61 protein-coding genes and 1 pseudogene (1 of these 62 running past the window's edge) are annotated in these 57,671 nt (G+C 33.9%); 43 read left to right on the forward strand and 19 right to left on the reverse strand.

Going from position 1 to position 57,671, the window contains the following annotated elements:
* From ABF682_RS08200 to ABF682_RS08220, 5 genes are all read left to right on the forward strand, one after another.
* On the forward strand, positions 1-579 hold a 579-nt coding region (locus ABF682_RS08200), incomplete at its 5' end, for a C69 family dipeptidase (protein ID WP_415619484.1).
* An 86-nt stretch (positions 580-665) separates the two neighbouring features.
* On the forward strand, positions 666-1,154 hold the full coding sequence (locus ABF682_RS08205) for a hypothetical protein (protein ID WP_289978620.1): 489 nt from the start codon (positions 666-668) through the stop codon (positions 1,152-1,154).
* A 72-nt stretch (positions 1,155-1,226) separates the two neighbouring features.
* Positions 1,227-2,051: a peptide-methionine (S)-S-oxide reductase MsrA gene (gene msrA, locus ABF682_RS08210; protein WP_289978622.1), complete on the forward strand. Its 825-nt coding sequence runs from the start codon at positions 1,227-1,229 to the stop codon at positions 2,049-2,051.
* A gap of 26 nt (positions 2,052-2,077) precedes the next feature.
* Positions 2,078-2,479, forward strand: a complete 402-nt coding sequence (locus ABF682_RS08215) for a GNAT family N-acetyltransferase (protein ID WP_289978623.1) — start codon at positions 2,078-2,080, stop codon at positions 2,477-2,479.
* Positions 2,480-2,561: 82 nt separating this feature from the next.
* A complete protein-coding gene (locus ABF682_RS08220) occupies positions 2,562-2,966 on the forward strand; it encodes an HIT family protein (protein ID WP_289978657.1) in 405 nt (134 codons plus the stop codon).
* Between the two features lie 58 nt (positions 2,967-3,024).
* Here ABF682_RS08220 and ABF682_RS08225 read toward each other — a convergent pair whose 3' ends face one another.
* Positions 3,025-5,394, reverse strand: coding sequence for a phosphoketolase (locus tag ABF682_RS08225; RefSeq protein ID WP_415619485.1), 2,370 nt, complete (start codon positions 5,392-5,394; stop codon positions 3,025-3,027).
* Between the two features lie 232 nt (positions 5,395-5,626).
* Here ABF682_RS08225 and ABF682_RS08230 point away from each other — a divergent pair, with 232 nt between their 5' ends.
* The 7 genes from ABF682_RS08230 (at position 5,627) to ABF682_RS08260 (ending at position 11,624) form a co-directional block, all read left to right on the forward strand.
* Positions 5,627-6,829, forward strand: a complete 1,203-nt coding sequence (locus tag ABF682_RS08230; RefSeq protein WP_415619486.1) for an MFS transporter — start codon at positions 5,627-5,629, stop codon at positions 6,827-6,829.
* A gap of 404 nt (positions 6,830-7,233) precedes the next feature.
* Positions 7,234-7,746, forward strand: a complete 513-nt coding sequence (locus tag ABF682_RS08235; protein ID WP_415619487.1) for an HAD-IIIA family hydrolase — start codon at positions 7,234-7,236, stop codon at positions 7,744-7,746.
* 511 nt (positions 7,747-8,257) lie between these two features.
* Positions 8,258-9,124, forward strand: coding sequence for an ABC transporter ATP-binding protein (locus tag ABF682_RS08240; RefSeq protein WP_415619534.1), 867 nt, complete (start codon positions 8,258-8,260; stop codon positions 9,122-9,124).
* A gap of 1 nt (position 9,125) precedes the next feature.
* Entirely contained in the window at positions 9,126-9,989 is an 864-nt protein-coding gene (locus ABF682_RS08245; protein WP_415619488.1) for an ABC transporter permease, read from the forward strand.
* A 6-nt stretch (positions 9,990-9,995) separates the two neighbouring features.
* The gene (locus tag ABF682_RS08250) at positions 9,996-10,448 is read left to right on the forward strand and encodes a LytTR family DNA-binding domain-containing protein (protein ID WP_415619489.1); all 453 of its coding nucleotides are present in this window, start codon (positions 9,996-9,998) and stop codon (positions 10,446-10,448) included.
* An 18-nt stretch (positions 10,449-10,466) separates the two neighbouring features.
* Positions 10,467-10,874: a DUF3021 domain-containing protein gene (locus tag ABF682_RS08255; protein WP_289976676.1), complete on the forward strand. Its 408-nt coding sequence runs from the start codon at positions 10,467-10,469 to the stop codon at positions 10,872-10,874.
* A gap of 102 nt (positions 10,875-10,976) precedes the next feature.
* Positions 10,977-11,624 (forward strand): hypothetical protein, encoded by a 648-nt coding sequence (locus ABF682_RS08260; RefSeq protein ID WP_415619490.1) that lies wholly within the window; start codon positions 10,977-10,979, stop codon positions 11,622-11,624.
* Between the two features lie 105 nt (positions 11,625-11,729).
* Here the strand turns inward: ABF682_RS08260 and ABF682_RS08265 are convergent, their stop codons facing one another.
* Together ABF682_RS08265 and ABF682_RS08270 are read right to left on the reverse strand one after the other, a co-directional pair.
* On the reverse strand, positions 11,730-12,905 hold the full coding sequence (locus tag ABF682_RS08265) for a hypothetical protein (protein ID WP_289976679.1): 1,176 nt from the start codon (positions 12,903-12,905) through the stop codon (positions 11,730-11,732).
* A gap of 189 nt (positions 12,906-13,094) precedes the next feature.
* Positions 13,095-13,310 carry a hypothetical protein gene (locus ABF682_RS08270; RefSeq protein WP_415619491.1) on the reverse strand — a complete coding sequence of 72 codons (216 nt, stop codon included), beginning with the start codon at positions 13,308-13,310 and terminating at the stop codon, positions 13,095-13,097.
* Positions 13,311-13,620: 310 nt separating this feature from the next.
* Here ABF682_RS08270 and ABF682_RS08275 point away from each other — a divergent pair, with 310 nt between their 5' ends.
* The 5 genes from ABF682_RS08275 to ABF682_RS08295 all read left to right on the forward strand — a co-directional run bounded on the left by ABF682_RS08275 (position 13,621) and on the right by ABF682_RS08295 (position 18,593).
* Positions 13,621-14,802: a NupC/NupG family nucleoside CNT transporter gene (locus ABF682_RS08275; protein ID WP_415619492.1), complete on the forward strand. Its 1,182-nt coding sequence runs from the start codon at positions 13,621-13,623 to the stop codon at positions 14,800-14,802.
* A gap of 196 nt (positions 14,803-14,998) precedes the next feature.
* On the forward strand, positions 14,999-16,324 hold the full coding sequence (locus ABF682_RS08280; protein WP_415619493.1) for a PTS transporter subunit EIIC: 1,326 nt from the start codon (positions 14,999-15,001) through the stop codon (positions 16,322-16,324).
* Positions 16,314-17,165: an alpha/beta hydrolase gene (locus ABF682_RS08285; RefSeq protein WP_415619535.1), complete on the forward strand. Its 852-nt coding sequence runs from the start codon at positions 16,314-16,316 to the stop codon at positions 17,163-17,165. The genes ABF682_RS08280 and ABF682_RS08285 overlap by 11 nt, the downstream gene beginning before the upstream one ends.
* Positions 17,166-17,191: 26 nt before the next feature.
* Positions 17,192-17,662, forward strand: coding sequence for a phage tail protein (locus ABF682_RS08290; RefSeq protein WP_289976685.1), 471 nt, complete (start codon positions 17,192-17,194; stop codon positions 17,660-17,662).
* Between the two features lie 127 nt (positions 17,663-17,789).
* Positions 17,790-18,593, forward strand: a complete 804-nt coding sequence (locus ABF682_RS08295; RefSeq protein ID WP_289976688.1) for an alpha/beta fold hydrolase — start codon at positions 17,790-17,792, stop codon at positions 18,591-18,593.
* 27 nt (positions 18,594-18,620) lie between these two features.
* On the opposite strand, the gene ABF682_RS08300 is transcribed toward ABF682_RS08295, so the two are convergent.
* Entirely contained in the window at positions 18,621-19,097 is a 477-nt protein-coding gene (locus ABF682_RS08300) for a MarR family winged helix-turn-helix transcriptional regulator (RefSeq protein WP_415619494.1), read from the reverse strand.
* A 97-nt stretch (positions 19,098-19,194) separates the two neighbouring features.
* Here ABF682_RS08300 and ABF682_RS08305 point away from each other — a divergent pair, with 97 nt between their 5' ends.
* The 5 genes and pseudogenes from ABF682_RS08305 (at position 19,195) to ABF682_RS08325 (ending at position 22,165) form a co-directional block, all read left to right on the forward strand.
* On the forward strand, positions 19,195-19,791 hold the full coding sequence (locus ABF682_RS08305) for an NAD(P)H-dependent oxidoreductase (RefSeq protein WP_415601340.1): 597 nt from the start codon (positions 19,195-19,197) through the stop codon (positions 19,789-19,791).
* 148 nt (positions 19,792-19,939) lie between these two features.
* Positions 19,940-20,398, forward strand: a complete 459-nt coding sequence (locus tag ABF682_RS08310) for a GNAT family N-acetyltransferase (RefSeq protein WP_415601338.1) — start codon at positions 19,940-19,942, stop codon at positions 20,396-20,398.
* A gap of 148 nt (positions 20,399-20,546) precedes the next feature.
* The gene (locus tag ABF682_RS08315) at positions 20,547-20,963 is read left to right on the forward strand and encodes a group-specific protein (protein ID WP_415601336.1); all 417 of its coding nucleotides are present in this window, start codon (positions 20,547-20,549) and stop codon (positions 20,961-20,963) included.
* 208 nt (positions 20,964-21,171) lie between these two features.
* A pseudogene (locus ABF682_RS08320) lies at positions 21,172-21,324 on the forward strand (transposase); the annotation flags it as partial.
* Positions 21,325-21,568: 244 nt separating this feature from the next.
* A complete protein-coding gene (locus tag ABF682_RS08325; protein WP_415601334.1) occupies positions 21,569-22,165 on the forward strand; it encodes a VanZ family protein in 597 nt (198 codons plus the stop codon).
* A 121-nt stretch (positions 22,166-22,286) separates the two neighbouring features.
* On the opposite strand, the gene ABF682_RS08330 is transcribed toward ABF682_RS08325, so the two are convergent.
* The 4 genes from ABF682_RS08330 to ABF682_RS08345 all read right to left on the reverse strand — a co-directional run bounded on the left by ABF682_RS08330 (position 22,287) and on the right by ABF682_RS08345 (position 25,455).
* On the reverse strand, positions 22,287-22,925 hold the full coding sequence (locus tag ABF682_RS08330; RefSeq protein ID WP_415601332.1) for a TetR/AcrR family transcriptional regulator: 639 nt from the start codon (positions 22,923-22,925) through the stop codon (positions 22,287-22,289).
* Between the two features lies 1 nt (position 22,926).
* A complete protein-coding gene (locus ABF682_RS08335) occupies positions 22,927-23,700 on the reverse strand; it encodes an ABC transporter permease (protein WP_415601330.1) in 774 nt (257 codons plus the stop codon).
* Positions 23,690-24,613 carry an ABC transporter ATP-binding protein gene (locus tag ABF682_RS08340; protein ID WP_415601328.1) on the reverse strand — a complete coding sequence of 308 codons (924 nt, stop codon included), beginning with the start codon at positions 24,611-24,613 and terminating at the stop codon, positions 23,690-23,692. The genes ABF682_RS08335 and ABF682_RS08340 overlap by 11 nt, the downstream gene beginning before the upstream one ends.
* A 200-nt stretch (positions 24,614-24,813) precedes the next feature.
* Positions 24,814-25,455: an HAD family hydrolase gene (locus tag ABF682_RS08345; protein ID WP_415619495.1), complete on the reverse strand. Its 642-nt coding sequence runs from the start codon at positions 25,453-25,455 to the stop codon at positions 24,814-24,816.
* 252 nt (positions 25,456-25,707) lie between these two features.
* Here ABF682_RS08345 and ABF682_RS08350 point away from each other — a divergent pair, with 252 nt between their 5' ends.
* From ABF682_RS08350 to ABF682_RS08360, 3 genes are all read left to right on the forward strand, one after another.
* Positions 25,708-26,601 (forward strand): LysR family transcriptional regulator, encoded by an 894-nt coding sequence (locus ABF682_RS08350; RefSeq protein ID WP_415619496.1) that lies wholly within the window; start codon positions 25,708-25,710, stop codon positions 26,599-26,601.
* A gap of 76 nt (positions 26,602-26,677) precedes the next feature.
* A complete protein-coding gene (locus tag ABF682_RS08355; RefSeq protein WP_415619497.1) occupies positions 26,678-27,619 on the forward strand; it encodes an NmrA family NAD(P)-binding protein in 942 nt (313 codons plus the stop codon).
* Positions 27,620-27,659: 40 nt separating this feature from the next.
* Positions 27,660-29,138, forward strand: coding sequence for an FAD-dependent oxidoreductase (locus tag ABF682_RS08360; RefSeq protein ID WP_415619498.1), 1,479 nt, complete (start codon positions 27,660-27,662; stop codon positions 29,136-29,138).
* 20 nt (positions 29,139-29,158) lie between these two features.
* Here ABF682_RS08360 and ABF682_RS08365 read toward each other — a convergent pair whose 3' ends face one another.
* Entirely contained in the window at positions 29,159-29,746 is a 588-nt protein-coding gene (locus tag ABF682_RS08365) for a TetR/AcrR family transcriptional regulator (protein WP_415619499.1), read from the reverse strand.
* A gap of 126 nt (positions 29,747-29,872) precedes the next feature.
* On the opposite strand from ABF682_RS08365, the gene ABF682_RS08370 reads away from it, so the two are divergent.
* From ABF682_RS08370 to ABF682_RS08385, 4 genes are read left to right on the forward strand one after another with little or no spacing between them, the layout of a single operon-like run.
* Positions 29,873-31,123 carry an ABC transporter permease gene (locus tag ABF682_RS08370; RefSeq protein ID WP_415619500.1) on the forward strand — a complete coding sequence of 417 codons (1,251 nt, stop codon included), beginning with the start codon at positions 29,873-29,875 and terminating at the stop codon, positions 31,121-31,123.
* A gap of 16 nt (positions 31,124-31,139) precedes the next feature.
* Complete coding sequence (locus ABF682_RS08375; RefSeq protein WP_415619501.1) at positions 31,140-31,364, forward strand: hypothetical protein; 225 nt, start codon at positions 31,140-31,142, stop codon at positions 31,362-31,364.
* Entirely contained in the window at positions 31,361-31,681 is a 321-nt protein-coding gene (locus ABF682_RS08380; RefSeq protein ID WP_415619502.1) for a hypothetical protein, read from the forward strand. The genes ABF682_RS08375 and ABF682_RS08380 overlap by 4 nt, the downstream gene beginning before the upstream one ends.
* A gap of 37 nt (positions 31,682-31,718) precedes the next feature.
* Complete coding sequence (locus tag ABF682_RS08385) at positions 31,719-32,924, forward strand: MFS transporter (RefSeq protein ID WP_415619503.1); 1,206 nt, start codon at positions 31,719-31,721, stop codon at positions 32,922-32,924.
* Between the two features lie 305 nt (positions 32,925-33,229).
* Here ABF682_RS08385 and ABF682_RS08390 read toward each other — a convergent pair whose 3' ends face one another.
* Positions 33,230-33,610 carry a RidA family protein gene (locus ABF682_RS08390; RefSeq protein WP_289976703.1) on the reverse strand — a complete coding sequence of 127 codons (381 nt, stop codon included), beginning with the start codon at positions 33,608-33,610 and terminating at the stop codon, positions 33,230-33,232.
* 164 nt (positions 33,611-33,774) lie between these two features.
* On the opposite strand from ABF682_RS08390, the gene ABF682_RS08395 reads away from it, so the two are divergent.
* On the forward strand, positions 33,775-34,644 hold the full coding sequence (locus ABF682_RS08395) for a PhzF family phenazine biosynthesis protein (protein ID WP_415619504.1): 870 nt from the start codon (positions 33,775-33,777) through the stop codon (positions 34,642-34,644).
* A 185-nt stretch (positions 34,645-34,829) separates the two neighbouring features.
* Positions 34,830-35,348, forward strand: coding sequence for a GNAT family N-acetyltransferase (locus ABF682_RS08400; RefSeq protein ID WP_415619505.1), 519 nt, complete (start codon positions 34,830-34,832; stop codon positions 35,346-35,348).
* A gap of 90 nt (positions 35,349-35,438) precedes the next feature.
* Here ABF682_RS08400 and ABF682_RS08405 read toward each other — a convergent pair whose 3' ends face one another.
* A complete protein-coding gene (locus ABF682_RS08405) occupies positions 35,439-35,963 on the reverse strand; it encodes a TetR/AcrR family transcriptional regulator (RefSeq protein ID WP_415619506.1) in 525 nt (174 codons plus the stop codon).
* A gap of 97 nt (positions 35,964-36,060) precedes the next feature.
* Here ABF682_RS08405 and ABF682_RS08410 point away from each other — a divergent pair, with 97 nt between their 5' ends.
* From ABF682_RS08410 to ABF682_RS08435, 6 genes are all read left to right on the forward strand, one after another.
* Positions 36,061-37,758 (forward strand): MFS transporter, encoded by a 1,698-nt coding sequence (locus ABF682_RS08410; protein ID WP_415619507.1) that lies wholly within the window; start codon positions 36,061-36,063, stop codon positions 37,756-37,758.
* Between the two features lie 81 nt (positions 37,759-37,839).
* A complete protein-coding gene (locus tag ABF682_RS08415) occupies positions 37,840-38,475 on the forward strand; it encodes a Type 1 glutamine amidotransferase-like domain-containing protein (protein WP_289976709.1) in 636 nt (211 codons plus the stop codon).
* A gap of 189 nt (positions 38,476-38,664) precedes the next feature.
* Positions 38,665-39,675, forward strand: a complete 1,011-nt coding sequence (locus tag ABF682_RS08420; RefSeq protein ID WP_415619508.1) for a HoxN/HupN/NixA family nickel/cobalt transporter — start codon at positions 38,665-38,667, stop codon at positions 39,673-39,675.
* 234 nt (positions 39,676-39,909) lie between these two features.
* Positions 39,910-40,431, forward strand: coding sequence for a DUF523 domain-containing protein (locus ABF682_RS08425; RefSeq protein WP_415619509.1), 522 nt, complete (start codon positions 39,910-39,912; stop codon positions 40,429-40,431).
* A 148-nt stretch (positions 40,432-40,579) separates the two neighbouring features.
* Entirely contained in the window at positions 40,580-41,011 is a 432-nt protein-coding gene (locus ABF682_RS08430; protein ID WP_415619510.1) for an N-acetyltransferase, read from the forward strand.
* Between the two features lie 56 nt (positions 41,012-41,067).
* The gene (locus tag ABF682_RS08435) at positions 41,068-41,847 is read left to right on the forward strand and encodes a metallophosphoesterase family protein (RefSeq protein WP_415619511.1); all 780 of its coding nucleotides are present in this window, start codon (positions 41,068-41,070) and stop codon (positions 41,845-41,847) included.
* A gap of 97 nt (positions 41,848-41,944) precedes the next feature.
* Here ABF682_RS08435 and ABF682_RS08440 read toward each other — a convergent pair whose 3' ends face one another.
* A complete protein-coding gene (locus tag ABF682_RS08440; protein WP_415619512.1) occupies positions 41,945-43,423 on the reverse strand; it encodes an MDR family MFS transporter in 1,479 nt (492 codons plus the stop codon).
* Between the two features lie 114 nt (positions 43,424-43,537).
* On the opposite strand from ABF682_RS08440, the gene ABF682_RS08445 reads away from it, so the two are divergent.
* From ABF682_RS08445 to ABF682_RS08455, 3 genes are all read left to right on the forward strand, one after another.
* A complete protein-coding gene (locus ABF682_RS08445; RefSeq protein WP_415619513.1) occupies positions 43,538-44,131 on the forward strand; it encodes a TetR/AcrR family transcriptional regulator in 594 nt (197 codons plus the stop codon).
* Between the two features lie 207 nt (positions 44,132-44,338).
* Positions 44,339-45,484, forward strand: a complete 1,146-nt coding sequence (locus ABF682_RS08450; RefSeq protein ID WP_415619514.1) for a hypothetical protein — start codon at positions 44,339-44,341, stop codon at positions 45,482-45,484.
* A gap of 41 nt (positions 45,485-45,525) precedes the next feature.
* Entirely contained in the window at positions 45,526-46,017 is a 492-nt protein-coding gene (locus tag ABF682_RS08455) for a YbaK/EbsC family protein (RefSeq protein ID WP_415619515.1), read from the forward strand.
* Positions 46,018-46,158: 141 nt separating this feature from the next.
* Here ABF682_RS08455 and ABF682_RS08460 read toward each other — a convergent pair whose 3' ends face one another.
* From ABF682_RS08460 to ABF682_RS08485, 6 genes are all read right to left on the reverse strand, one after another.
* A complete protein-coding gene (locus tag ABF682_RS08460) occupies positions 46,159-46,668 on the reverse strand; it encodes a GNAT family N-acetyltransferase (RefSeq protein ID WP_415619516.1) in 510 nt (169 codons plus the stop codon).
* 140 nt (positions 46,669-46,808) lie between these two features.
* Complete coding sequence (locus tag ABF682_RS08465; RefSeq protein WP_415619517.1) at positions 46,809-48,266, reverse strand: glycoside hydrolase family 1 protein; 1,458 nt, start codon at positions 48,264-48,266, stop codon at positions 46,809-46,811.
* A 15-nt stretch (positions 48,267-48,281) separates the two neighbouring features.
* Positions 48,282-49,724, reverse strand: coding sequence for an FGGY-family carbohydrate kinase (locus ABF682_RS08470; protein WP_415619518.1), 1,443 nt, complete (start codon positions 49,722-49,724; stop codon positions 48,282-48,284).
* Between the two features lie 11 nt (positions 49,725-49,735).
* Complete coding sequence (locus tag ABF682_RS08475) at positions 49,736-50,677, reverse strand: transketolase family protein (protein WP_415619519.1); 942 nt, start codon at positions 50,675-50,677, stop codon at positions 49,736-49,738.
* Entirely contained in the window at positions 50,670-51,500 is an 831-nt protein-coding gene (locus ABF682_RS08480; RefSeq protein WP_415619520.1) for a transketolase, read from the reverse strand. The genes ABF682_RS08475 and ABF682_RS08480 overlap by 8 nt, the downstream gene beginning before the upstream one ends.
* A 13-nt stretch (positions 51,501-51,513) precedes the next feature.
* A complete protein-coding gene (locus ABF682_RS08485) occupies positions 51,514-52,947 on the reverse strand; it encodes an L-fucose/L-arabinose isomerase family protein (RefSeq protein ID WP_415619521.1) in 1,434 nt (477 codons plus the stop codon).
* 135 nt (positions 52,948-53,082) lie between these two features.
* On the opposite strand from ABF682_RS08485, the gene ABF682_RS08490 reads away from it, so the two are divergent.
* The 3 genes from ABF682_RS08490 (at position 53,083) to ABF682_RS08500 (ending at position 57,460) form a co-directional block, all read left to right on the forward strand.
* Complete coding sequence (locus ABF682_RS08490; RefSeq protein ID WP_415619522.1) at positions 53,083-54,087, forward strand: LacI family DNA-binding transcriptional regulator; 1,005 nt, start codon at positions 53,083-53,085, stop codon at positions 54,085-54,087.
* Between the two features lie 212 nt (positions 54,088-54,299).
* Positions 54,300-55,577, forward strand: coding sequence for a DUF4038 domain-containing protein (locus tag ABF682_RS08495; RefSeq protein ID WP_289976764.1), 1,278 nt, complete (start codon positions 54,300-54,302; stop codon positions 55,575-55,577).
* Between the two features lie 2 nt (positions 55,578-55,579).
* Positions 55,580-57,460, forward strand: coding sequence for a beta-glucoside-specific PTS transporter subunit IIABC (locus tag ABF682_RS08500; protein WP_415619523.1), 1,881 nt, complete (start codon positions 55,580-55,582; stop codon positions 57,458-57,460).
* Between the two features lie 195 nt (positions 57,461-57,655).
* Here ABF682_RS08500 and gap read toward each other — a convergent pair whose 3' ends face one another.
* Positions 57,656-57,671, reverse strand: the 3' portion of a protein-coding gene (gene gap / locus ABF682_RS08505; RefSeq protein ID WP_415619524.1) for a type I glyceraldehyde-3-phosphate dehydrogenase. The gene runs 986 nt beyond the window's last position; only the last 16 of its 1,002 coding nucleotides appear in the window; the start codon falls outside the window, past its right edge; it ends in the stop codon at positions 57,656-57,658.

A 57,671-nucleotide genomic window follows, 5' to 3' on the forward strand; every position in this document is an offset into this window, starting at 1 on the left:
CATAGGACAAAAAAGTCTCTATTTAAATTGTCTATTTTATTGACAGGGGACCAATATGATGTTTATGGTTCAGGGACAGACGAGGAAAAGACGTTATTTAGACCCATTGGAATCAATCGAAATCATAATGTACATATTTTGCAAATTAGAAATGATGTTCCTGCTGAACTAGCTGGCGTACATTGGTTAGCTTTTGGAGCAAACACCTTTAATACAGTCGTACCATTTTATGCAAAGGTTAATGATACACCTGCAAGCTTTAAAGATGCAGATGGGACATTTAATCTGAATAATATGTACTGGTTAAGTTGTACAACAGCACTTTTAGGAGATACAGATTATGATTTTTACGTGGATATGCGCAATAGTTATGAATTAGAAGCTATGAGTAATTATCATAAGATTCAAAATGATATCGATAAGAATTTCAATGATAAAGGAAATAACAGCGATAAATATCTTGAAGAAGCTAATCAAAAGTTTGCAGATGAGGCTTTAAAATTACAAACTAAGTTACTGGGTGAAATGGTGATAGCAGGGTCTGAAAAAATGAAGTTACGATATAATTTGAATGATTAATTGCATATAGCAAAACTTTAAGCAGTAGCATAGTGAATGTTTAAAATTATAGTTTGCATAATACAACCTTTGAAAGAGATGATTCTTTGGGTGAACCGATTTTAATCATTATTCGTGGTAATTCTGGTTGTGGTAAAACATCTTTAGCAAAGAAAATTCAAAATTATTATGGAATCAAACGAAGTCTTCTGATTCAACAAGATATTATTCGAAGAGATATTTTGCATTCAGATGATCACGTTGGGAATATTTCAATCGAATTAATGATGAAAATGATTGAATTTGGAAAACAAAATTATGAGGTCACAATTCTTGAAGGAATTCTAAGAAAAGATGTCTATTCAGAGATGCTTAAAGAAGCAGTTAATGAATTTGAAAGAAGAGCGTTAGTCTTCTATTTAGACATATCCTTTGAACAAACCATCAAAAATAATAATAAAAAGGAAGTTCCTTTTTCAACTGAGCAACTAAAAAGTTGGTGGCGGGAAAAAGACTGTCTTAATGCTTCTGATATCATAATAAATGATAATAATGAGCAGATGATTTTAAAGCTGGCAGCTGAACTAATAACATAAAACTAACATGTTGGGTCGAGTTATAAAAGTATGCTATGATACTTTCAAATTCAGGCGAAGGTTGGTAGAAAAATGAAGCGAGCCAATATAACTTTAGATGAAATCTATAACTTGGTGCTAAATACAGCTACAAGAGAGTGGGAACGAGAGCAACTACTTAAGTGCAAATCAGAGATTGAGAACGGAACAAATAATGAACAGGCATTTTCAGAACTTGAATATCGTTTGCGACCACTTGCAGCAAGGAATAATTTGACACCCGATGTAGCAGATTTCTATGCAAAGCTTTCTGGAAAAAATCAAGAGATTGAACCTTTTGACTTGGCAAAACATTTTGAAAATGATGGGCCAGATGTTGAACGTGCAATTTTTGCAGGCGGCTGCTTTTGGTGTATGGTTGAACCATTTGAAACAAGACCAGGGATTATTGCAGTGATTTCAGGATATACTGGCGGTCAGGTTGAGAACCCAACTTATGAGATGGTCAGTCGGGGAACTTCTGGACATGTCGAGGCAGTTGAGATTATCTATGAAAAAAAACTTATTAGTTATGAAACATTACTAGAGTTGTATTGGCAATTGATTGATCCGACTGATGATGGTGGACAAATTAATGATCGTGGCGCTAATTACCAACCGATAATCTTTGTTAAAAATAAAGAACAAAGAGAAATTGCGACTGATTCAAAAAGAAAACTTGAACAATCAAGAAAATATACCAAGCCAATAATAGTACCGATTCGCAAGGCTGAAAAGTTTTGGCCTGCAGAGAATTATCATCAAGATTTTTATAAGAAAAACCGAGTACGCTATCGTCGTATCGAAAATTCCCGTAAACAATATTTGACATTCTTAAAGTTTAAAGGATGGCTCAAACGAAAATTCAATAAAAAATAATTTCTGAGGGAAAGGAAGTCTTAAACATGATTACTTATTCAAATAGCAAAGGGATAACTGCGCAACAATTGGCAGCATTGTTCACGAATTCAGGGATTCATCGACCGGTTGGAGACTTACCTAGACTGGAAAAAATGCTTAAAAATGCTTCGATTATCTGGACGGCGTGGAATGACAAGCATGAGTTAGTAGGGATTGCAAGAGCCATCACAGATTTTAGCTATGCTTGCTATCTCTCTGATTTAGCAGTTGACAAAAAATATCAAAGACAAGGAATCGGGAAGCAGTTGGTTGAGGAATTAAGAAATCAAATTGGACCTGATGTTTCCTTAGTTCTATTAGCTGCTGAATCGGCAATGAATTATTATCCTAAAATCAAATTTGAGCACATTAATAATGCATTCTTAAAGCACAGAAGAGCATTTTAATAGAATTTTGAAGGATGTGATATTTTTGACAAAGCAATGGTTTGAAGATCGAATAGGATCAGCTCTTGCAGGAACTAACCCGATGGTAATGGCCGAATTAGAGGGCGGAATAGCTGTGTTTGGAGATACACAATTTCTTGAAGGATACTCAGTGTTGTTGCCTAAGAAGGAGGTTAACGCTCTTAATGATTTAGATTTAGACGAGCGAACATTCTTTTTGAGGGACATGAGCATTCTAGGTGATGCTGTAATGCACGCAACAAATGCAGCAAGAATCAATTACGATATTTTAGGAAACACTGACAATTTTTTACATGCACATGTCTTTCCAAGATACAGTACAGAAAAATCTGAAAGATTGAAAAAGCCAGTATGGTTATATAGTGCAGATCATTGGAGTGACAAAGCTTATTCTTATGATTCTAAAAAGCATGCGCAAGTTAGAGATAAGATAACAGCGTATTTAAAAAGTTTTGAAGTTGTATAACACTACAAAAAAACACCGACAAAAAATTGTCAGTGTTTTTTTGAATTAAGATAAATTATTAGTTAATTGGTTTCCATGTCCAATTTTCAACTTCAGGTAAATCAATACCCTCATCACGAATGAATTGATGATGTTTAGCAATAATACTATCCATTTTAGCAACAAATTGTCCATATTTTTCAGAATCTGGTAGGCTCAATACAGCTGATTTAGCAAGATCAAAGCGATCCATTTGGTTAAGAACACGCATATCAAATGGTGTGGTGATATCACCATTTTCACGGTAACCGTGCACGAAGAGATTATGATTATGACGATCAAAGAATAAGTCACGAATCAATCCTTCATAACCGTGGAAAGCGAAGATTATCGGACTATCTTTGGTAAAGTATGCGTCAAATTCTGAATCGCTTAAGCCACGAGGATCTAATCTTTGGCTGCGGAGTTTTAACAAGTCAACCACATTAATAAAGCGAATCTTTAATTCAGGAATAGCTTCATGCAAAATTGAAATCGCTGCAAGACTTTCCAAATTTGGTTCGGTTCCCGCTGCAGCAATTACTAAATCAGGTTTAGTATTTTCATCAGTTGAAGCCCAGTCGATAATTTTCAATCCATTATCAACCAATTCTTTTGCTTCAGCTGCGGAATAGAATTGTTGGCGTGGGTGTTTTGAAGAAACAATCAGGTTAATCTTTTCGCGGTCATTCAATACGTGAGCCATTACAGCCAATAAACTATTAGCATCGGCTGGTAGATATTCACGAATAAATTCCGGCTTTTTATCAGCTAAATGCCCTAAAATACCTGGGTCCTGATGCGTATAACCATTATGATCTTGCTGGAAGACTGTTGAAGATGCAATCACGTTTAGTGAAGGAATCTCACTGCGCCAAGTTTGTTCTTTGGCTTTGCGCAACCATTTGAAATGTTGTGCAAGCATGGAATCAACAACCCGCAAGAATGCTTCGTAACTAACAAACAAACCATGTCGACCTGTTAGTGCATAACCTTCTAACCAGCCTTCATCTTGATGTTCTGATAATTGTGAATCAATTACACGACCATTTGGAGCTAAGAACTGGTCAAAAGGTTCATTGATATTTTCAAGCCATTGACGATTTGTAGCTTCAAAAATTGGTGAAAGGCGGTTCGACAATGTCTCATCAGGTCCAAAAATTCTAAAGTTTTGATTTTGCGCATTTAACTTAATGATATCTCGTAGATATTTACCTAATACTGTCATATCCTGTGCGACTTTTTGTCCTTGTTTCTCAGTATCAATTGCATAGTCACGGAAGTCAGGCAGGATTAAATCTTTGATTAAGCTGCCGGGATTTGTATGAGGATTTGCTCCCATACGATGTTTTCCGGTGGGAGCAATCGCAGCAATTTCTTTCTTTAATTGCCCATTTTTTTCAAACAATTCTTCTGGATGGTAACTTTTGAGCCATGCAATTAATTTATCTGCATGCTGCATATCATTTTGATCTACAGGAATTGGAATCTGATGTGCACGGAATGATTTTTCAATTGGTTCACCATCCCATTCCTTAGGGCCAGTCCATCCCTTTGGTGCGCGGAAAATAATCATTGGCCAGCTTGGAAGTGTAGCGTCATTGTTTTCACGTGCATTTTTTTGAATTGTATGGATACTTTCGATTGCTTTGTCCAAAGCTGCCGCCATTGCAGGATGCAGTTTTGTAGGATCATCTCCTTCGACAAGGATTGGTTCCCATCCCATCCCATGGAAGTATTCTTGCAATTGTTCATTAGATTGACGCGAAAGAATTGTTGGATTTGAAATCTTAAAGCCATTCAAGTCAAGAATAGGTAAGACTGCACCATCGTTGATGGGATTGATAAACTTGTTAGATTGCCAAGATGTTGCAAGTGGCCCTGTCTCAGCCTCACCATCACCAACAACTGCAGCAACGATCAAGTCGGGATTATCAAAAATAGCACCAACTGAGTGAGATAGCGAATACCCTAATTCTCCGCCTTCATGAATTGAACCTGGAGTCTCTGGTGCCGCATGTGAAGCAACCCCACCAGGAAATGAAAATTGTTTGAAGAGTTTCTTCATTCCAGCAGCATCCTGTGTGATTTGTGGGTAAGTTTCTGTATAGCTGCCATCCAAATAGGCATTTGAAACCATGACTTGACCGCCATGTCCAGGACCCTCAACGTAAAACATGTTTAAATCATATTTATTGATGACACGATTTAAGTGGGCATAGATGAAGTTTTGCCCAGCAATCGTACCCCAGTGTCCAATGGGTTTTACCTTTACATCGTCAGCGGTTAACGGACGATCGAGTAAAGGATTGCCTTTTAAGTACAATTGACCAACAGAGACATAATTAGCAGCACGCCAAAAGGCATCAACCAATTTCAAATATTCAGGTGATGAGTAATCTTGAGTCATTATATAGCTACCTCCTTGAGATTGTAGTTAATCATCTTGTTCATATGTTTATAATAACTTAAATCAATTTAAAGTTCAACTTAATTATATATTGGAACGTACCAATACATGATATTAATGAGAAATTAAATTTTTTCTACGAATTATATTGACAAGACACCTATAAACAAGACATAATTACTTTTATGTTAGGGGTGTCTTTACATATATTTATAATAGGGGAGAGTTAAGGATGTTAAAAAAAGGAAATGAGACTAATAAATTATTATTGACTACTGGAATGGCATGGTTATTTGATGCAATGGATGTTGGAATGCTTTCTTTCATCATAGCAGCATTAAAATCAGAATGGAATTTGAACGAAGCGCAAATGGGTTGGATTGGAAGTGTTAGTTCCATCGGAATGGCGATGGGCGCAATTCTTTTTGGTATATTAGCTGATCGTTTTGGAAGAAAAGATATCTTAATAATAACACTGTTATTGTTTTCGATAGCTACGGGGATTTCTGCATTTACAACCACTTATATTCTTTTTTTGATTCTTCGCTTTTTTGTTGGTGCGGGACTGGGTGGGGAACTTCCCGTTGCTTCGACCTTAGTTTCTGAAAATGTCCCAGCTAAGTCTAGAGGGAGAATTGTTGTTTTATTAGAAAGCTTTTGGGCTGGTGGTTGGATTATTGCGGCAATTATTTCATACTTTATTATTCCTTCTTGGGGTTGGAGAACCGCACTCTTAATTTCTGCATTACCGGCGTTTTATGCGCTGTATTTGAGGTATGGGTTAAAGGAAAGTACGATTGCTTGGAATGAAAAATCGATAAAGAGGCCGTCGTTAAAAGAAAATTTACTTAATTTGTGGAATTCTCGTTATTATAAGACAACAATTATGCTCTGGATTGTATGGTTTATGGTTGTTTTTTCTTATTATGGAATATTTTTGTGGTTACCAAGTGTAGTTATATTGAAAGGATATGGGTTAATGCATAGTTTTGGATATACATTAATTATGACATTAGCTCAGCTACCAGGATATTTTGTTGCAGCTTGGTTGATTGAAAAGTGGGGGCGTAAATGGGTTTTAACAACTTTTCTGATCGGTACAGCAATTAGCGCATTAGGATTTGGGAGTGCCTCAAACTTATTTTCACTATTATCTTTTGGAATATTGTTGTCCTTTTTTAATCTTGGAGCTTGGGGAGCATTATATGCGTACTCACCAGAACAATATCCTACAAAAATACGTGCTTCTGGTACAGGAATTGCAGCAGGTGTCGGAAGATTAGGTGGAATTTTAGGACCGTTAATGGTTGGTGAAATGTTAACTAGACAATATTCATTTACGATTATTTTTACTATCTTTTGTGTAGCAATAATGGTTGCTGTTTTAGCAATTATAATATTGGGTAAGGAGACAAAGGGGACTAAATTAGAGTGAAGTTAATTGATTTTATAGTTAGTGATAAAATCAGGAATAAAAAGTCATCTATTATGTATGTCACTAATAGTAGATGTAGTAGAATTTTTAATGTATATGAATTGTAAAGTAAAAAAGAAGGCAGTACAAAGCCGGGGGAATTTGAGTGCTAATTTGATATTTGATATGAGTAATTCGAAGTTGGCGGAGAATTTTGACTTATGGAACGCATTTATACGGAATAAATAGAGAGCTGGGTCAAATTTTAACTTTTGACCCAGCTCCATTTTCTGTCAATTTATGCAAAAACTAAGATAATCAGATGAATATATCATTACGAGATTATGTTAAAGTAAAAGTACTTATAGTAAAGTTTTCTGAATAAAGTTTCTTTTTTTAAAAAAATTTTAAAAAGAAGGTTAAAAATGACAATCACAACTGTATTTATTGATAGAGACGGAACTGTTGGTGGAGATGGACATTTTAAGATGATTGAAGATTTTAAACCTTATACTGGTTTTGATGAAGCAATTAGAAAATTAAAAAAATCAAAAATTGCTGTCTATTGTTTAACAAATCAAACACATATTAATTCCGGTGATATAGATTATGAGAAATTTAAAAAATCAATGGTGGAGCTTGGATTTGATGACGTTTTTGTTTGTCCTCATATTGAATTTGAAAACTGTGAATGTCGTAAACCTAAGAATGGTTTGATTACGCAAGCTCATAAAAAATATAATTTTTCCAATGAATCAGCGATAATTATTGGAGATAGTTATAAATCTGATATGCAATTAGCTACGAAAGAAAATATCTTAGGTATTCACGTAGCAACGGGAAGAAAGGAAGTTCGAAATGATTATCACTTAGATAATATAATTGAAACAAAGGATGTAGCTTCAGCTTGCACTTGGATAGTAAGAAACAATTGTTAGTTATTTGGTAACACAAAATAATTGAAATATTTTTGACCGTTATCTCCTATTAGCAGATTATGACTCTGAATGAAGTCGAAATCTTAAAACATTTTGCATCTTTCAATGTTTTTAGAAATAATTTTGGAATAGATATTGTTGCAAGCAAAGATTTTGACTAGTGGTTCTATGATTATTTTAATAACTCTAAAACAATCCGTGATTTCTCAAAATTACTGCGTAAAGCTAATCTTAAAATTAAAAAGTTGCTATTTTCTATTATTGTTCAAGTCTCATAAATAACAGTTTTCATTTTATTTTTTTACTTTCTGGACGCTTAAGAATAATGATAATAATCTATCGAACATACGTTTTGTATAAAGCTAGAATTTTATTTTGTTAGTATATTAATTATTTCATGCTTAAGTATGTACCTCTTATGTTCATGAATTTGCTTCTTATCTGCAATCCCGGTAATTCTCTTTAGACATTTGCTACACTTCAGGTAAGCAAAAATAGGAGTGTGAAGATGATGAAAATGATTACAAATAATTTAACTAAAAAGTATGGTCAAAAAGCGGCAGTTAATAACCTTAGTATAGAAGTTCCTGCACGTTCACTAGTCGCATTTTTGGGACATAATGGTGCTGGAAAGTCGACAACAATCTCAATGTTGATTGGAATCTTGCAACCAACTTCAGGAAGAATTGAATATTTTGATGATAACGGTCAAAGAAGGAAACCTAAGATAGGCGTTGTTTTTCAAAACAGCATTCTTGATGAAGAATTAACCGTTAATGAAAATCTGACTTTACGTGCGAAAATGCAGGATAAAGAATCAGTTAAAAATATCGATAAGTTTTCTAAGCTGCTGGGCTTGACGAGTTTTATTAATGAGCGTTACGGAAACTTGTCGGGAGGTCAGAGAAGAAGAGTCGATATTGCACGAGCATTATTGAATAATCCAGATTTCTTATTTTTAGATGAACCGACAACTGGATTAGATATTCAAACAAGATCTGCAATCTGGCAATTATTGAGTGACTTACGAGAAAAACAAGAACTAACAATTTTTTTGACGACTCATTATTTAGAAGAGGCTGAGGACGCTAGTCTTGTTTATATAGTTAATCATGGCAAAGTAATTGCAAAAGGTTCCGCGCAGGCAATTATTGCTGAAAATACTGCAAATTATTTGGAAATCGAAACAAATGAAGACATTACTTTATCCATTGATTTCCAAGAATTAGGGCCAAATCTGTATCGTATGATTGATATTTCTGTGCAAGATGCAATTGATTTCTTGCATGCCCATCAAAAATCAATTAATCATTTTGAGTACCATAAGGGGACACTTAATGATGCATTCATGAATTTAACTGGAAAGGAGTTGCAGTAAGATGCTATCACTTATTCAAAGAAACTTAAAATTATTTTTCCGCAATCGTGCTGGAGTTTTTTTCTCACTTTTGGGAGCATTAATTTCATTCGTGCTGTTTGTTATATTCTTGAAGGCAAACATGCTTGATTCATGGAAACAACTGCAACATCCTGCAAGAATGCTCGATCTTTGGGTAATCGGAGGCACATTAGCTGTGACAGGGATTACAACAACACTAAGTGCGTTATCCAGAATGTCATCTGATGCAGAACGTCATGTGTATGAAGACTTAATTCTGACGGGTTTGAGTCGCCTGAAAATTCAGATTAGTTATATTTTATCTGCAACAATTATTGGAACTGTACTTCAAGGGTTACTCTACCTTGTAATGATTTTTTATTTCAACAAAATTGATGGGACTCAAATTCAATGGTCAATCAGTCTGCAACTATTTATTGTTTCACTTCTATCTTCATTTTCAGCCGCATTGCTTAATTTTGTACTAGTCTTTTTCATGCGTAGTGTTGATACAGTTGGTAAATTTTCATCAATTGTTGGCGCAATGTCAGGATTTTTGGTGGGGACATATATTCCTGTAGGTGTATTGCCAGAATTCGCACAAAATCTTGTGAAATTAACACCTGGTGCTTATGTTGCATCTATCTATCGCCAGCTGTTAATGCATGATATACTTAAAAATGTTAATATGAATATCTTAGATAACTTAAAGAAAGAGTTGGGTGTTGGAATTACTTTGAATGGTCATCTGACATCACTTAGTCAGAATATAGCAATCGTTATTGGTGTTATCATTGGGCTGTTAGCAGTGATTGTTATTATTAACACTTACTATCAAAGAAAACGAAGATTTAGTATGGAGTGACTTTATATGAGGGTTCGATTTGAACAAGATAATACACTGCGAGACGAAATTGATGTTGTTGTAAAAGCAAGCAGACAAAATAATGAAACAAGAACATTGATGGAGTATATTAAACGAGCCAATCAAGAATCAAGCAAAATAGTACCAGTTAAAACAGCTGACCGCATCATAATTGTTAAGATTGAAGATATTATTTTGGTTGATGTACAAAAAGATACATTAACAATTGAAACAATTACAGATCAGTATGTTTTACAAGAAAGGCTGTATAAGTTCATGCAAAAGCTTCATGGAGGAACATTTGTTCAAGTGTCAAAACATGCAGTGATTAACATTGATTATTTGATTGCGCTTGAAGACAGTTTTGCGGGGGCTATGACTGCACGATTAGAGAAGAATTTGCGTACAAATGTCAGTCGTAAATTTTTGGTGGAGCTTGAGAGACATCTGGGATTATGAGGATAAGAGGTGGTGTGTATGCTAAAAAGATTTAAGGATTTATTGAATTCTTTTTTAATTGGAGTGGGTTTTGGTGCAACGGTCTATCTTTTATTTATCGCTTTTGGCGTGGAACCCAAGGCTACAACCTTTAATGTTTTGAGTGTCTTAGTGATAAGCGGTCTGATTGGAATACTATCTTTGATTTTTGATGTGGTTGAATGGCCATATCTGGTAACATTATTTGTTCACTTTCTAGGTACCTTTAGCTTGGTAATGCTGATGATTTGGATAAATGAATGGCCAATTTGGCAATCATTTATCAGCTTTTTCTTAAATTTTGTCGGAATCTATTTAATTATTTGGTTTATAGTGAAATTAAAGTTATCCGTGAGTGTGAATAGTGTTAATCAAAGATTGCGGGAACGTAATGGGAGGCACAAATAGCGTTGACTAACTGAAAATTAATATTAAATTAATATTAATTAGACACATTTATAGAAAATAGTTAGAATAAGAAGTAATCTAAAATTCAAATGAGTGTAGAAAATGATTAAGAAAAGTGTACAACTATATATTAACTTTAGCTTCATCCTAATGATCATTGTTATTTGCAGAGAAATCAGTTTGCCCGCAATTTTAGGAGTATTTACTACCAATCGACATGTTGCTTTATTGAGTGATTTTGGTGCTCCAGGGATGCCTACTAGAAATCTTTTTAAGCACTGGGAATTTATTGATGGGATATTATTTGTCTTGGGTATTCCTTTTTATTATCAATATTTAAAGCCTATTAGTAATAAATACGCTAAATTATTTGCGGTTCTTGTAATTATTTATGGCATCGGTGATTGCTTTTTCTCTGCGTTGTTTGACTATTCTGGAAGTTATTTTGCAAATTGGCATAGTGGATTGCATGCCTTTGGTTCACTAGTTGGTTGCAGTGCATTATTTATTGCTAATTGTTTACTAATTTTACTATTGCTATTTGATAACCAATTGCACTTTGTAAAATTGTTTGTTGGGACTCAGTTAATTAGTATGGTGGCATGTATTCTCTGCCTGTTCTTAGAGTCTTACCCTCTAGTGGCAAGTTCTTTACAAATAATCGGGTTAGACGGGCTGTACATACCATTGTTGGTTTTAGGGTTATCGGCTGGAATCAAAAATCTAAGACTATGCGTTCTTATAGACTAATTTTTCAAACTAAACTGAATTGCAAATTCATCGAAAGATATCGATATTTGTAATTTAGTTTTTTTATTAAAATCTAATAGAAAAGAGATGAAATGAAAAGCTAAATCAAAGGTTAAATTCTGAGTTGGTTTTTGAATAATTTTCTTCAGACGTTACATATGCAAATGTAGCAGTTAAAACAATATTATAGGAGGCTTCAACTAAATGTTGATCAATGGCTGAACTAATGATTGCTAGCAACAAAAAGGCCAGCAGGCCATATGAATTCAACTTGTATAGCTTGTTCAATAAGTAAAAAGTAAGTAGTAAGACAAAAAAAGATAGCAAAGCTCCCGAAATTACTAAGAGACGAATGTATGAGGAATCGACGTAAAAATAATTTGCGGGTGGTTGTGGCTGAATAGTTCCATTACTAATTTCAATTAGATGTTTACCAAATAATGAGACACCATGTTGCTTTAGTGCAATGAAACCAAAAAACAAGCGGTTTGACAATAGGTGATTTAATGTCTGGGACCAAGCCCAATATGGATTGTATGTGTAAGCTAATAGAATATTAATAGAGATATAAAGACTCACAAAAATTGCGATCCCACGAAATTTAATTGTATCAATCAGATATTTGAACCATTCATTTTTAAGGCCAATTAACCAAAGTAACAGCAGCAACACAAAGTCCAGTCGGGCATTCGTAAGTACAAAAACGATCCCAATTAAGCCTAAGCTAAGTAGGTGTTCAACTAACTTAAGCTGTAGTTTGCGCCATGCGTAGTAAGCAGTCAGCAAATAGAAAATACGGGCAGCAAAATCAGTAGGTGTTAAAAAGCCTAATGATAAGCGTAAAACGTATTTATTATCAAGTCGTGTAATGATTTGTTCAGGAATAATTTTAAAAATGCAAGCTGTGATGATTATAAATACGCAGAAAACTTCAATTCCAAGATAAGTTTTAAGAATTTTTTCAAAATCAACGTCATATGCACCAATTATAAAAAAGGAATAATAAAAAATGTTGGAATCATGTGAGATTCTTGTTGTTAGATAGAAAACAATTAAGATACCTAGAGTAATTAATTTATTTTTAAATTCCAAATCATCCAGTATAAAGAATTTAAAGCCAACAACTAACGCTATGATTTTTGTTAATAAAAAAATCTGATTCATAGTTACTATTTTGGGTACAAAGTAACTAAGCTGAATCGTCATTAGAAATAAAAAAAGTGCTAGACAAACTATATATATATTACTGCGTTGTTGTTTTAAATGATAAAAAGTCGACACAGTTTCTCCCCCGATTCGAAAACAATATAAGTCTCTTACTATTGTACTCTAAATTATTAAGACTTTCATTTTTTCAATATTAAATTAATTGCAGTGTAATTATTGGGGAAAATTATATGTATGAAAAAGGCCACCGCAAATTACCTTGCGCTAGTCTGAATATTTGAAGGCTGTTATTGTGTTGAAAATTTATTTACCGTGAATTTTATGATTTTTTCTCAATGATATTCCATATCCAAAAAGAATTATTCCGATTAAAATAAATAAGAAAGAGAATGAACCATCGATGCTCATTGAAGTGGAAGTGACTGAAAAGTTTAATGCTGGTTCCTTAAAAAAAGACAAAGCCAGTGCTGACAATAAAGAAACTCCGCCTAATATATTAAAAAAATAACTTTTGTTCATAAACATGTCCCCCTAATATTAAGATAATCCATCCTTATTAAAATTATAAAGCATGAACTACATTGGAGCAATAAAGATTAACTAAATCTTTATTGCTGACAAAGTCAAATGAAACACGTTTATTCGAAATAAATAAAAAAGATAGACCAAAATTTAATTTTCTGACTCAACCGCATAATGAGATTAGTCATTTCTTTGTGCATCTTTATGTTAAAATGTTCATTGGTGTGTTTTGGAAATCAACCATTACACTCACTAAAATAAACAGAAATTGCAATTAAAATTTCTGTCAATATTGTTGGAGGTTGAAATGAATTTTCTGTTTTTAATTACTGGTTTGCTTTTTGTATTTTTAGTTAGTTGGGTCGCAAGTAGTGACCGAAAGAATGTAAAGTACAAAAAAATAGCGGTTTTGTTTTCATTGCAAATTATAATTTCTTTTCTATCACTACACACTGCAGGTGGTATTAAAATTTTATCTGAAGTTTCAGCATTTTTTAATTGGTTAATGACGCAAGCTGCTGGAGGAGTTGATTTTGTCTTTGGAGGAGTAGTGGTTAAGTCTGGCAGTAGTGTTTTCTTCTTAAATGTTTTAATGCCAATCGTCTTTATTTCTGCTTTGATTGGAATTCTTAATTATATCAAGGTGCTGCCTTTTATAATTAAGTGGTCGGGCTGGGCGCTTAACAAGATTACACATGTTGGCGAATTGGAGAGTTATTTTGCTGTTTCAACAGCGATTTTAGGACAACCCGAAGTCTACTTGACTGTTAAAGAACAAATTCCCAAACTTAACTCAAAGAGGCTTTATACAATTTGTGCTTCTGCAATGAGTGCAGTATCTGCATCGTTAATTGCTTCTTATATGAAGATGGTTCCTGGAAAATTTGTTGTGGTTGCAGTTTTCTTGAATATTTTATCAGCATTAATTGTTTCCTGTATCATAAATCCATACGATGCTGATGAAGATGAGACAATCAAAATTGCTTCAGTTAATGACCAGCCGTTCTTTGAAGTTTTGAGTACTTATATTACTGATGGCTTTAAGCTGGCAGTCACGGTTGGAGCAATGCTGATAGGATTTGTAGCTTTGATTACTTTTTTAAATAATTCATTCTTAGCCATAATTCATATTTCGTTTACCACTATCTTGGGATATATCTTCTCGCCAATTGCATGGCTAATGGGCGTTCCGAATAGGGATGTTATCAAAGTTGGTAGTCTAATGGCGACTAAGTTATTAACTAATGAATTTGTTGCGATGGGTGATTTGCAAGGGATGACCGCACACTTATCAACTAAGGCAGATGCCATTATTTCTTCATATCTGGTTTCTTTTGCTAACTTTGGGACTATTGGGATTGCAACCGGTTCGATTAAAGCTATCAGTCAAAAGCAGGGCAGCTACGTTGCAAAGTTCTCATTGAAACTTTTGTTAGGAGCGACTCTTGCTTCAATTCTGACAGGAACAATTGTCGGTTTGTATTATTAAAAACACAGATATTTTGAGCTTTATATTGAAGGAGGGTGGGTTAAAATTAAATTTTAATCTGACCTCCTTCCTACATTTGTTACGCTTAATCAAATCTTAATTTTGATTATCCCTTAAAAGGAGTTCGTTATGAAGAGCACTAGGGTTATAATTAAGCAGTGTTAATCTTTAAACAACTTAGTAAAGAGGGAATACGATGAATAGACGTCGCACTAACTTTTTGTTCAAAATCGATAACATTGTGGCACGAAGGCATTATCTTCTAATCATACGTGAGGCCGTTACAGTTTTGTTTCCATTTGTTTTAGTAGGGATATATGTTGAATTGCTAAGCGATGCTATTTTTCATAAACATGGATTTTTGAATAATATCTACCATATCAGTCAATGGCTTCCAGGTTTTAGAATATTTTCCAGGTACTTTACAATATTGGATTTGAGTATAAATGGTGTAATTTCCATTGCATTAACATTTTTAGTAGCTAAAATAACTGTGCGAAAATCTTCTGATAATCAATTGGCTGCCGGTCTGACTGCAGCTTTTTCCTTTATGATGGTGAATTTTAATCGAAGTATTTTGGGACATACACAACACTACTATGGGGCCAGTCGTTTTCTGGAAGGAAACCTAGGCTATAGTGGAGCCTTTATTGCCATAATTGTCGGTTTAACAACTGGATGGATCTTCAATCAATTTGCGGCAATGAATAAACATAGACGTGGACTTATTGAACAAAGGGCCACACTGACAATCCAAACACAAAAGTCGATTATGCCAATTCTGATAACTTTTGTTTTTTTTGGTCTGCTTAGCTGTATTGTAAGTTTACTGGTCAAAATTGGGGCTAATGGCTTGTTATCCAGTCCCTTACAGTTTTCATTTACGGGATACAGTTGGATTCTAGGCTCTGCTATTTTATCGATAATTATAAATAATTGTCTTTGGCTATTGGGATTAATTGGCTATTTTGATTTTAATAATGCTAGTTCTAGCAGTATGGTGCAGAATTTAGAGTATGCAATTCAGCATGGATCTTCTTGGGGTGCACCAAATCAGATGTCGATTCACACTTTAGTTGACAGCTTTGCTAATATTGGTGGCCCTGGAATGGCACTGTCACTTTTGATCGTAGTAGTCTGGCGTTCACGTAATAAAGACTTACTAACAATCGGGAAGACTGGTCTTTTTCCAAGTATTTTCAATATTAATCAATCACTTTTTATGGGAACTGCACTATTGTATAATCCATTGTTAATTATTCCTTTTCTATGTACACCGGCAGTTAGTGTGCTGATTACTTGGATTGCACTAAAACTTAATTTTATGCCGCCCTCAGTATATCCCGTTAGTGAAACAACTCCTGGATTTTTGGCTGGATGGCTTGGTACAGGGGGAACATGGCAAGCATTTTTGATTAGCATACTGAATCTCATGGTTGCAATTGTACTTTATCTACCGTTTGTTTTATTACATGACCACTTTGAAGGTGTACGCAAGGAAGGAGCAGATGATGAAAACTAAGTGGTTTTTTGGAGGACTTGCTATACTGGTGTTGCTAGCAATATGTATTCCGGCGTATAACTGGAATCACAGTAATATTGCACGCTTAAGAAATTCTGGTAAAACTCAGATGGCACCGATTATAATGGTTCCGGGGTCGAGTGCAACTAAAAATCGTTTTGATAGCTTAATAACTGAGTTGGGCCATGAAGCTCCGCAAGATCATAGCGTATTGAAGCTGGTTGTTAAAAAGGATGGTAGAATCACTACTACTGGTACAATCCGTCGTAATGATAACCAACCTTTTATTGTTGTCAGCTTTGAGAATAATAAAGACGGTAAAGTCAACATTGATAAACAAGCAGTTTGGTTAAGTGCTGCTTTTAAACAATTGGTACAGACCTATCATTTTAATCATTTTTCAGCTCTTGGACATTCTAATGGTGGGTTGATACTAACTTTATTCCTTGAAAAATATCTCAAGAAAACACCATCTGTCAGAGTTGATAAGTTAATGACAATTGCTAGCCCTTATAATATGGAAGAGAAGAGTACTACATATAAGACGGCGATGTTTAAAGAATTGTATGCTTATCGTGCTGGATTACCAGCGTCTTTAGTCATGTATTCGATTGCTGGAACTGAAAATTATAATAGTGATGGAACCGTTCCATATAACAGTGTTAACTTTGCTAAGTATATTTTTCAAGACGAAATCAAGAATTTTACTGAAATCACTGTTACTGGCGCAAACACTGCACATTCGGATTTACCGCAAAATAGACAGATTGTATCGTTGATTGGACAATATATTTTAAGAGAAAGTTTTCCAAGAAAACAGGATAAAACACAGGGAGAATAGGCAAGTTTATTATAGAAGGGAGAAATATGATGTATAAAGTAGATTTTAAAAATATTCAAATAAAGGGTTTGGAAAATTCACCTGTTGCTGCTTCGTTGGCTGGGCTTCGTGCTAATGAAGCTCGTTACTTTTGGAATAAGTACAAATTCGAATATATTGCATATCCAGCAAATGAAAAGACAAAAGAAATTGAATGGTTAAATAAAATTTTAAAAGAAGAAAGAAACTTAGAATTTAATTCACCTATTTTAGAAGTCGCAGTTTATGAAAATGATAATATATATTGGCCGGATTTCATTTATCAAAACGGAATGATTATCAATGTGCTTTATGAGAAACAAGGGACTAAACCTAAGAGAGCAGTTGGATTAAAGTTGTGTGAAGATATGGAAGTCCCAGTTGAATTACAAGGTAAATTCAACTTTGCGCACCAACGTTCAAAGCTGGCAGGTTCAATTAGGGGGAGTTATTTCAAATTGAAGAAAGAATGGCTATAAAAACTGTTAATTTCTAAACAACTCTTTCTTAGTAAGATTGGTATAACTTGCAAGTGATGATTTTGCTTTAAGCATCCATGGATTAATTTATAAATATTTTAACAACAAGCTAAAATGGAGGTGCTTTATGCAGCAACTAATCAATGATATTTTAATTCATTATGAGATAGTAGGTACAGGTGAGCCAGTTGTTTTTCTTCATGGTCTGTGCTTAGATCTTAATTCTATGAATCGGCAGTACGAACCTGCATTCAGTGGAAAAAAATATCAACGTATCTATATTGACCTTCCTGGGATGGGAGAAAGTCAATCTTTTTTCGAACCACAACCATCTAGTGATCATCTAATAGATTTAATTATAAGATTTCTTGATTCAATTAGAATTGATAAATTCTATCTTTGTGGGCACTCTTACGGTGGGTATTTAAGTTTGGGAATAGCTCATAGTTATCCCAGACGTGTAAAAGGATTGTTTCTAACATGTCCAGTTGTGACTGCAAATTCAAATAAAAGGATTGTTGAAACTCATATTAATATCCAAAAGACAAACTTTAAAATTCAAAGTAATAGATACACAGAAGATTTTTTGAAAATGAATGTAGTTATCAATGAAATCTCATGGTATAAGTATACAGATGAGGTTATTCCTGGGCTTAGAAACTGTAATTTTAACTTTATTGAAAGGCTGCAAGCTGATAATTTTAGTCACTATCAATTTAAAAATGAATTGGAACTTAGAAACTGGAACTCAGAGATTCCTGTTTTCTTGTTGTTAGGTAAACATGATCAAATTGTTGGTTTCAAAGAACAAGCAGAAATGGCTATGAATTTTAAGAACTGCAACTTGTTGGTTTTAGAAAATGCAGGACATAACTTACCAATTGATCAGCCAAAGTTGTTCAATAGTTGTGTTACCTATTTTTTCAATTAGATATATATATTTTTAGCGAACTACAGGCTAGTTTTCTCGGAGCTCGTTGATTTTTCTAAGAATTTCAGTTAATTTCTGCAAATCTGAATTACTAAAGTTGGTTCCCAGTTCGTTTAATTTTGTGTTTTCTTTTTCATGATATTTTTCATGAAGTTTCGCAATGATTTGACCATTTGCGGTTAATTTCAAATAAACGTCTTTTTTATTATCACTACGATGATACTTTCTTATTAATTCTTTCTTTACTAAACGATTAACTATTTTCGAGACAGTTCCTTGAGGAAAATAAACAGTGTCTACTAATTCCTTAATTCTGATTTCGTGATAATTTGCAATACGACTAATAATGTCTAAATCGGTCACGGAAATCTTAGGGATAATGTCGCTTACAGATTCTTCATCATATTCTAATAAATGTTCATGAACTTTTTTTGTGTTATCAAAAGCAAGATAACGATGAAGTTCCTGATCAAGTTGGTGTAATAATGGGTTTAATTTTTGCATATATATATTCCTCCGAATATAAATTGACAGTTTGTTTGATAGCTGTTATTATTCATTATATTCCACGGAATATAAAAATGTAAAGAAGGGATTTAATATGCATGTAGCTCTGGTACTCGATCATCCATATACTTTAGAATCAAGTCAAAATATTTTCCACAAGAGATCGTACTCTGCGGGACTTGCTGAAAATGCCATTGCTTCTTTGAAAGCCCAGCATCATACAGTTGATGTAATTGATCTCCAAGCAGATAAGTATAATCCGGTTATTACTAAAGAAGGATTAATTAGTTGGCGAACTAAGAAGTATGTCGATATAGAAAGTCAAAATTATTTATTGCGTCTAAAAAAAGCAGATGAAATAATTTTTATTTTTCCTGTTTGGTGGGAAGTCATGCCTGCAATGTTAAAGGGCTTTATCGACAAAGTATTTTGCAAAGGACAGGTAGAAAAGATAGCTGGTCAGCGACAAATTCTTAATTTAAAAACTAAAATTCGCGTTCTGGCAGTAATCGGTACACCAAATATTATTTACAAGTTACATTATCGCAATCCTCTAGGTAATATGTTGAAGAGAGGAGTATTTGGCAAACTAGGATTAAAAGATTTTAAAATTATTTATTTTAATGCGGAGGATCAGACAGAGAAAAAGCGATTACGTGCACTCAAAAGTGTTGGAAAATATATCTTGTAAGCTGTTAGCATCTGAAAATAATAATTCAAATTAGGTATTCGCCAATGGCACTTGATAGTATAATTGAAAATATGAATTACGTTCAGAATGCACGCAGGTATAATTTATTATCAAGTCAGTTATGATTATTGATAAGAGGAGTGATTTTATGGAGCTAAAGAAAATGGATTTAGAGGGTTACAAAAAGTATATTGTTGGAACTATCAAAGAATATGCTTCTGAAAAGGTCACAGCAGGGACATGGTGTGCTGAAGAAGCAATCAAATTAGCTGAAGAAGAATATAGGCAATTACTTCCTAATGGATTAAAGACAAAAGAGAATTACTTTTATACTTTCAACATTGACCAAAAAATGATTGGCTATTTGTGGTTAGCTAGAAGTAAAGCAAATCCTGAAGATTCTTTTATCTATGATTTTGCAATTGAACCTGAATTTCAAAATAAAGGTTTTGGTACGCAAGCAATGGGAGAAATCTTTATAGAAGTAAAAAAATTAGGCTTTAAGAAAATTGGTTTACATGTTTTTGGTAATAATGAGCGTGCAATTCACGTTTATAATAAACTTGGTTTTATTCCAACTGATATTACTATGAATCGTGATATATAATAGTAACGCTGATTAATTATACAAAAAAGCTAAAATATATTATTTTATGTTTTAACTTTTTTGTGATGCATCTTAGTAAAGACAATAACCAACGTTGAAAAAAGATAAAAAATAACCATAAAATTAAAGTCTAATGGAGACAAAGTCGATGCATAATACTGATGTAAAAAAATTTTATATTGCTGGTTCTTTTAGGTATGTGTCACTGATAAATAATCTATCCGCCAGTCTAGAAGATCTAAACTTTACAAGAACTTATGACTGGGCTAAAAATAAGGAAGTAGATACTTTTAGGAAATTGCAAAGCATTGCTAATAAAGAATATAAAGGTATATCAGATTGTGATTTTTTGATTTTTGTATTTCCAGGAGGAAAAGGAGCAAATATTGAATTTGGTATTGCTACAGCTCTAAAGAAAAGAATTTATGTGTTAGATTTAATAGATAAAATTCATGATCTTAAGAAAACTTGTACTTTTTATTATCTGGATAATGTTTGTAGATTTGATGGAAAAATAGGGGAGTTCCCAGAATTTATTGCAAATCAGGAATTAAGACATAAGTGATTCCGTGACAAAAATTGACTTAGGAGCAATCTGATTCCAAACAAATCTAGTTGCTGCAAGTTCTCAACTATTTGTTTTTGTCGTTCTAAATTAGGATATATCCGTAGTTTAAGCCCTTGATACATTCAGGTTCACCTCTTTTGATGTTAAGTTTTTCCCCAAAACAGACACCTAGTTTCATTGCTAAGTTTTTTAAAGGAAACTTCGGAACAATTTTCAGAAACAAAAGAACAGCTTTGGAGGACATCTATGGTCGCATAGCTGCTTTATGAGTACTTTAGAAAATGTTTCAAAAAAAGTAGTTATTAAATATATTGAGAACCAAGTAACAGAATACAACTCTGGGCGGTCAAGACACTAATTCATCTTACGCTTAAAATCATAAGTTTTCTTAGTTACCGACCCTATAAAAAAATTAGAGTGAATTACTTGCGAAATTACAGGAGCTTAAAAATATATTTAGTGAGAATCGTTTTTATAAAGAAAGGTAATAATCTTTAGAATTTTTTATAACAAAAAGTAAATATATTTCATCTTTTAAGAACATTTTGTTCATTGATAGTCAGTATACTAGAGACAATCAATATTTGAGGAGGGTGAAATTTATGCTAATTGACTATCAATTTTACTTACCTGTTATAACAATTACTCCATTTAAATTAGGCTTTTTTCTCCTGCCGTGTGTCCTTGTTTATTGGACACATACCTCATTTCCTAAGATAAGTAAACGTAATATTTTGAAGGGTGCATTCTCTTTTTATCTAATCTGTGTTGCTCAGTTAACGATCAGCATTAACATTTATACTCCGCGAACCTATCTTGGAATGATTCGTTTGACCCATGGATTCGGATATTTTGATAGTATTGAATGGCATCCGCTTGAGATGTATAAAACGATATATACGGCTGCTTCACAATATACAATTGTTGGAAATTTGGTGATGCTTATCCCATTGACGTTATTTATCTCACTTCTTTGGGAAGATAAAGCAACCTTCAAAAAAATGTTTACCATTTCATTTTTGACTTCATTGACTATAGAGAGTTCACAGTTGTTGCTATCCTACATTTATTTGGAACATCGCCTTTTTGATCTCAATGATTTATTACAAAATACACTGGGTGGATTAATCGGATTTGTTTTGTTTGTTGCGATGCGAAAAATAGTTCCAAGTCTTGTCAGTCAAAGAACAACAAGTTAATAAGTATAAAAAAGCGACTAAGTCAAAAAGTTAAAAATTGATTTAGTCGCTTTATACATTTTGTACAAATTTATTCCATGATCTGCAAAATTGTATCACATTTTTTTGAGGGGGAATCATTTTATTTCCAACCAGTTAAAATTGCTCGGACTCCCATGAGAAATTGTTCGTCACTGGTAAATTGCTCGTTTTGAAGGGATGTTAGAAGACTATTCAGCAGTTTAGAAGTGGCTTGTAAATCTTTCATTAAAGCCGGATTAACCTGACCACCATGTTCTGGTTCGATAGCTTCTGCCCAAACGAAACCTAGTGTGTATGCGGACAATGAATTAATCAAAAAAACAGTGGTGGGTTTAATTTCTAAACCATTCATTTTCAACTTAACTAGGATATCTTCTACTAATATAAATTCCGTTTTAGTTACTAATGGATGAGTTGAGATTAAAGGTAGAGCATTTGGATGTTTTAATAGGGTTTCACGTAAATGAATCATTATGGCACTAATTTGTTCTTGCCAATCGATGTATACAGAATCCTTTTTTTCAAATAAAGCAGTTTGCCAAATCCATTCTACTAATCCATCAAAAAGGGTATTCTGGTTAGGAAAATAGCGATAAACAGCCATTGGTGAAACATCCATATCATGACCTAACTTCCTCATTGAGAACTTTTGGAGACCGCTTTGATCTATAATTCTGAGTGTGGTTTCAAGTATATAATCCTTACTCAGAGTTTCTTTTGTTGGTTTAGCAGAGTGCATACTAATTATTTCCTTCTTTCAATGACCGAAAATGAAAACCAAATAATGATAATAAACAAAAGATGAGTGTCATAATCCATAAGATACTCAAGTCTTGAATAATTGTGATGAGTTTATCATGATCCAAACTGATTTTTTTAATAGCCAAAAGCCCCCAGTATGCAGGATCAATTCTAGCCAAAATCCTAGCCCAATGTGGAAATGTATTAACGGGTGAAAAGCTGCCACCCAACCCAGCCATTAAAATTCCTAGTAAATTAGAGAGAGAAAGTGCGATGGCAGAGGACTTTGACCAGCTGACAAGCATGATTCCAAAAAAAGTTAATGTTGCAGCAAATGAGATAATAATTATGACAAATGCAATCCAATCTCCACTAATATGAAATCTAAAGAGTAAACTGCTAATGAGAATTACTGCACCAAGTTGAAAAACTTGAATTAAATAAGCTACAATGGCTTTTCCGGTTATGATTTCAGCTAAAGAAGTTGCTGAAATTTGTTGTCGTTCCCATGTATTCCAGATAGTTTCATCAAAAAACATCTGAATTGTTAACTGGATAGAAAAAAATGAAAAGAGAATTGCTAATCCTGGAACAACTTGTTCGGCACCATTTGCATGCAGGTATCCTGCAGCGACTAATTGTGCTTTTGCTGCTGGAAGCATAAAAGGAGCCATTATTAAGGGAACAAGGATCATAATAAATTGTACCGTAGGATCTGCAAATTGCAAACGACTATTTAGTTTTATCACTGCAGAAATTTGTTTAATTTTCATTTGAGTTTTCCTCTCCTAATAATGTTTGGTAAGCGGACTCTAAATCAGCTTTTATAATTTTGATATTTGTCAATTGTTTTTGATTAACACTGGGATCGTTGAGTATCCTTTTTAAGGTCGTTACACATTGTGTATTATTCTTTAAGTGTGCTAACTTCAAATGATCATTTTCTTTTTTCCAGCCCTTTAAGGAAGGCAAAGGTTTTTCAAAGTATAGTTCTAATGATGGTCGTGCATAATCTTGGAGAATTTTTTCTAAATTTTCAGTAACTTGGATTTGACCATGATTAAGAAAAATGATTTTTGCATCAAGAGCTTCCATCTCTTGGAGATAGTGTGTGGTATAAATAATTGTGATACCTTGCTTACTTAACATTTTAATTGCATGGATAATTTGATTACGTGAATTAACATCTGCACCAACTGTTGGTTCGTCAAGGAAAATAATTTTTGCTTGATTCATCAGAGCAATAGCTGAATGGAGGCGTCTTTTTTGACCACCGCTCAAGTCTGCGGCTTTTTGTTTCTCTAAATCTTTTAAATTAAAGATTGATAGCACATATAGATACTTTTCTTCAATTTGGATAGGTAATAAACCATTGAGAGCTCCAAAGTTTTTTAAGTTCTGCTTAACCGTTAACTGCGGGTAAATACCTAATTCTTGTGGTGCAATTCCTAAATACTCTCTTAGCCGATGCTTACTTTTGAATAGTGGCTTTTCTAATATTTCGACCTCGCCAGCATCAGGTGAAAGCAACCCAGTCATGATTTTAATTAATGTTGATTTTCCCGCACCATTTGGTCCTAGTAAGCCAATAATTTCTCCACACTCAACCTTCAAACTTATTTGATTTAAAATAAGATGCTTGTTAAAACTTTTAGAAACATGATTTAATTTAATTGCAGTTGTCATTATCTTCTCCTTAGTTTACTTTGTAATCTACGCTTACATTGTAAACTAAAAAGAAAAAAATACAAGTATCAACTAAAAATTATTATGAGTGAAGAAAAACTGTATTCATAATTTTCATGTTAATACTCAAATTTTACCATTTACTAATAAGCTATATATATTTTAAGGATATTAAAACTATTAAAACAAGAATGATACTATTAAATCGCCAGCAGCTCTTCAGCCTTATTTAAAAGAAAATCAGGGTGCTCTTTCAACAGCCTATTAGAATCATGTGCTCCCCAAGTGACACCACAAGTATGAACACCGGCTGCTTTTCCCATCTGTAGATCAAAGATTGCGTCTCCAATCATAATACAATCATCAGTATCAAGATGATGTCTCTTAATTACCGCTAAAACACCATCAGGAGCTGGTTTAAAATGTTGAACCTGATCTGAACCAATAATATCTGTGAAATATTTTGCAATTTTTAAGTTTTCTAGATTTCGTAATAAGGCTATTGAATTTTTACTGGATATCACATAGAGAGATTTAGATCGTTGAGTTAAAATTTTCAAGGTTGGTAAAATACCGTTAAATAAGGTTATATTAGCTAATTCATTTTTTTTATAATATTCGCGAAAACAATCCATTAACTCTTCAAATTCTTGTCCATTAAAGGAGTGTTGAGGAGCCATTTTCTTAAAGGAAACTTCAATGGGTATTCCCATATAATAATTAATTAACTCAGCATCGGGAACGGTTAATGAGAACCTTTTAAAGGCTGCTTGAGTTGCTAAAATTCCAGTTTTCCCTGAATTGGCTAAAGTACCATCAAAATCAAACATATATGCTTGCACACAAATCACTCCTATATTTTTATTGAAAGAATTTTAGAAGACTTCACTATATATTATTCTTCATGTTTATTGATTATACAGAAATTTGAAAAAGGTTACCAGCGGAACGATGAAATAATAGTTTAAAGTAGTAAGGGAGAGCTAGGTTAAAAATTAAGTTTGCTTGGCTTCTCTTTTTGTACTTTTCACATGTTAAAATGGATATAGTAAAGAAAGTGACGGATAAATATAAATAGAAACGGTGGGGTTAAAGTGAATCTCAATTCTTTAAAATACTTTGTTGATGTCGTCAAGCTCGGTAGTTTTACAGCTGCAGGTAAGAAGAATTTAGTAGCACAAACAAGTGTTTCACAGCAAATCCAACAATTAGAGAATTACTTTGATTGCTTGCTGATTGATCGTTCCAAGAATCCCGTAGTTCCTACAAATGAAGGGAAGGTACTATTCGAAGAGTCAGAAAAGGTATTGCAACAATTTGTATTATTAGAAAAAGCGGTGCAAGAAAGTGTTTCAAAAAAAATAAAAATTCAATATTCATCAATTATGGATATCCAAATATTAGCTGAAATATTGGATGAGGCTACTCAGATAGATGAGTTTAATATTGAAATTGAAAAAGTGAGTTTAAGTAATATAGCCAAGTGTTTGAATCAGAAAAAATATGATTTCGCAGTGACATTTGATTCCGAATTTTATGAAGAAATTGATATTAAGACAGTAGTTCTTTATCAAGGAGAATATTTAGCAGGCATTGGTACACATCACCCATTGTATGCAAGCAAATCACTAACTATGAAACAAGTTTATGAATCAGAGCTGATTATGTTAAGTCCTGAAAAAATTGGTAAATCGTATCAATTAATGCTCAATAGGTCACTAGATGAGCAATTCAAGCCCCGAATTTCAAACTTTGCCGACGATGTTGAAAGTGAATTGCTACTAATTCAGCAAAAGAAATTATTAGGTTTTTTCCCTGAACATTATCCACTAAATCTCAATAACGATTTGATAAATCTCATACCAATTGTTGATAATCCTCATAAATACAAGATAGTTTTAGCATATAAAGAAAAAAATTTGGATAAAAGAAATCGTGCTTTCCTAAATACAGTAAAGAAATTTAAACAGTATAGGGAAAACCTATGATAGTATTCAATTTTCATGTTAGACTTTGTGATTGCTTTCACCTATTATCAAGATGATATCAAAGGAGGGTTTAAATATGGCAAAAATTATACTTACAGGTGTTGATGGTAATCTTGGTTCAGTTGCTGCTATGGAATTAATGAAACTTACTGAAAAAAGGAATTTACTTTTTTGTGGATATAGTACTGACGTATTAGCATCTTATGTAGAGCAGGGAGTTAAGGTTCAGCAAACAGATTTTAATAACCTAAAAGGGTTAGCAGATAAATTTAGTGGTGACGATGTACTAGCTTTAATATCCATGCCGTTTGTGGGCGAAAGAAGACAGAAAGCCCATAAAAATGTAATCGATGCTGCTAAAGAGGCTGGGGTGAAGAAAATTATTTATACTTCCTTGGTTAATGCTGCTGATGCTACAAATCCAAGTATTGAAAAAATTGATCATGCTTTCACTGAGAATTATATCAAAAAGAGTAACTTAGATTATATCTTTTTACGTAATTCACAATATGCAGAAGCGATGATTACGAATTACTTTACCTTTGTAAACCAAGGATCGAATTTACAGAATAATCAAGGTGAAGGTAAAATGGCTTATATTTCAAGAAAAGATTGTGCTAAAGCAGTTGCTTATGCCTTATTAGCTGATAATCTGCATCATAAAATTCTGAATATTAATGGCAAACAATTGCTGACTATTTCTGAGTTCATTGAAATTGGTAATGAAAAAACCGGAAATCATGTTAAATATCAATTTGTTTCTGATGAAGAAAACTACGCTATTTTTGATGCAATGGATGTTCCACGTACAACAGAAGGAAAATTCAAAACGGATTCTGAAGCTCCGTTTTCTTCAGATGGTATGGTGACGTTCGGGCAAGCAATTCGAGAAAATAAAATGTCTAATTTTACTAAAGATTTTGAATATCTAACTGGTGATGAACCAATAAGTGTCCAATTTATGTTTGAACATTCAGAAAAATTTCAAATAGGGCAACGTCATTCGCTGGATAAGTAAATATCTACTATACCTATCAATGAAGGGAAGTATGTGACTTATGTATAAAACAGATGTGGTTGTTGTAGGAGCTGGGGCAGCTGGAATTGGAGCTGCACTTACCTTGGTAGATGCAGGGCAAAAAGTTATTTTATTAGAAAAAGGCGACAAATTTGGTGGCGCTGGAATGTTTGGGGCACAAGGATTATTTGCAGTTGAAAGTAGATTACAAAAAGAAGCAGGTGTTAGTTATTCAGTAAAAGACGCATATCATGACTTGGTAGATTATGCTCATTACCGTGTTGATTTAAAAACTGTAAAAAAAGTTGTGGAATATTCTGCAAGTACTATTGATTGGTTGCAAAAGCATGGATTGAAAACAAAGTTGGTAAATAATACACAGGAAGTGCATCAAAAAAATCCGCAGACTTATCATCAATATATTGATAAATTTACAGGTTTTTCACGTTTGATTGAGCACTTAAAAAAGAAAAATGGCATTTTACTAACGGAAACTGCGGGTAAAAAAATTTTGATGAATACGGAGGGTCTAGTTAGCGGCATTCAAGTTCTCCATCATAGAAAAACAGAAGAAATTTTGTGCAAAGCAGTTATTGTTGCCGATGGTGGTTTTATTGGTGATCAACAACTAGTAAAAGAATATTTAGAGATTAATTATGAAAACCTTTATAGTATGGGAGAGCGTAAGTCAACGGGCGAAGGTCTAAAAATGTTAGAGAATATTGGAGCGGATACCAAGCAACCTCATCTGTTTGAAAATCATGCTGCTTCAGTTATATCTAAAGATAATTTAAAGTGGCATAATAACTCAATTTTTTCACTGACAAATATTCCATTATTATGGATTAATTCAAGAGGTCAAAGATTTGTTAATGAAGATATTTGTTATGATTTTGCATTATGGGGTAATGTCACTTATAAGACTGGCGGTTTCTATTATTATTTGTTAGATGAGAAGCTGGTATCGTTTCTTACCAATAATAGTCTAGATTGGACAGATTCTTTTGAGAGAACCTTTAAAACCTTAGCACATGAGCCAATGACTTATAAAATTGGTCCCTTTAATAACTTGAAAGCTGATCTTAATGAAGCAATTGAACAAAAAACGGGCTGGATTGGTAATTCAATTGCAGATTTGGCAGAGAAAATTAATGTTTCTAGTACAGTGCTAGAAAATACAATTAAATCTTATAATAATTTAGTAAAAGCAGGTAAAGATTCAGAGTTTTATAAAGCTGATCAATTTATGAAGTTTCCCTTAAAAGAAGGACCTTTTTATGCAATTAAGGCTTGTTCGACCACCCTGGGAACACTAGGCGGAGTACAGGTAGATGATAATTTTAATGTATTGGATAAAAATGGTGAGGTTATGCAGAGTGTTTTTGCTGTTGGAAATACTGCAGCCACAAATATGTTTGCAGATTCCTATCCCACAATTGAAGGTTTAAGTTGTGCTTTTGCATGGAATTCTGGTAGAATCGCGGGTAAAACAGCAGTTGACTTTGTTCATAAAAATTAATTTTTGAGCTACAAGCTGTTTTATTTAATAAAATCTATTACTCCGTGCAACGTAATATCGTTTATGAAGGTTACTATGTCTGCTTTCTCATAGGTCTTATAGTTGTTGCTCCAAAATTTGATTACTCCTAGAATTGCTGAACTAGAGTAACTTACTAATAGATCAGTTTGTTTCTCCGAACTTTTTTGATTTGTCAGCTGTTTGAAAGTTACGATATTTTGCTCAATTAAAAATTTTCTCATCTTTTCTTGAAAAGAGATGTTTCCGGTTTTATTTAAAAGTGCGTTTACCATTTGAATATTTTCTTCAATAATTGCTAAAATTTGTTCAATAAAGATAGACATATCTGAGTAGTCTCCACTTTTTTTTGCTTCAGAAAGCAAGTCCTTATGAACAAAATAAAGCTTATCAAGAAAGTTTTCCTCACAATCTTCGATTAAAGCTTGTTTATTTTCAAAATAACGGTAAAAAGTCCCACGGTCAACGTGGGCTCTTTTTGCGATATCGATAACATTGATATGTGCAGCATCTTTGATATTTAGCAGTTCGATAAAGGCACTAACAATCAACTTTTTTGTTTCATCTGTTCTTTTTTTTCTCTTTTGCATCTTAAAAAACTCCTTTTGCAACATATTAATGTAATGTGTTGCGTCAAATATAAAAACTCCTTTGTATAATCTACAGCATAGAAAATAATAAAACAACATGCTGTTGCATTTAAAGGGAGATTAATTATGTGGAAAATATTAAGAAGTAGAAATTTTTGGCTTTACACGATACTACTTTTTGTAGTTATCGGTTTCTTTTCTTTCGCTCAAGTTGCTTCTAGAAATTCAATTAAGGTGAAGAAATTGCCAGTTGCACTTGTCAATAACTCGGATAAGCAATACAGTAAAAACCTGGTTAAGCAACTTAAAGAAAAGTTCAGTGGTTCTGAGTCGCAGATCAAATTTATTAATGTCAAAAATACTAGTGTGCTAAACAATGGATTCACTGATAAAAAATATTATGCAGCCTTAGTGATTAATAAAAACTTTGATAATAATCTATCTTTACAACAAAACTATCTTAAAGGACTAGTTATCCAAGAAAAATTAAGTAAAATTTCAAATCAAGCAGTTTTGCAATCAGCGCAAACAAAGGTACAAGCAGAATTTGCCAAGAAGGCTATAGCTAATTTACCAGAGTCAGGAAAAGTAACAGTTATTATTAATCAAGGTATGAATGCCCAAGCTGCCCAGGTCCTAACGATAGCATTACCAAAACTTATGACAGGACTTAATCAAGGAATTGCTAAAAAAATGCAAACTGTCATTCAAAAAAATGGGATCTCTTTGAATAGTTCCGAATGGCAAGCTATTAGTAATCACATCCAATCGCAAATGAAAATAAAAAATAAAATTCCTAAAAAAAGTGTGAGTGGAACTGCTCCAATGATCATTGTTGTTTTAGCATGGATTAGTTCGTTAATTGGTTCAATGCTGCTATGGCGTGAACATAAAAAGCATAGTGAAAATAATAGATTTAGCTTGGCATTAATTAATAGTCAAATCATAACAGGAGCAGTGATGACATTTATTGCAAGTTTATCCATTTATTTCTTTTCTTCAGTCATTTTTGGATTACCAATTACTAATGTATCAACCTTCTTAACTATTTTAGGATTTAACATTTTTATTTTTTATTTGTTGCAAACCTGTGTTTTGGATTGGCTGGGTTTTGCTGGATGGCCATTAATTATTATTATTTGGTTGTTATCAGCTGGAACTATTAGTTATGCACCTGAGATGTTATCACCATTGTTTAGACAAGGAATATATAGTTGGACTCCAATGAGATTCAGCATGGACATGTTTACCAATAATCTCTATATTCACGGCACATCTGTGACTACACAGACAGACTTTGTAGTTCTATCACTTATCGGATTGGTGGCTTTAGGACTTATCTACTTATCAAGTTTGTTGAAGCGAAAAGAAAAATGATATAGGAGAATTAATCATGCAAAATTGTAGTATTACTTTTAAAGTAGGTGGGGAAATAATAACTGAAAGTAGAATACGTGAGGTCGAACTTAAACGTTATCAGCATGTCTTTGAAGTTTTTTCAAAAAAAGGTATCAGCATTACTTTGAATGGCAGGAGGATTGCTGCAAAGGAATTATGGCAACTTACTTTGGATAATGCCAAAATTGCTTTAGCTGAAACCCGTGAGAAGATGGGATGAAAGTTAAACTAGGTGTTTTCTTGCCTAAAACTGCACCTCAAGAAATTGTGGAGGGACATAAATGGCATTTAATGGTTGAATTCAATAATGGGTTGCACATTGCAGCTCAGCAGCATCCAAATGTATTTCAAAAGATTATACTAAATATGGCAATCAAACACTTGGAGAAAAAGCAACATAGAATCTTGAACTATGAAGTATGTCTAACTGTAATAAATAAGAATAGCGGGTCAGAATTTAGCTTTTGGTTCAGTTTCATAAGCTTCAAGAAATATATAAGAACGATGCATGTAACTAGTGAGAAATTATTAGTATAATTGCCTTTCTAATTTTTTTAATGTATAGTTAAAAACTATGATAAATAATTCAAAAAAAACATATTTTCCACTTATGTTCAGTCTATTTGCGTCTCAATTAGGCTCTGCTATTTATGTTTTGGGCCTCAACTGGCTAATTGTTCGAGCAACTGGGAATACTAAATTATTAGGTTTGATAGAAGGATTAGGAGGTTTAGCATTTTTTCTAGGAGATTTTTTAGTCGGAGTGTTAGTTGACCAGTGCAATCGTAAAAAGGTTTTAATATGGACTGATATCGTCTCAACATTAATATGTTTTGTTGGTGGTTTTTACGTGAATAACCAGCAACCACAAATTTGGTTGTTAATTATAATTACTTTTATTCTGAATTTAATGATTGCCTTAAATTATCCTGCCGCAAAAGCCATTACACCTGAGATAGTTAAGAAGAATCAGCTGCAGAAATTCAATGCTATTTCGAATACATTTTTTAATATGGCAAATGTAGGTGCACCACTCATAGGTGGAGCTTTACTGGCAATTAAAGGTATTGATTTCAGTGAGTTTTTGATAATTAATGCACTGTCCTATATTGTGGCGCTGTGCATGAACCTTCTAATTCCATATAAAAAAAGACAAGCTGCTAAGGATAATAAGAAAGAATCAGTTTTTGCAAGTACTTTAATTGGATTCAAATATGTAAAAAATCACCCAAATTTATTAATGTATATGTTGGCTATGGGAATCTTTAATTTTTGTTATGCTGGCTTTTTATTGGCTGCACCTTACATTGCAAATCATTTTTTTGAAGGGGAAGCAACAAACTATAGTGTATTTCTAACAGTCTCTGCTATTGGGGGATTACTAGGTGGTTTATGGTTGACTTTCCAGAAAAGTGAAATACAGACGCAAAGAATATACTGTGAGCAACTATTTTATGGTGTTGTACTGATTGGCTGTGGGATGTTTCTTTCATTGTCTACTTGGTTACTAATTGCCTTAGTCTTTGGTATTTTTCAAGCAAGATTTTTTGGAAGCATTACTACTTTTATTCAAGATGAAACAGACGTTGCTTTTCTAGGCAGAATATTCGGTTTAACTTTTCTGTTTTTCGATGGTGTTCAACCTCTTGGTGATTTTGTTTTTGGCTTTTTTGTTAGTAGTTGGAAACAGTGGACATATGTGATTTTAGGTGTGTTATTGGTTATCTTTTTCTCATGTTTGTTATTTTTAAATAAGGAGAAAGGCAACATGGTAAAATAACGCGGTCGTAATTCTAGAATTTAAGGCATTACTAAAAATATACCCCATAAAATATTTTTATCTGTAACTAAAATAGGATCGTGCCATAAGTCGGGGAAATTTGAGTACTAACTCGAAATTAGGAACATAGCGAGTACTTTGCTATGAGTAATTTGAAGTAGATGGAGAATTTTGACTTATGAAACACATTTATACGTAATAATTGGAGGGGCTGGTCAAGGTTAAATTTGACCAGCTCCTTTCAAAAATTATTAATCCATAATTAAATCTTATTATTATTATTCATAAAGATTTTAAATTGTTACCTATTCTTTAATTTTGCTTATTGATACTACCTCAATTTCACATAATATCCCCATTGGAAGATCCTTAACTGCAAAACAGCTACGCGCGGGTTTAGAGATAAAATACTGTCCGTAAACCTCATTAAAGTCATTAAAATTTTTAATATCGCTTAAAAAACATGTAGTCTTCAAGACTTGGTCAAAACTACTTTGACCAGCTTTCAAAACAGCCGCAATATTTTGACAAGCTAGTTCAGTTTGAGCTTTGATACCAGAAGGAACTTTGTTAGTATCTGGGGAAAGGGGACCTTGACCCGAGCAATATAGGATTCCTTGATGTGCAATTGCTTGAGAATATGGTCCAATTGCTTGGGGAGCTTGACTTGTTTCAATAATCTTCATGTCTAAAAGCCTCTTTCTTAATTAAATTATTATGAACAGTATCTCCTTTGCAGTGGTGCCTATTTCTGCTATATTAAAGGCAAGTATATACTATAAACAAATGTTGTTCAAGAATACTAAAGTACTGCTGGATATTCAGTAGTCTAAGCAAGGGAGATAGTAATATGACAGCGCCATTTTTAATACCTTTTAAACAAATAGATGTTTTTACACAAGGTTCTTTTATGGGAAACCCAGTCGCAGTTGTGTTGGATGGTAATTCTTTGACAACTACGCAAATGCAAAAAATTGCCAACTGGATTCATTTATCAGAAACGACATTTGTTTGTAAAGCAGAAAATAAAACTGCTGATTATCGTTTACGAATATTTTCGCCACAACATGAATTACCTTTTGCAGGACATCCTACAATTGGCTCGGCTTATGCTGTTTTAAAATCTGGTCTAAGTCCAAAACATGATAATTATCTTGTTCAAGAATGTGGTAGTGGACTGGTTAAAATCTATCTGTCCAAAAACCAATTGTTTCTTACCTTGCCTGAAGCTAAGAAAGAGAAAATTTCACATAATATAATAATTAAAATTAGCCAAGCATTAGGTATTTCGGTAAGTGATATTCAGTATGGAGAAAAGATTGATGTAGGAGTGATTTGGTATACGTTGCAATTAAAAAATGCTGAACAGGTATTAAAAATCAAACCTGATATGAAAAATTTAGCAAATATTACTAATGAATCAGCATCTGGGGTCACAATCTTCGGTGAATATCCACAAAGTAACAAAGAGCGTTTTGAAGTACGTTCGTTTGCTCCAAGTGAAGGTGCTGATGAAGATCCTGTTTGTGGTAGTGGTAATGGTTGTGTAGCAGTTTCAGTTAGAGACCGCAAATTACTGGGTAATAGAACTGAATATGTAGCTAGTCAAGGAACTTGCCTAGGGCGAAAAGGGCAGATATATGTAAAAATCCCCCAAGCAGGTCAAATTCTTATTGGCGGTTATGCGACTGCATGTATTGAAGGGAATATTCAAGTTTGATGAACAACTGAATAGTTAAAAATACAGCAATTAATATTTTTGGAGTATCGCTACAAATAGTTCTAAAAAGACTCGTTTCAACGAAGTAGACTGAAGGGATTAAATTATTTACTTCTAAAAATGTTATTACTGATTGGAATGAATTAAAAAAGGCATAAGCTAGTATATTAAGGAGATCATTTTTTATGGCAACTAATTTAACACCAGTAAAAAGCAGCGATATTAATACTTTGAGACAAATTAGTATTGAAACTTTTTCAGACACTTTCGGGGCTGAGAATTCAAAAGAAGACTTAGAAAAATATTTAGAATCTGCTTATGAGTCACAGAAACTAGGAAAAGAAGTTGAGAACCATGAAAGTAATTTTCAGTTCATTTACTATCAAAATCAGCTAGCGGGTTATCTCAAATTAAATATTGGTAGTGCACAATCGGAATTACAAAGCGATGACGGGTTAGAAGTCGAGCGAATTTATATTAAAAAAGAATTCAAACGTTTAGGATTAGGAAAACAATTAATCTCATATGCCATTGATGAAGCCAAGAAAATGCATAAGAAATACATCTGGTTAGGCGTTTGGGAACACAATGAGGGTGCGATAATATTCTATCAGAAACAAGGTTTTGTTGAGTTTAGTGAACATATTTTTGATTTAGGCGGCGATGAACAACGCGATATTCTGATGAAGAAATCAATAGAGTAATATAAAAAATCGATGTAGTATAGCCAACAGAGAAGCTAGAACAAAAGCTAAATTTTGATCTGGTTTTTTTATTGCCCTCTTTGTATTTTTTTAAAAAATATTATTGAGAATCTTCCCCATTTCGGCTGGTGTTTCCTTCATTCCTCCACTTATCCACTGAATCTGAATGGAAATTACTGCACCAGCTATAAATGAAGCGAAATACTGATTTCGTTGTCTTTTATTTGAAGGATTGATGATTTTTTGTTCTAGAAGAAAGAGGTATACAGTACGAAAAGTTTTAATTAAAGTATTTGTTAGGCCAGCATTAATAAGTAGTGCGGTTTCAGTTGATTGTCGCTGCATTAATTGAAAGTATGCAGTCATAAGCTGTGCAAAATCCATACGTGCAGCATGTGGTAAAATCCGCAAGTAGGATTTAATAGCCATTTCCTGATGACGCGCTATGATTTCTTGCATAGACTTATAGTTTCGATAATAATAAGTACGCGAGACTCCTGCATTGCGACACAAAGTTGAAACAGTGATGTCGCTAAGAGGGTAATCAGCTAGAAGTGATAAAAGTGCTTTGTATATTCGATTAAGCTTTAACTGCTTTATTTCCTGGGGTGACATAGTTTACAAGTTTCCCCCTTTCTGTAACCTAATTATTTACTTATAATATATCATTACTTACACTTACTGCATAACTTTATAGTAAGGGGTAATTATTTTGAAGAAGAAACAAATTATTATTTTAGTAACAATGGCTCTAGGAATTTTTCTTTGTATGCTTGATACAACAGTAATGAATATTGCTCTACCAGCAATTCAAACAGGACTTCACACAGATCTTAATACACTTCAGTGGGCACTAAATGTCTACACAATTACATTTGCGGCACTTACTATTCCATTGGGTAGAATTGGTGATCAGGTGGGCCGGCATAAAGTCTATGTTCTTGGGTTAATCCTATTTTTTATTGGATCACTGCTATCTGCTTCGAGTTCAACAATAGCTTTGTTAATTGCAGGACGTGAAATTCAAAGTATTGGTGCTGCCATCATTTTTCCAGCCAGTATGACGATTGGCATTAATTCGGTTGAATTAAGCAAAAGAAATCAGGCAGTTGTGATTTTAGGGATTACACAAGGGCTTGCAACAGCTTTTGGGCCAACAATTGGTGGACTGATTACCCAGTTCTGGGGATGGAGAGGAATCTTCTATATTAATATTCCATTGGTATTGTTAGCGATTGTTATGTGTTTACTCTTGTTGCCATTGCGCAAGGAAAAAATTGTGCGAGCTAGATTAGATGTTACTGGGATGCTGCTGGCAATTTTAACGTTGTTTTCACTGACGCTTGCACTTGTCCAAGGAAGTACTTGGGGATGGACTAGTGATAAAATTCTTTGCTTATTTAGTGGATTTGTTGTATCACTCAGCTTGTTCATCTGGCGTGAGTCTAGGACTTCGGACCCAATGATTCGTCTGGATTTATTTAAGTATCGCCATTTCACAGGTGCAGTAGTTGTGACAGTTCTTTCTGGGATATTCTTTGTTGGAATGATGGTGCTGATGCCAAGTTTTTTTACCAAAGTTCAAGGTCATACTGAGTTAACAGCTGCTTTAATGATTACCCCCGCTTCAATAATGGTGTTTCTATTATCTCCAATTAGCGGATTACTGCTAAAAAAAGTAGGCAGCCGTTTGTTAATTGCGACAGGTTTTTTTTTCCTAGCAGCTGGTTATGTAGGAATCTCAATCATGAATCCAGATCTCTATTGGCAATTTGCAATCTCTTGCGTTCTGATTGGCGCGGGCTATGGTATAATCATCGGTCCAATTACGGTTTTGAGTGCTGGTGATTTTACGGGTGAACTACTTACGGCATCGCAAAGTGTAACAGGCGTTTTTAGGCAGATTGGGACAGTGCTTGCTGTTGCTATTTTTGTTTCTGCACTCTCAACTAATTTAGGTACTGCAAAGGCTCAAGTGTGGACAACAGCACAAAATGAAATTAAGAAAGTATCTGTTAGTCAGGCAGAAAAGAAACAAATATTGCAAACAACACATAAGAACTTATACAGTGGAACAACTACAACAGGTAGTCCTGCTGTTAACTCCCATGAAGAGTCAAAAATAATTGAATCCGAAACAAGACAATATCTAGTAAATCATAATGGAACTCAGTGGCCAGATTCCGTTAAGAAGAAAGTCCAAATAAAAATCACTGAAATTGTAAAAGAAAAGGTTAAGAAAATTAATCGTCAGGTTGCTAGTTATCATGAAAACATCACAAAAATTGTTAAACAGAAGATGACATGGGCATTTATCAAACCATATCAGGTTGCAATGCCATTCGCATGGCTACTATTATCCACCGTGTTTATATTTGAAAAAAATAAACGGAAACCTAAGAACATTTAAAAACTAATTCTGAAATTAGAGTTTATAGTATAGTACAATTAATAAATATCTGTTTTTGTACAAAGCAAAAGGAGCGTAAAGATGAACAATATTTTACTTTCTTCACGGGCATTTATAAATAAAGGAATCACGCAAAGCTTTATTAGTTTACTAGGAAATATAGATTTTGAGGCTGACCAGATAGTAATCATTGTTAATTCAGTCAAGGAGGGAAAGAATCATCCTAAAATGATGGAATTACAGCAAACGGTCCAAGCATTAGGATTTGAAAACGTTATCTTATTTGATGCTTTATCGGATAAGTCAGTCATGCTTGAAACTGCCAAGGCAATTATTTTAAATGGCGGTTATGAATTTTTATTATTGGACAATCTAAGAAAAGCCGGAATCATCGGTATCTTGCGGGACCTGGCTGCAAAGGATACACCTTTCTATGGAATAAGTGCAGGTGCAATCGTTTTAGGTCCAGATCTTGATCTATATGATGAGCTTTACCCAGAAGATAATTTTAATAACGATGTAGATATGACTTCCATTAATGCAACTAGTTTTAGAATCTATCCGCATTATGATGTGCATTTGAAGTTAGACCGTCATCTAAACAGTACCATAAATGATTTTGAGGAAAAGACTAAGAAAACAATCACCAGATTGACCAACGAGCAGGGAATTTTGATCAAGAATAATAAGAGTATCCTAATAGATCCAGCTAGGTAGCAACTTTTTTGTAGTCAGATAACCTAAAATCTCATATTTTTTAAATTATTATGAATAGAAAGCTGTAGCAAGTGATACATTGTATATTATCAAATGATAAGTTCTTTTAATTATGCTATAAGGTAAAGTTGAAGCCGTCGAATCTCTATATAATTTTTAGTGAGAAATTCAGATGGGGGATTAATTATTTTGAAGAAAAAAATTATTTATGGTTCTACACCATATTACTTGGCGAGCTTAGGGTTACACTTAATAGGTATTGTATTATTATTCATGGCAGCTGCACAGCATCCTGGTTTTTGGGGGCTAGGTTTACTAGCCTATTCATTGGGATTGAGACATGCATTTGATGCAGATCATATTGCTGCAATTGATAATACGGTACGTAAGTTGATCCAACAAGACAAGAAATCATATGGAGTAGGTTTTTATTTCTCCTTGGGGCATTCAACGGTTGTTTTCTTAATGGCAATCTTGGTAAGTATCTCAGTTAAATGGGCTAAATTAAAATTACCATTTTTAGAAATTGTAGGTGGAAGAATTGGTTCACTGGTTTCAGGTAGTTTTTTAATTGCAATAGCAGCCTTTAACTTTTTAGTGCTGATCAGTCTTTATCGTTCACTGAAATCTATGAAGAATGGTGCAGTTGACGAAGACATCCTTAATAACATTCTGATGTCACGTGGTTTCTTGGCTAGGATTCTCAAGCCATTTTTTAGATGTATAAATCATTCATGGCAGATGTACCCGATTGGATTTCTGTTTGGTTTGGGATTTGATACTGCAACAGAAATTGCACTGATTGCTCTTTCTGCAAGTACGGCGCAGTCAGGAATACCTACACTTGGTATTATTGCATTGCCGGTTTTGTTTGCAGCTGGAATGAATCTAATGGACACGACGGATTCCGTGATGATGTCAGGTGCTTATACATGGGCTTTCGATACTCCTGTCAGGAAAGCATATTATAATTTAACCGTAACTACAATTTCTGTAATTGCAGCATTTCTCATTGGTGCGATTGAATTAATCCAAGTTGCTACAAGTATGATGCATGCTCAAGGCGGAATTTGGTCATGGATACAGAATATAGATTTTAGTTGGCTGGGATATGGATTAGTTCTTGCATTCTTGGCTATGTGGTTAATTGCTTATGCAATTTGGAGGCTTTTCATTAAGAAAAGGAAAACAACAATTTAAGAAGTGATATTAGGTAATCAGAAATGATTGCTTTTTTATTTCAAGAAATACAATGTATCAGACTATCTAGTAATTTAAAAGATCTCTTGTTCTAATTAAATAAAAATTATATAATTTAATTAAGTTATTAATAGTTGTGGAAGGTAGTCTATAAGAGTTATGATTTTGGATCAGGTTCAAGTCCAAAAAATGATAGTTGATGATTATGTGAAATAGTCAAAACAGCAAGAAAGGATGAAATTAGCATTGATATTGATTAGTTCATGCTTGGCGGGATACAAAGTCCGTTATGATGGCTCTGCTGCTACAAATAAATTAGCAGTTTGGCTAGTTACACATGGTCAAGCAATAACAATGTGTCCTGAAATTATGGCTGGGTTTGATATTCCACGGTTATCTGCAGAAATCGTTGAAGGCACAGCTCGTGAAGTTCTTGCAGGTCGAGCAACAGTAAAGGAAATAGATGGTAACAATGTGACAGATAAATATATTTTTGGCGCAGATTTAGTCTTAAAAATAGCTAATGAAAATCATGTATCTGTTGCATTCCTTAAGGATGGTAGTCCTTCATGTGGGAAATGCCAAGTCTATGATGGTACATTCACAGGTAAAAAGGTTTCAGGAAAGGGAATCACTGCTGAAGTTTTGGCAAAAAATAATATTAAGACATTTTCCGACACTGAACTTTCTGTAGCGAATGTGATGCCGTATTTAGATGATGAAGCTAAAAGAAATTTGAGGAGTACAATATTATGAAATTAAATTTTTTCCAAATGAAATAGGAAAAGCTAAATCATTATTTTTAAAAGTTATAAATACATAAGTTTAATCCAAAATTTATTTGATAGTTCTTGGAGATGAAAAAATTAAATTAGTTGAATACAATGATACATACAAGAGTCAGTTGAAATCTTATAAGGTAGGAGATGAGACATACACCGGATTACCGCAAGACGCAGTCATTATTTCTCAAAAAAATGAAAACTATCATTCAATCCTATTAATTAATGATTTAAACGAAATTAGTACGTTCTTTGTGTTGGATTATGGCGAAGATAAATTTAAATATACGACTGCTACAAAAAGTGTTCTATTACGAAGTTTTTCAACTAATGAAGCCTTTTTAAGAAGAGGGCATGCATTAAAAGCTCTACAGTTATTACCAAATTACATCCATAAGAATTATTCTGCAGTGAAAAAAATTGTTTTAGGTGTAAATGAAAAAAATTTAGCTGCTCAAAGTCTTTATGAAAAAGCAGCATTTGCAAAAGAATCTCAAACTTATATCGGAAAAAAGGAAAACAATTTGTTTTTAGTAAGGAAGTATAGAAACTAATCATATGAGGTAACTAAGTATGTACTTGAAAATGGAACAAATACTATATTGATTACTTGGATAAAAAATTACATTTCTTAGCTAAAATAAAGGAGTTACCAATTTATGAAGATGCTAAAAAAGAAAATGTAGATGATTATTGGTTTTTAGGCGATATTTTTGGACCAGGTCCTGATGTTCAAACAGTGTGGAATAAACTTTTGGACATCAATCCCAGTATAAGAATCAGAGGAAATTTGGAAGACTTTCTTGTTAATTCATTCTTTAAAAATTCTGAGTTATCTAATTCAATTGAAACCATTGAAAATTATGTTATTGAACATTTAGATAATCTTGCAGATGTTTGCAAAGTTGTTGAAAAATGGCCTTTGCATTTTGAAAAAGGGATTAATGGCGTAAAAATCGGACTTTCACACAATTTACCTGATGACAATCGAGGAGATTCACTCTCTGTAAGGGCAGAAAGTATCAATTTAAGTAAACTGTTTGAGAAAAAACGTCGAAATTTGGACATTGCTATTTTTGCACATATCCATCATCCAACAATGCGATATATTGATTTAAATTGTTTAAATAATAATGCGTTTAGCTATGACTATACCAAATCAGACGAGCGTTTGATTTTGAATGTTGGTTCTATTGGGCTTCCGTTTGACAAACCTATGCACTTGTATAAAGAAAAGCGTGCAGAATATCTATTGTTAGAGGTGGGCAACAAAGGGGATATTAATCTACAATTTAAGCGGATTAGGTATGATATTTCTCGTGAATTTGAAAATGCATTAAAGTTTAAATTACCTTTTAGAGAACAATATATACACCATTTTAAGGTATAGAACTCCTGGAATTCAAGAACTAGTTTTTAATATCACAAAAAGAAGTTGCGCCAAAACAAAAATTGTGGCACAACTTCTTTTCTTACTCAAATTAAATTTATTTTTTCCCCATTCTATTAGTAAGCAGCATTGCAGGCAAAGCAATCAATAATGCAGCAATAGAAATGACCATAAATCCATATTGAAATGAGTGAACTTTGATTAGTTCTAGATGATGCTGCAAAAACATTTTCATATATTCTGGACTACCATGAAACTTATTGGTTGCAAGACTATGTTTGAAAGACGTAATGTTAGAGCTTGCATAAGCTGTTACCAAAGTTGTAATTAATGCAGATCCAAATGCGCTGCCAATATTTTGAATAATCCGAGAACCAATTGAGGCAGCCGGAATTTGCGAATTTTCCATGCCAGTGTATGCATCTGCCATTAGTGGCATGAAGATTCCTCCTGCACCAATTCCGCGAATAAATAAAATTACAGCAATAATCCAATAGGATGTTGTATCATCAATCCAATAAAATGGAAGTGTTCCAACAAATGTAATCAAGAGACTTCCCATAACAACATATTTTGCACCGATACTATCAGTTAATTTTCCCGTGAGAGGGCGCGAAATTAACATGCCGAGGCCTTGTGGAATTAATGCCAGTCCGGCCATCATGACACTCATGTTACGAATATCTTGAAAGAATAACGGTAGCAATAGCATTGCACCATTTAAAACTGTTCCAGCAATAAAAAGACCGATGGCAGATCCATTAAAGGAATTATGTGTAAATAACTTCAGTGGTAAGACAACCCTTTCTTTTATTATCAAAGCCCAAATGATGTACAAAATCAGTAAGATTAGACCTAAACTTACAAACACTAATGTTTTTTGGTTTAAAAAGTTTGCAGTGCTGGAAGCTTTAACAATTCCATATATGATAGCGGTGGTTGATGCTGCGAGTAATACTATCCCTACCAAATCCATCTTTGCTGCTTTATTTTGTGCCGGATAATGTGGCATTTTCCAGATAATTAATATAATTGAGATAATGCCAACCGGGATATTAATCCAAAAAATCCAATGCCACGAGAGGTATTTAATGATGACTCCACCAAGGATTGGACCAAAGAGTGGACCAAGAATCATTGGTAAACCAACCGTTGCCATCATTTGTCCCATTACTTTTTGGCCAGCCGTTTGGACAAGTAATGTAGTCAATATTGGCATTATGAGACCACCAGCAAAGCCCTGCACCAATCTAGCACCAATAAGGAAATTAATATTAGGTGAGAGTGCAGATAGTAGGGAACCGACTGCAAAAAGAATTTCTCCCATCAAAAAAACGAGTTTACCATCAAATTTATTCAGTAACCAGCTGGAGAAAGGAACTGCAACCCCAATCGCCAGCACATATCCCGTAATAGTCCATTGAACAATTTCAACAGAACTATTCAAATCTTTGACAAGTGTATGAATCGCAATGTTTACCATTGTAGAATCCAGTAGTGGAGCCATTGCACCTAATACTAAAATCCAAGCAGTAACAGTAACTGATTTTGGAATATAAGAATTATTTTTAGACATGAATATATCCTCCTAATAAGAAACAAGTAGTATCTTAATACCACACATGTTATATTACTCTATGAAGAATAAATGTCAATAAGAAACTAAGAGTATCTTAAAGAGGTGTTATTTATGGGTAATGTTAGACGTAGAGGTATTGAATTAGAAAGTGCTATCTATAAGGTTGTCCGTGAGGTTGTTGATGAAGAAGGGATAGAAGGAGTAACTTTTCAAAAAATTGCCGAGCTTGCAGGAACCAGTAAGTCTGTAATTTATCGACGGTGGGAGACACCATTTGAACTCGCTATTTCAGCATTTCAAGATAGAATTCAACTTGAGAATAAAGGAAGTGTGGACAAGGTAGCTCTGACTGGTAAAAATATGCATGATGATCTGCTCCAATTAATGAATCGTTTTCTTATTAGCATTGATACACTAGGGAAAACATTTTTGAGAAGTCTATTAATAGGAATTGGGGATCAACCTAATGAGGCCATGCAACGATTAATGGACAAAAATTCAGAAATCGATTTACGAGCGATAAATCGGATATTGGAGCGAGCAAGAAACCGAGGAGAAGATGTAAGAGAAGATATTCCTGACGATGTAAAATTACTTCCTTTTGAGTGGCTTCGTTACAAAATGTTCCTACAAAATAATATTAGTCGAGACATGATAGAGATGTTAATTGAGGATATTTTGATTCCTGTATATTTGAAGGGCTAGTAGGTAAATGTAAAATAATTAAAGCGTTGAAAAGGGAATGTGATATAAGTCGGGGAAATTTAACTTTTGACCCAGCTCCCTGAGAAAGAAGTGCTCAAGGTATGGATAAAGAAGCAATTGAGAATTTAGAAAACGGACACATAGTCTATTTTTGTAATTTATTAAAATGCTATAATTAATTGATTAAATATGAATTGGGGTATTTTTATGCGTAAATTAAATCTTTTTATAATTGCTTTATTAATGGTAGTTGTTTCAGGATGCAATCTTCAAAAAAAGGGGAAAGTAGTTGATGATACCGTTAAAACAACGACAAATAAAACACTGCAAGCTAAATCAAAAACTTGGACTTTCAGTCGTGGAATCAGTTCTAAGCAGACAAAGAATCAAGGTGTATCAAAACAGATAACCAGTTCTGTGGTTTCCAAAACTGATGCACTTTCTAGTTGGACTACCTCTAAAGGACAATTTATGTCTAGTTCGGTCAATTATAGACGAGTGTCATTAAAAAAGTGGAAACAAAATATGCTTAAAAACTATATTAAAAGTGCGCAAAAGAGCATTCATTTAATGAGTGTTTCACAGGTAAATGATGCGCTAAAAAAACTAGGCTCAGATATTAGAATTAGTAAACTATCAGATTTAGTTTTTTTAGAAACAAAAATAAATGGAATGACACTTCCGGAAGCGTTTGTTGCCAAGGGACATCATCTATATTCGATTAACATTCAATATGCTGATACTAAACAAACAATAATAATTGCACGTGGTCAATCCTTTACTGATACAAGTACAAAAAAAGCAACTAGCCAGATTTCATTAAATAAATTAAATGGAACGTGGATTGCGCCGGAAACCACGACAAGTTCAAGTGATACTGGAAAAATTATGATTGAAGATGGTTATATGTATCAACATCGATACAATAGTTATGAGCGTTCCGCAATTCAGAAATTGAGTTCATATTCACTAATATCACTAAATCAGAATATAACTTATGCTGCACAAAAAGTTAATGCAGCTAATGCGGGCTATCAGTTAACGCAAAAAGCTGTTGCCAGCGGGGATAGTGTAGGTTATTTGTATCTATTTGTTAATGAAAACCAGTTAGTACGAATTGGACAGGGGACAACTACTACATATAAAAAAACAAGTACACTTGTAGCCGCAAATGATTTACCGCAAGACAACATTACAACTTTTGAAGAGATGGATCAGAAGCACCCTGGTGAGGCGGCTTCAACCATCACTGTTGATGCCAGCGCACCTATTGTGGGTATGAGTAATAACATTAAGTATTTAACTAATGCAGATGCTGGTCAGATTATTGACAATATAGTCATTAGCCAATGATATTAATGGAGCCCACTTTAGGAATACAGGAGGGATTTAACATGTCATACGCCACTGAAGAACAGGCTATTAATTTATTAAAAAAATTAAGAATTGACTATCAAAGAATTGAGCACCTACCATTATGGACAATGAATGATCCGCATGCTCCTAAGGGATTGCCAGAAGTCAAGAATTTATTGCTAAAAAAGGAAAAAAATGAACAATATTATTTACTTCTAACAACTAATAAGCCGGTTGACTTTAAGTTATTAGCACCACAATTAGGTACCAGCCGGAATAAATTGCGCTTTGCAAGTGAAGCAGAACTTGAAGAAATACTACATGTTGTGTCAGGTATGGTGACTCCAATGGCTCTGCCTAACGATAGCGAACACAAAATAAGGGTGCTGCTAGATGCTGACTTGAAAAACTTGTCAGCAATTTCTGCCCATCCTAATGTTAATACTGCAACCATTATTTTTTCTTATGCAGATCTTATTAAAATACTCAAAAGTACCGGATATGAACCGACAATTGTACAACTTAGTTAGGTATTTGATTGAAAACCCACTGAATTTGCCTGCATTGTTTTGTATAGTAAGGATTCTGAACTTGTATACATAATAATTATTATTGGCCAATTAATTTCTTTGAAAAGTACAAAAATGCTGTTATAAATATCGCAAATAATACTATTTTTTCAGACTTTTAAACATCAGCTTACCAGCTTTATTTTGACCATCAATCGTTAACAAAATAGGTAAGTTGCCTACTATTTCAAATCCATACTTTTTGTACAAATTAATTGCCCTTTGATTATCAGACAATACTTCCAGATATATGCCGTCAATGTCCCACTTTTTGGTAGCCCAAGCAATACAAGCTTCAATTAATTTACTGCCGATATGTTGTCCCCAGCATTCTTCATCAACTGAGATAGCAAATTCGGCTTGATTCATATACCTGATTCTTAGTTTTCTACTTATTTGCGCTAATCCAATAATTTTAGCCGCTTTATCATCTTGGGCAACGAAGGCGACACTTGCTTGTAATTTGTCATTAAGATGTTTAATTTTTTCCAAATCAAATGAAGATTGTAGTTCTTGCTGCTCTAACCCTAAATTATTAGTTTGTATTGAAACTCTGTTGAGATATTCAAATAATTTTTTAGAATCGTCTTTCTCAAAGAGACTTATTTGCATGATTTAACCACCTCATTAATTACCTAGGATTATACGCTTAAAATATGAGGACTAATTATAAAAAACAAAAAAACAGAATTGGAGATAATTCTGCTCCCAGTTCTGCATATGGTAGATATTAATAAAATCTGATAAGCACTCTAATAATTTATGGTATTATCTAAATCAGCACCATTTGTTTCAATGACTTTTTTGTACCATGCAAATGATTTTTTACGTAAACGTTTAGCTGTTCCATGACCATTATCGTCAAGATCAACATAGATAAAGCCATAACGCTTTGACATCTCACCTGTTGATGCACTGACTAAGTCGATACAGCCCCACGGAGTATAACCCATTACTTCAACACCATCTTCAATAGCAGCACTAATTGCTTGAATGTGATATTTAAGATAATTGATACGATAATCATCATAAATTTTTCCATTTGTCTCAACTTTATCTTTTGCACCAAGACCATTTTCAACAATGAAAAGAGGTTTATGATACCGGTCATACAGTTCATTAAGGGAAATTTGTAATCCAGTTGGATCAATTTGCCAGCCCCAATCACTTGCTTTGAGGAACGGATTTTTAACTCCGCCTAATAAATTACCTGCAACAGTTTCGTTAGTTGCAGCAGTAGCATCAATTACACTAGACATATAATAACTAAACGAGATAAAATCAACTGGATATTCTTTCAGCAAAGCTAATTCATCAGTTGTTCTGTCTAAATCATTTTCAGAAACTCCATTTTCTTTCAAATACCGGTGACTATATGAAGGATACTCACCACGAATTTGTACATCAGCACAGAAAAAATTGAAATTCTGATTATTATGCAAATTTGATAGTTGATTAATTGGATTAGAATTATAAGCATAACTCGTTGCATAAAGAATCATACAGCCAACTTTAATTTGCGAATTAAAATTATGTGCAATTTGTACTGCTTTTGAGCTAGCAACGAATTGATTATGCCAAGCTTGAAAAATATTTTTTTTATTTGTCGCACCATTTTCTGGAACTAAGCCTTGACTTAGTGCTGGAAAATGAGCAGCTGAATTAATTTCATTAAACGTCAAAAAATATCTGACTTTTGAACCGAAGCGAGTAACTACAATCCGGACAAAATGTTCAAAAAAATTGATTAGCTGTTTATTCTTCCAACCACCATATTTTTTTGCCAAATTAAGTGGCATCTCGTAGTGTGAAAGTGTAATCAGAGGTTCAATATTATTTTTTAGGCATTCATCAATCAAGTTATCGTAAAATTTTAGTCCGGCTTCATTAGGTTGTATTTCATCGCCTTGTGGGAAAATGCGGCTCCAGGCAACAGAAAAACGATAAACTTTAAAACCCATTTCCGCAAATAAAGTAATGTCTTCTTTATAACGATGATAATGATCAATTCCAAAATGGTTCGGGTAATTATACTTTTTTTCATCAATAGTCCAATCAAAATTTGGTTGGTTAATAACCTGCATTCTTTTTTTGCCCCCAGGTAAAGCATCCGCAATTGAAGGGCCACGATTATTTTCTTGCCAACCTCCTTCAAGTTGGTTGGCGGCAGTTGCTCCACCCCATAAAAAATTATTTGGAAATTTTGTCATATTCTAAATACCTCCTTATTTTATTAGCTGCTTAATATTAGATGTCCATAACTTAACTTGTTTAGTTGCATCTTGTTGGTGGATATTAGCTGTATATATTTTTTCGGGTGGAAAAGTTAATCCATGATTATTTTTACCGTTCATTGCTGCACCAACTCCGCTTAATTCTTGGATAGAAGAGATTAAAACTGATTGTTGTGAAATATTAGCTAACTGTTGCATTAAGTAACGGTTTGCAATCATTCCACCATCCACATGAACGGTGGAGCTAATTTTTGCAGATGCTTGGTACATTAAATTCATAACATCATTAATTTGGTAAATAACTGCATTCAAAGCTGCACGCACAATTTCATTTCGTCCAGTCAACTGAGACATTCCAACTAATGCAGCTTTGAGTTGTGGATAATTGTATGGAGCAGCCATTCCACTGAATGCTGGAATTAGAAATGTAGTATCATTGGGATTGGCAGCTTCTGCCATAGCGTTGGTTTCTGACGGATCATTGATTATGTTTAAGTTATTTTTAAGCCATGTAATTAATGAGCCGGAATAGTTAACGTTTCCTTCCAACGCATAAGTTGTTTTTTTATTTTTTCGCCAAGCAATTGAAGTATTTAAACCATCAATATGAATTTGTTTCTCACCAGTATTCATCATAATTGAAGAGCCTGTACCAAAAGTAATTTTAATTTGACCAGCCTGCAAACAATTTTCTGCGAACAATGCTGCTTGAGAATCACCCAATATACTTATAATTGGGATTGGTGTAGATAGTTCACCAAAAAGGGTGGTTTCACCAAAAATACTATCTGAATCAACAATTTGTGGCAAATTATTGATATTAATTCCAAATAAAGTACATAATTCTGGATCCCAATTACCAGTGTCCAAGTTCATCAACAAGGTTCGGCAGGCATTACTCGGTTCTGTTTTATAAATGCCACCGCTTAAAATATACAGTAACCGGCTATCAATAGTTCCAAAACACAGATTATCAGCAGTAAGTGCATCGCGAACAGCAGGTTCATAAAGTTGCATCCATTCAAATTTAGCAGCGGTAAAATAGGGTGAGAGTGGTAATCCAGTTTTTTGCTTAATTAGGTGAGCATGTTCTTTTAATACAATAGATTCAGTGAGCGAAACAGCTCGATTATCCTGCCAAACGACAGCTAATGCCAAAGGTTCTGCTGTTGTTTTATCCCATGCAGCAGCAGTTTCACGTTGATTACTGATTGCCACTGCCACGATCTTATCAGCCGTATGGCTTAAAGCAGTATGAATCAGTGTTTTGAGATTATTTTTAATTTCGATTAAATCGTGACTGATCCAGCCGTGAGGACTAATAATTTGTCGGTGTCCTTTAGTAACCTTATATGCAATTGTACCATCTGGATTTATGAGCAATACTTTTGTTCCTTGGGTACTCTGGTCAATTGCCAATGTTAATTCAGTCATTTTTTCACCACCTATTTTAGCCATCCAGCAATTTTCTGATTCAAAGTAGCAGCATCCATACCATAGTATTTGAAAACTTCTGGCTGAGGACCAGCAATTATAGGCTCATCAGGAAAAGCGACAATTTGAATTTTTGTATCACCACGTACTGCTAAGGCTTCAGCAACTGCTGATCCTAGGCCGCCATATTTGCTGTGTTCTTCAAGAGTAACAATTAACTCTGTTTGATCAGCTAAAAGATTTAGTAAATTAGTATCAAGAGGTTTGATACTAACTAAGTCGACCACTTTGATATTTATTCCTTGGCTTTTTAATAATATGGCAGTTTCGACTGCGATATGCAAAGTTTCTCCAGAACTGATTAATGCTGCATCTGTACCAAAATTAATAACAATATTCGCTTGACCTGGTTTAACAAATGCACTTGCAGAATCTTGATAAATGTTAGGGAGGGCAATTTTACCAATTCTGACATAGGCAGGGCGGTTTGAAACTGCAAGATATTTAATTAAACCACTTGCTTGATATTGATCAGCAGGAGTATACACTTCTAAATTTGGAATTGCACGAGTAATTGCAAGATCCTGCAACGAGTGATGGCTTGCTCCTAAATTACTGTAAGAGTTCCCCCCAGAAATACCAATTAATTTAACATTATTATTAGAATAAGCAACATCAATTTTAACCTGTTCAATACTACGCATTGTTAAAAATGCTGCTGGGGCAAAAACGAAAGGACGTTTACCAGAGTGGGCTAGTCCCCCAGAAATGGTAACTGAATTTTGTTCTGCAATCCCTACCTCTACTAATTGTTTCTGATGTTCTTCAATATAAGGAGATAGTGAAGCAGAACCACGTGAGTCGCTAGTTACTGCCAGAATATTTTGATCTTTTTCTGCTTCCTTTGTTAATTGGGCAACTATTGCGTCACCAATTTTCATCTGCTCACTCATTTTTCAAACCTCCTATTATGGTTTGTAATTCTTGAACACCTTGTTGATATTGTTCATCAGTGGGAACCTTATGATGCCATTCGGGTTTATTTTCAGCAAAACTTATCCCATATCCTTTAATTGTATCTGCTAGTATCAAACGTGGTTTGCCGGCAATATTTGGGATTTTAAGTGTCTTTACCAGCTCACTTATATCATTGCCATTAATTTCGATAACATCAAACCCAAATGCTTCGTATTTTGCAGCAAGTGATTCTGAATTCATTACCTTGGTTGTTGGACCTGAAATCTGTAATCCGTTATGATCAATAATTGCAGTAAGATTATCAAGATGATAGTTGCTGGCAAACATAGCTGCTTCCCAAACAGAACCTTCAGCTTGTTCTCCATCTCCCATTAACGTATAAACATGGTAATCACTTTGATCGAGTTTAGCAGCTAAAGCAATACCCGCAGATAAACCTAGACCATGGCCGAGAGAACCAGTATTTTGTTCAATACCATTGATATGATTAGTTGGATGTCCAATATATGGTGAATTAAATTGTGAATATGTTGCAAGTTCTTTTTTTGAAAAATATCCACGATCAGCAAGTACATTATAAAGAATTTCAACTGCGTGACCTTTTGATTGAATGTAACGATCACGTGTAGGATCGGCGAAAGTTGCCGGTGTTTGCTTAAGTACTGAATAATAAAGAGCTACTAAAATATCCGCACATGATAAATCCGAGCCAGTATGTCCCGTTCCTGCTTTAAAAATCATTTTCCAAGTAGCTAAACGCATTTGAGCGGCTTTAAGTTCTAATGTTTTTGTATCCAAGATAATGACCTCCTTAAAGTTCTTTTACAATACTGTTAATATCGCCACGCAAGTAAGCTTGAATGTCTTCTTCAATCGGATCGTAAAAATCTGGTGTGATATCTAAATATTTACATGCTTCATATAAGACTGGGACTACATCTGCTCTTACTGCTGCAATATGATGGATATACGGCCCGTAAACTAGTTTAGTTTCAAAACGATTTAAATTAGCAAATTTTAACCATAGATAAGTTCCTTGTTCATAGGGACCTGCACAGGTTTGAGCATTTCCAAGAAGCAGAGAATATTGTCCATTATCACCATCAAAACGACATAAAGTATAGTTTCCATCTTTAGCTTCGAATGCTACAGAACCAGGGTAATCAAATACAAAATGCGATTTGGGAAGAACGGGTTGATTTTTTGCCGTTGAAAATGGGAAAACACCTAAATGTTGGAGCAACTCTCCATTTTTTTCTTCCGGATGTCTGCAATTAACATCAGCAAAAATAGCTTTCTCATCACCTAATGTAGCAGCTTCAATCAATAATTCAGAAATTACTCCGTGAATATCAGTCTCACAAGTAACAGGAGTTCCCTCATCTTGCAAAAGTGATTCAGAAGCATAGGGTAAGATACCTATTTCATCTTGTAATGCTGTCCAACACTGGATTGCTCCTGCATTACAGCCGTATTCATGCATTTTATTGGTTAGTGCGACTTTTAAAGTAGCAACCATTCTCAGATTTTCTGTAGTAATCTCGATTTTAGCTAGGGATTGCAATTTTTCAATGACATTGGTAATTGTAGGATCATTCGTAGCCTGCAAGTGTTTGATTTCTTGGACAAGCTCTGTTAATGGAATCGGTGATAGAGAAATATTGAATTTTTCAAGTAATTCACCTTCATTTATCATTGTTGACCAAAAGTCAAACGGACGTGGTCCAATTTGTAAAATTCTCGTATTTTTAAAAGTTTTAACAATGTTGCAGACCTTTATGAAATCACAAATTCCTTGTTTAAATTCAGGATCTTCAAGATCGACATTAACTAAATAAGTAAAAGGAACTTGAAAACGACGTAGAACTTTACCAATTGCAAATAAACCGCATTGTGTATCACGCAACCGTGAACCATCTGCAGTAGGTGCTTCATCTTTGGGACCCCATAATAGTACTGGAATATCAAATTCTTTTGCTAAGCGAGCGCATTCATATTCTGTACCAAAATTTTCATTCGCTAAAAATAGCCCATCAATTTCAGCGTTTTTAAATTTTTTGGCTATTTTGTGCATTCCATCATCATCATAGAGTAACCCATCAGCGTTAATATCATTAATATCGACATAGTTAATCTCTAATTCGTTGAGCTTATTACGAGTTAAGTTCGCAAACTTGATTGCTGCATCTGCAGAGAAAATATTGCGACGAGTTGGGGCGAAGCCAAGAGTTATTTTTTTTGACATATTAAATCACCTTTCTAAACTAAAATTCTTTATTTACAAAAACTAGTTTATTAGTTTATAAGAAAAAAAGCAACTAATTTGCAAAATCTCTCTTAATTTAGTATTATTCTAGTTGAACTAAAAAGGAGGAGAACCATGACACTTAAAATGAGTGATATTGCTAAAATTGCGAATGTGTCTAAGTCAGCTGTATCGCTTGCGATTAATGGTAAGGACGGTATCAGTGAAGAAACACGACAAAAAATTTTAAGAATTATTTCGGAACAAGGATACACTCCCTTACGTAAAAGCCATAAGGATATCTCTCAAGGAATTGGAGAGGTTACTTTCCTTGTAGTAACCAGTAGCGGTGTAGTTCAAGATGATTATCGCAGCCTTCCGTTTTTTAACAGTCTGATTTCAGCATTGTCTTTAGATACAAGTCGTTTGAATGGAACACTGAAAACAGTGACAATTTCAGCTGATAATTTGGCCAATAGGCTGAACGATACGGTTTTCTCAAGTGGTGTTTTAGTATTGGGCACAGATCTGACTAAAAAACAACTATTGCTAATTAAACAACATGTGCCAAAGGCAGTTTTCTTGGATACTTATTTTGAAGATGTTGTTGCGGATTTTGTAACAATGGATAACTATCAGGGTGCGCAACTTGCCGGAAATTATATAATAGAAAAAGGATATCAAAACATTGGGTACTTTGCTTCTGAAAACTTGATGTCAAATTTTAATGAACGTCGTAGAGGGTTTCGTGAAGTTTTAGGTAACGCGGGTATCAAAGTAGCAAATGATCATTTCTACTTTATTTCTCCAACCAATCTTGACCCAAAAGGATTAGATTTGAGGAAACTTGGAAGTCCTTTACCAGATGCTATTTTTTGTGAGGATGACTATATTGCAATTAGATTAATTAAAGCAGCTCAAAAAGAAGGAATCCGTGTGCCAGAAGATCTTGCTGTAATGGGTTTCGATGATATTTTCGAAGGAACACTTATCTCACCTGAATTGTCGACAATCCATGTACCAATTGATCAAATTGCTCGTCAAGCTTTGACACAACTTCAAGGACAGTTGGGCACTGATAAATGGAATCCGCAAAAGACTTTAGTTGCAACAACATTGATGAAGCGGGAATCAGTATAATTAAAATTAACAGTAATTTGTTTGAGCAGGTTTTGCATTACAAAACCCTGTTTTTTTATTTTAGTCTTAATTTAGAAAATTAAGGTTGACTATACTAAAATGACATGCTAATCTATGGATGGTAAAAGAAACTAAAATATCATATATGATTATCTGTTGCTTTACTAGTTTAGTTTTTAAATGATAAATTAATTAAATAAGGAGGTGGCAACGTGCTCTCAATTAAACAGGATCAATTCTATGAGAATGACAAACCTTTTTTTTACTTGGCTGATACATGTTGGAGTGCGTTTACAAATATTACATTAGATGAATGGCAGTATTATCTTGATTACCGCGCGAATCAAGGATTTAATGTAATACAAATTAATATTTTGAGTCAATGGGATGCGAGTGCAGCACCATTTGAATTACTACCATTCCCAATCACTCATAATAAGAATCGATATTCTTTCGATTACAGCAGGCTTAATCCAGAATATTTTGACCGTGCTGAAAAAATGCTGCAAATGGTACGCGAACACAACATGGTCCCGGCATTAGTCTTACTTTGGTCTAATTATGTTCCAGGAACATGGGCAAATGATATAGCAATTAATAATCATTTTGTGTATGGAGAGCTCGAAAATTATGTTAGTTTTGTAACTGAAAAATTCAAAAGATTTAATCCGGTTTATTTTGTAAGCGGTGACACTGATTTCTCAACAGCAAAAACTATCAGTTACTATGAAAAAGTACTTCAAGTTGCTAAACGACATGATCCAGATGCATTATATTCATTTCATATAAAAGGTCGCTTAGCAGAGATACCAGAGCAATTTTTAAGCGGAATTGACTTTTTTAGCTATCAATCGGGGCATAATCTTACAGGTCAAAAAACTGCCTATACAATTCCGCTTGAATTAAGAAAGAAAGGTTTTACTCGACCAATTATTAATACTGAACCATGTTATGAACAAATCAGTTACAGTCGCAATATTTATGGACGCTATAGTGCACGTGATGTTCGTCAAGCTTCATGGAGTTCGGTATTGTCTGGTGCAGGAGCTGGAATAACATATGGAGCACATGGTATTTGGAGTTGGCATCGTTCGGGATATAAATTTGGAATTGTAGAAGGTGAAGGTTTCGACATTCCATTTGACTGGCGTGATGCACTTCATTTTGATGGCGCAAATGATATTACTTATTTGAAAACAATTATTTCATCTTTATTTACAAATGGCATTGACCCAGTGGATATTTCTTTAAAGGGCGAAATGAGTATCCGTGTAGGAGTAGATATCAAAAAGAAGCGCTATATAATTTATTTGCCAACAAATACGGTCATTGATGTCGCGAAACTTGGTTTGAAAAAGGAGAACAGTCATGCACAAGTATTTTATCTTGATGAAAAAACCGTTCATCCGCTTGAATATTCAGATAAAACTATATTGCGGATGAGTCATGCAGAGGCAGACTCGGTAATAGTATTGGATAAGGAGGAATAACCATGAAAGATCAAGAACTTGCTAACCAGATTTTGGATAAGGTCGGTGGCAAAGAAAACATAAATAGTTTAATTCATTGTGTAACACGGTTAAGATTTAAATTGAAAGATGAATCAATAGCAAAGACTGATGAAATAAAAAATTTAAATGATGTTTTAACAGTTGTACAAAGTGGAGGACAGTATCAAGTAGTTATTGGGGATAAAGTTGAGCAAATCTATAATAAAATTATTCCTAAGTTAGATAACGAGTCAGCAGAGATGATCAGTCAAGACAATAAGGGAAAAACTTCTCTTGGGAACGCTGCGGTACAGATGTTATCCGCACTATTCACCCCAATTCTTGGACCATTAGCGGCAGCTGGAATTTTAAAAGGCTTTTTGGTGTTACTAACACTTACTCATATCTTATCAAGCAGCTCTGGAACTTATATGATACTTTATGCGGCAGCTGATGCGTTATTTTACTTCTTACCAATTTTGCTTGGATTTTCAGCTGCGAAAGTTTTTAAAACTAATCAATATATGGGTGCTGTAATTGGGGCAGCATTAGTATATCCTGATATGATTTCCGCATATAATGCTGGAAAAACATTATATTTTATGGGAATACCAGTTGTATTAATGAGTTATGTGCAAACTTTAATACCAATTATTGCAGCAGTTTTTTTCCTTTCATTAGTTGAAAAATTTTTAAATCGTGTAATTCCACAGTCTTTAAAGGGAATATTTGTTCCATTGTTATGTTTAGTAATTGTTGTTCCTGTAACATTTTTGGTTGTTGGACCAATTACAAGCATATTGAGTACTGGACTAGCGACCGCGGTTTTAGCATTATATAAATTGGTTCCAACACTTGCTGGTTTTGTTCTTGCAGGTATATGGCAAATGGCTGTATTGCTTGGGTTACATTGGGCATTTATTCCGATTTTTTTGAATAATATCGCTACCAAAGGTTTTGATCCAATTAATGCAATGTTGTATTGTACTGTTTTTGGACAAGTTGGTGCAGCCTTAGCAATGACAATCAAAGCTAAAGACGCTAAATTCAAGGAATTAGGGATTACTGCAGTTATTTCAGGATTTTTGGGAATTACAGAACCTATTATTTATGGTGTAACTATTCCACATAAAAAATCATTTATTATGGCTTCTATTGGATCAGCCTTTGGTGGAGCAATTGCGGGATTTTATTCCTCAAAAATGTATGGTGGATTTGCATCTGGCGGAATATTTGGTATTCCAATGTTTATTGGCCCTCACGGAATTAATTCGGAGTTTATAGGGTTCTTATTTTCACTGATTGTTGCCTTCACAGTCGCCTTAGTACTAACTTTACTTCTTGTACCTAGTGTTAAATCTGATGAGCATGATTCATCACTGTCAGAAAAAGAGAGTACTGTAGTTGAAGCACCTGTAGATGGAACTATTGAAGCTTTGGCCAATGTTAATGATCAAGTTTTTTCTAAAGAGTTGATGGGACCAGGGATTGCCATTATTCCTTCGAAAGGAGAAATTTATGCGCCGTTTGATGGAATGGTTATTTCGGTTTTTCCAACCAAACATGCAATTGGACTACGCTCAAATAGTGGTTTAGAGTTATTGATTCATATTGGGCTTGACACAGTTAATTTGAAAGGAAAATATTTCAAATCACTAATTGAGAATAGACAGCATATTAAAAAAGGACAACTGCTTGAAACCTTCGATATTAATAGCATTAAAAATGAGGGGTACGACACTATAGTTCTTGTGATAGTTACAAACACACAGGAAATAGGTGACATTGATATTAAAGCTGAAAATGGTATTATTTCAACTGGAAGCCTGATTATTGAAAATCACGTAGAAAGAAACTTAATTGATTATGGCGAGTTGACTTAGTAATTTAAATTAAATATAATCGAAAATAGTGTAGTAAGTTAATTGCAACTCAGTTCTTAAGAGTTGCTTTTTAATTACTTAAAGCTTCAAAGAGTGAAACAGGTACTCCTTAACCAAGAAGACTAGAACATATGAGCGATGTTCTAGTCTTTTTGCATTACTATTAGTAGTTATAGTAGTTACAATATCTTAATTTTATAATTGTGCAAAA

Origin of the sequence: Liquorilactobacillus sp. (genome assembly GCF_047719775.1) — a bacterium.
Classification (GTDB): Bacteria; Bacillota; Bacilli; order Lactobacillales; family Lactobacillaceae; genus Liquorilactobacillus.

What these genes read in the sequence shown, in the direction of transcription:
- msrA (WP_289978622.1), top strand. Translation starts at nt 1,227, where the DNA reads ATGAAGCGAGCCAATATAACTTTAGATGAAATCTATAACTTGGTGCTA.
- ABF682_RS08215 (WP_289978623.1), top strand. Translation starts at nt 2,078, where the DNA reads ATGATTACTTATTCAAATAGCAAAGGGATAACTGCGCAACAATTGGCA.
- ABF682_RS08220 (WP_289978657.1), top strand. Translation starts at nt 2,562, where the DNA reads ATGGTAATGGCCGAATTAGAGGGCGGAATAGCTGTGTTTGGAGATACA.
- ABF682_RS08225 (WP_415619485.1), bottom strand. Translation starts at nt 5,394, where the DNA reads ATGACTCAAGATTACTCATCACCTGAATATTTGAAATTGGTTGATGCC.
- ABF682_RS08230 (WP_415619486.1), top strand. Translation starts at nt 5,627, where the DNA reads ATGTTAAAAAAAGGAAATGAGACTAATAAATTATTATTGACTACTGGA.
- ABF682_RS08235 (WP_415619487.1), top strand. Translation starts at nt 7,234, where the DNA reads ATGACAATCACAACTGTATTTATTGATAGAGACGGAACTGTTGGTGGA.
- ABF682_RS08240 (WP_415619534.1), top strand. Translation starts at nt 8,258, where the DNA reads ATGAAAATGATTACAAATAATTTAACTAAAAAGTATGGTCAAAAAGCG.
- ABF682_RS08245 (WP_415619488.1), top strand. Translation starts at nt 9,126, where the DNA reads ATGCTATCACTTATTCAAAGAAACTTAAAATTATTTTTCCGCAATCGT.
- ABF682_RS08250 (WP_415619489.1), top strand. Translation starts at nt 9,996, where the DNA reads ATGAGGGTTCGATTTGAACAAGATAATACACTGCGAGACGAAATTGAT.
- ABF682_RS08255 (WP_289976676.1), top strand. Translation starts at nt 10,467, where the DNA reads ATGCTAAAAAGATTTAAGGATTTATTGAATTCTTTTTTAATTGGAGTG.
- ABF682_RS08260 (WP_415619490.1), top strand. Translation starts at nt 10,977, where the DNA reads ATGATTAAGAAAAGTGTACAACTATATATTAACTTTAGCTTCATCCTA.
- ABF682_RS08270 (WP_415619491.1), bottom strand. Translation starts at nt 13,310, where the DNA reads ATGAACAAAAGTTATTTTTTTAATATATTAGGCGGAGTTTCTTTATTG.
- ABF682_RS08275 (WP_415619492.1), top strand. Translation starts at nt 13,621, where the DNA reads ATGAATTTTCTGTTTTTAATTACTGGTTTGCTTTTTGTATTTTTAGTT.
- ABF682_RS08280 (WP_415619493.1), top strand. Translation starts at nt 14,999, where the DNA reads ATGAATAGACGTCGCACTAACTTTTTGTTCAAAATCGATAACATTGTG.
- ABF682_RS08285 (WP_415619535.1), top strand. Translation starts at nt 16,314, where the DNA reads ATGAAAACTAAGTGGTTTTTTGGAGGACTTGCTATACTGGTGTTGCTA.
- ABF682_RS08290 (WP_289976685.1), top strand. Translation starts at nt 17,192, where the DNA reads ATGATGTATAAAGTAGATTTTAAAAATATTCAAATAAAGGGTTTGGAA.
- ABF682_RS08295 (WP_289976688.1), top strand. Translation starts at nt 17,790, where the DNA reads ATGCAGCAACTAATCAATGATATTTTAATTCATTATGAGATAGTAGGT.
- ABF682_RS08300 (WP_415619494.1), bottom strand. Translation starts at nt 19,097, where the DNA reads ATGCAAAAATTAAACCCATTATTACACCAACTTGATCAGGAACTTCAT.
- ABF682_RS08305 (WP_415601340.1), top strand. Translation starts at nt 19,195, where the DNA reads ATGCATGTAGCTCTGGTACTCGATCATCCATATACTTTAGAATCAAGT.
- ABF682_RS08310 (WP_415601338.1), top strand. Translation starts at nt 19,940, where the DNA reads ATGGAGCTAAAGAAAATGGATTTAGAGGGTTACAAAAAGTATATTGTT.
- ABF682_RS08315 (WP_415601336.1), top strand. Translation starts at nt 20,547, where the DNA reads ATGCATAATACTGATGTAAAAAAATTTTATATTGCTGGTTCTTTTAGG.
- ABF682_RS08325 (WP_415601334.1), top strand. Translation starts at nt 21,569, where the DNA reads ATGCTAATTGACTATCAATTTTACTTACCTGTTATAACAATTACTCCA.
- ABF682_RS08330 (WP_415601332.1), bottom strand. Translation starts at nt 22,925, where the DNA reads ATGCACTCTGCTAAACCAACAAAAGAAACTCTGAGTAAGGATTATATA.
- ABF682_RS08335 (WP_415601330.1), bottom strand. Translation starts at nt 23,700, where the DNA reads ATGAAAATTAAACAAATTTCTGCAGTGATAAAACTAAATAGTCGTTTG.
- ABF682_RS08340 (WP_415601328.1), bottom strand. Translation starts at nt 24,613, where the DNA reads ATGACAACTGCAATTAAATTAAATCATGTTTCTAAAAGTTTTAACAAG.
- ABF682_RS08355 (WP_415619497.1), top strand. Translation starts at nt 26,678, where the DNA reads ATGGCAAAAATTATACTTACAGGTGTTGATGGTAATCTTGGTTCAGTT.
- ABF682_RS08360 (WP_415619498.1), top strand. Translation starts at nt 27,660, where the DNA reads ATGTATAAAACAGATGTGGTTGTTGTAGGAGCTGGGGCAGCTGGAATT.
- ABF682_RS08365 (WP_415619499.1), bottom strand. Translation starts at nt 29,746, where the DNA reads ATGCAAAAGAGAAAAAAAAGAACAGATGAAACAAAAAAGTTGATTGTT.
- ABF682_RS08370 (WP_415619500.1), top strand. Translation starts at nt 29,873, where the DNA reads ATGTGGAAAATATTAAGAAGTAGAAATTTTTGGCTTTACACGATACTA.
- ABF682_RS08375 (WP_415619501.1), top strand. Translation starts at nt 31,140, where the DNA reads ATGCAAAATTGTAGTATTACTTTTAAAGTAGGTGGGGAAATAATAACT.
- ABF682_RS08380 (WP_415619502.1), top strand. Translation starts at nt 31,361, where the DNA reads ATGAAAGTTAAACTAGGTGTTTTCTTGCCTAAAACTGCACCTCAAGAA.
- ABF682_RS08385 (WP_415619503.1), top strand. Translation starts at nt 31,719, where the DNA reads ATGATAAATAATTCAAAAAAAACATATTTTCCACTTATGTTCAGTCTA.
- ABF682_RS08390 (WP_289976703.1), bottom strand. Translation starts at nt 33,610, where the DNA reads ATGAAGATTATTGAAACAAGTCAAGCTCCCCAAGCAATTGGACCATAT.
- ABF682_RS08395 (WP_415619504.1), top strand. Translation starts at nt 33,775, where the DNA reads ATGACAGCGCCATTTTTAATACCTTTTAAACAAATAGATGTTTTTACA.
- ABF682_RS08400 (WP_415619505.1), top strand. Translation starts at nt 34,830, where the DNA reads ATGGCAACTAATTTAACACCAGTAAAAAGCAGCGATATTAATACTTTG.
- ABF682_RS08405 (WP_415619506.1), bottom strand. Translation starts at nt 35,963, where the DNA reads ATGTCACCCCAGGAAATAAAGCAGTTAAAGCTTAATCGAATATACAAA.
- ABF682_RS08415 (WP_289976709.1), top strand. Translation starts at nt 37,840, where the DNA reads ATGAACAATATTTTACTTTCTTCACGGGCATTTATAAATAAAGGAATC.
- ABF682_RS08425 (WP_415619509.1), top strand. Translation starts at nt 39,910, where the DNA reads ATGAAATTAGCATTGATATTGATTAGTTCATGCTTGGCGGGATACAAA.
- ABF682_RS08440 (WP_415619512.1), bottom strand. Translation starts at nt 43,423, where the DNA reads ATGTCTAAAAATAATTCTTATATTCCAAAATCAGTTACTGTTACTGCT.
- ABF682_RS08445 (WP_415619513.1), top strand. Translation starts at nt 43,538, where the DNA reads ATGGGTAATGTTAGACGTAGAGGTATTGAATTAGAAAGTGCTATCTAT.
- ABF682_RS08450 (WP_415619514.1), top strand. Translation starts at nt 44,339, where the DNA reads ATGCGTAAATTAAATCTTTTTATAATTGCTTTATTAATGGTAGTTGTT.
- ABF682_RS08455 (WP_415619515.1), top strand. Translation starts at nt 45,526, where the DNA reads ATGTCATACGCCACTGAAGAACAGGCTATTAATTTATTAAAAAAATTA.
- ABF682_RS08460 (WP_415619516.1), bottom strand. Translation starts at nt 46,668, where the DNA reads ATGCAAATAAGTCTCTTTGAGAAAGACGATTCTAAAAAATTATTTGAA.
- ABF682_RS08465 (WP_415619517.1), bottom strand. Translation starts at nt 48,266, where the DNA reads ATGACAAAATTTCCAAATAATTTTTTATGGGGTGGAGCAACTGCCGCC.
- ABF682_RS08470 (WP_415619518.1), bottom strand. Translation starts at nt 49,724, where the DNA reads ATGACTGAATTAACATTGGCAATTGACCAGAGTACCCAAGGAACAAAA.
- ABF682_RS08475 (WP_415619519.1), bottom strand. Translation starts at nt 50,677, where the DNA reads ATGAGTGAGCAGATGAAAATTGGTGACGCAATAGTTGCCCAATTAACA.
- ABF682_RS08485 (WP_415619521.1), bottom strand. Translation starts at nt 52,947, where the DNA reads ATGTCAAAAAAAATAACTCTTGGCTTCGCCCCAACTCGTCGCAATATT.
- ABF682_RS08490 (WP_415619522.1), top strand. Translation starts at nt 53,083, where the DNA reads ATGACACTTAAAATGAGTGATATTGCTAAAATTGCGAATGTGTCTAAG.
- ABF682_RS08500 (WP_415619523.1), top strand. Translation starts at nt 55,580, where the DNA reads ATGAAAGATCAAGAACTTGCTAACCAGATTTTGGATAAGGTCGGTGGC.